The organism is Tsukamurella spumae, assembly GCF_012396015.1.
Lineage (GTDB): Bacteria > Actinomycetota > Actinomycetes > Mycobacteriales > Mycobacteriaceae > Tsukamurella > Tsukamurella spumae.
Genome location: NZ_JAAXOQ010000010.1, coordinates 1 through 57,105 on the forward strand (window position 1 = coordinate 1; position 57,105 = coordinate 57,105).

53 protein-coding genes and 2 pseudogenes (1 of these 55 only partly in view) are annotated in these 57,105 nt (G+C 71.7%); 38 read left to right on the forward strand and 17 right to left on the reverse strand.

Going from position 1 to position 57,105, the window contains the following annotated elements:
• Positions 1-185 precede the first annotated feature (185 nt).
• Positions 186-1,361 (reverse strand): FAD-dependent oxidoreductase, encoded by a 1,176-nt coding sequence (locus tag HF999_RS09085; protein WP_168545563.1) that lies wholly within the window; start codon positions 1,359-1,361, stop codon positions 186-188.
• 94 nt (positions 1,362-1,455) lie between these two features.
• Between HF999_RS09085 and HF999_RS09090 the strand changes: the two genes are divergently transcribed.
• Positions 1,456-2,046: a TetR/AcrR family transcriptional regulator gene (locus tag HF999_RS09090; RefSeq protein ID WP_168545564.1), complete on the forward strand. Its 591-nt coding sequence runs from the start codon at positions 1,456-1,458 to the stop codon at positions 2,044-2,046.
• A gap of 57 nt (positions 2,047-2,103) precedes the next feature.
• On the opposite strand, the gene HF999_RS09095 is transcribed toward HF999_RS09090, so the two are convergent.
• Positions 2,104-3,771 carry an AMP-binding protein gene (locus tag HF999_RS09095; RefSeq protein ID WP_168545565.1) on the reverse strand — a complete coding sequence of 556 codons (1,668 nt, stop codon included), beginning with the start codon at positions 3,769-3,771 and terminating at the stop codon, positions 2,104-2,106.
• A 104-nt stretch (positions 3,772-3,875) separates the two neighbouring features.
• Between HF999_RS09095 and HF999_RS09100 the strand changes: the two genes are divergently transcribed.
• From HF999_RS09100 to HF999_RS09120, 5 genes are read left to right on the forward strand one after another with little or no spacing between them, the layout of a single operon-like run.
• Entirely contained in the window at positions 3,876-5,399 is a 1,524-nt protein-coding gene (locus tag HF999_RS09100; RefSeq protein WP_210733637.1) for a CoA-acylating methylmalonate-semialdehyde dehydrogenase, read from the forward strand.
• 24 nt (positions 5,400-5,423) lie between these two features.
• The gene (locus HF999_RS09105) at positions 5,424-6,572 is read left to right on the forward strand and encodes an acyl-CoA dehydrogenase family protein (RefSeq protein WP_281347333.1); all 1,149 of its coding nucleotides are present in this window, start codon (positions 5,424-5,426) and stop codon (positions 6,570-6,572) included.
• A 13-nt stretch (positions 6,573-6,585) separates the two neighbouring features.
• On the forward strand, positions 6,586-7,455 hold the full coding sequence (mmsB, locus tag HF999_RS09110) for a 3-hydroxyisobutyrate dehydrogenase (protein WP_168545566.1): 870 nt from the start codon (positions 6,586-6,588) through the stop codon (positions 7,453-7,455).
• A gap of 20 nt (positions 7,456-7,475) precedes the next feature.
• Positions 7,476-7,976 carry a MarR family winged helix-turn-helix transcriptional regulator gene (locus tag HF999_RS09115; RefSeq protein WP_168545567.1) on the forward strand — a complete coding sequence of 167 codons (501 nt, stop codon included), beginning with the start codon at positions 7,476-7,478 and terminating at the stop codon, positions 7,974-7,976.
• 36 nt (positions 7,977-8,012) lie between these two features.
• Complete coding sequence (locus tag HF999_RS09120) at positions 8,013-8,753, forward strand: hypothetical protein (RefSeq protein ID WP_168545568.1); 741 nt, start codon at positions 8,013-8,015, stop codon at positions 8,751-8,753.
• Between the two features lie 4 nt (positions 8,754-8,757).
• Here HF999_RS09120 and HF999_RS09125 read toward each other — a convergent pair whose 3' ends face one another.
• Complete coding sequence (locus HF999_RS09125) at positions 8,758-9,435, reverse strand: FadR/GntR family transcriptional regulator (RefSeq protein WP_168545569.1); 678 nt, start codon at positions 9,433-9,435, stop codon at positions 8,758-8,760.
• A 250-nt stretch (positions 9,436-9,685) separates the two neighbouring features.
• On the opposite strand from HF999_RS09125, the pseudogene HF999_RS09130 reads away from it, so the two are divergent.
• The 4 genes and pseudogenes from HF999_RS09130 to HF999_RS09145 all read left to right on the forward strand — a co-directional run bounded on the left by HF999_RS09130 (position 9,686) and on the right by HF999_RS09145 (position 16,101).
• A pseudogene (locus tag HF999_RS09130) lies at positions 9,686-11,354 on the forward strand (2-isopropylmalate synthase).
• A gap of 51 nt (positions 11,355-11,405) precedes the next feature.
• The gene (gene glgP, locus HF999_RS09135) at positions 11,406-13,871 is read left to right on the forward strand and encodes an alpha-glucan family phosphorylase (protein ID WP_168545570.1); all 2,466 of its coding nucleotides are present in this window, start codon (positions 11,406-11,408) and stop codon (positions 13,869-13,871) included.
• Positions 13,868-14,773 carry an ROK family protein gene (locus HF999_RS09140; protein WP_168545571.1) on the forward strand — a complete coding sequence of 302 codons (906 nt, stop codon included), beginning with the start codon at positions 13,868-13,870 and terminating at the stop codon, positions 14,771-14,773. The genes glgP and HF999_RS09140 overlap by 4 nt, the downstream gene beginning before the upstream one ends.
• Entirely contained in the window at positions 14,770-16,101 is a 1,332-nt protein-coding gene (locus HF999_RS09145) for a wax ester/triacylglycerol synthase domain-containing protein (RefSeq protein WP_168545572.1), read from the forward strand. The genes HF999_RS09140 and HF999_RS09145 overlap by 4 nt, the downstream gene beginning before the upstream one ends.
• On the opposite strand, the gene HF999_RS09150 is transcribed toward HF999_RS09145, so the two are convergent.
• Entirely contained in the window at positions 16,086-17,075 is a 990-nt protein-coding gene (locus tag HF999_RS09150) for a LacI family DNA-binding transcriptional regulator (protein ID WP_168545573.1), read from the reverse strand. The two genes, HF999_RS09145 and HF999_RS09150, sit on opposite strands and share 16 nt — an antisense overlap.
• Positions 17,076-17,125: 50 nt before the next feature.
• Between HF999_RS09150 and HF999_RS09155 the strand changes: the two genes are divergently transcribed.
• On the forward strand, positions 17,126-18,334 hold the full coding sequence (locus HF999_RS09155) for an MFS transporter (protein WP_168545574.1): 1,209 nt from the start codon (positions 17,126-17,128) through the stop codon (positions 18,332-18,334).
• A 75-nt stretch (positions 18,335-18,409) separates the two neighbouring features.
• Here HF999_RS09155 and HF999_RS09160 read toward each other — a convergent pair whose 3' ends face one another.
• Entirely contained in the window at positions 18,410-19,168 is a 759-nt protein-coding gene (locus tag HF999_RS09160) for an SDR family NAD(P)-dependent oxidoreductase (RefSeq protein WP_168545575.1), read from the reverse strand.
• Between the two features lie 403 nt (positions 19,169-19,571).
• On the opposite strand from HF999_RS09160, the gene HF999_RS09165 reads away from it, so the two are divergent.
• Together HF999_RS09165 and HF999_RS09170 are read left to right on the forward strand one after the other, a co-directional pair.
• A complete protein-coding gene (locus HF999_RS09165) occupies positions 19,572-20,342 on the forward strand; it encodes an SDR family NAD(P)-dependent oxidoreductase (protein ID WP_168545576.1) in 771 nt (256 codons plus the stop codon).
• A 160-nt stretch (positions 20,343-20,502) separates the two neighbouring features.
• Positions 20,503-20,970, forward strand: a complete 468-nt coding sequence (locus HF999_RS09170; protein ID WP_168545577.1) for a nuclear transport factor 2 family protein — start codon at positions 20,503-20,505, stop codon at positions 20,968-20,970.
• Between the two features lie 40 nt (positions 20,971-21,010).
• Here HF999_RS09170 and HF999_RS09175 read toward each other — a convergent pair whose 3' ends face one another.
• Entirely contained in the window at positions 21,011-21,775 is a 765-nt protein-coding gene (locus tag HF999_RS09175) for a CPBP family intramembrane glutamic endopeptidase (protein ID WP_168545694.1), read from the reverse strand.
• A 57-nt stretch (positions 21,776-21,832) separates the two neighbouring features.
• Between HF999_RS09175 and HF999_RS09180 the strand changes: the two genes are divergently transcribed.
• The 5 genes from HF999_RS09180 to HF999_RS09200 are packed head-to-tail and all read left to right on the forward strand — an operon-like array spanning position 21,833 to position 28,916.
• The gene (locus HF999_RS09180; RefSeq protein WP_168545578.1) at positions 21,833-23,140 is read left to right on the forward strand and encodes a glycosyltransferase 87 family protein; all 1,308 of its coding nucleotides are present in this window, start codon (positions 21,833-21,835) and stop codon (positions 23,138-23,140) included.
• Between the two features lie 4 nt (positions 23,141-23,144).
• Positions 23,145-24,209: a thiamine ABC transporter substrate-binding protein gene (locus HF999_RS09185; protein WP_168545579.1), complete on the forward strand. Its 1,065-nt coding sequence runs from the start codon at positions 23,145-23,147 to the stop codon at positions 24,207-24,209.
• 23 nt (positions 24,210-24,232) lie between these two features.
• Entirely contained in the window at positions 24,233-25,843 is a 1,611-nt protein-coding gene (locus tag HF999_RS09190; RefSeq protein WP_312854076.1) for an ABC transporter permease, read from the forward strand.
• Between the two features lie 45 nt (positions 25,844-25,888).
• A complete protein-coding gene (locus tag HF999_RS09195) occupies positions 25,889-26,950 on the forward strand; it encodes an ABC transporter ATP-binding protein (RefSeq protein WP_168545581.1) in 1,062 nt (353 codons plus the stop codon).
• Positions 26,951-26,954: 4 nt separating this feature from the next.
• Positions 26,955-28,916, forward strand: coding sequence for a GMC family oxidoreductase (locus HF999_RS09200; protein WP_312854077.1), 1,962 nt, complete (start codon positions 26,955-26,957; stop codon positions 28,914-28,916).
• A 31-nt stretch (positions 28,917-28,947) separates the two neighbouring features.
• Here the strand turns inward: HF999_RS09200 and HF999_RS09205 are convergent, their stop codons facing one another.
• Positions 28,948-29,949, reverse strand: coding sequence for a cation diffusion facilitator family transporter (locus tag HF999_RS09205; protein ID WP_168545582.1), 1,002 nt, complete (start codon positions 29,947-29,949; stop codon positions 28,948-28,950).
• A 50-nt stretch (positions 29,950-29,999) separates the two neighbouring features.
• Here HF999_RS09205 and mgrA point away from each other — a divergent pair, with 50 nt between their 5' ends.
• From mgrA to HF999_RS09220, 3 genes are read left to right on the forward strand one after another with little or no spacing between them, the layout of a single operon-like run.
• Positions 30,000-31,073, forward strand: coding sequence for an L-glyceraldehyde 3-phosphate reductase (gene mgrA / locus HF999_RS09210; protein ID WP_168545583.1), 1,074 nt, complete (start codon positions 30,000-30,002; stop codon positions 31,071-31,073).
• Positions 31,070-31,732, forward strand: coding sequence for a TetR/AcrR family transcriptional regulator (locus HF999_RS09215; protein ID WP_168545584.1), 663 nt, complete (start codon positions 31,070-31,072; stop codon positions 31,730-31,732). The genes mgrA and HF999_RS09215 overlap by 4 nt, the downstream gene beginning before the upstream one ends.
• 25 nt (positions 31,733-31,757) lie before the next feature.
• A complete protein-coding gene (locus HF999_RS09220) occupies positions 31,758-32,465 on the forward strand; it encodes a DUF8817 family protein (RefSeq protein ID WP_168545585.1) in 708 nt (235 codons plus the stop codon).
• On the opposite strand, the gene HF999_RS09225 is transcribed toward HF999_RS09220, so the two are convergent.
• Positions 32,462-32,659, reverse strand: a complete 198-nt coding sequence (locus tag HF999_RS09225; protein ID WP_168545586.1) for a hypothetical protein — start codon at positions 32,657-32,659, stop codon at positions 32,462-32,464. The genes HF999_RS09220 and HF999_RS09225 overlap by 4 nt on opposite strands.
• 196 nt (positions 32,660-32,855) lie before the next feature.
• On the opposite strand from HF999_RS09225, the gene typA reads away from it, so the two are divergent.
• The 6 genes from typA to HF999_RS09255 all read left to right on the forward strand — a co-directional run bounded on the left by typA (position 32,856) and on the right by HF999_RS09255 (position 41,356).
• Positions 32,856-34,763, forward strand: a complete 1,908-nt coding sequence (gene typA, locus HF999_RS09230) for a translational GTPase TypA (RefSeq protein ID WP_168545587.1) — start codon at positions 32,856-32,858, stop codon at positions 34,761-34,763.
• A 102-nt stretch (positions 34,764-34,865) separates the two neighbouring features.
• Positions 34,866-36,719: an ABC transporter family substrate-binding protein gene (locus tag HF999_RS09235; RefSeq protein ID WP_168545588.1), complete on the forward strand. Its 1,854-nt coding sequence runs from the start codon at positions 34,866-34,868 to the stop codon at positions 36,717-36,719.
• On the forward strand, positions 36,716-37,633 hold the full coding sequence (mshB, locus tag HF999_RS09240) for an N-acetyl-1-D-myo-inositol-2-amino-2-deoxy-alpha-D-glucopyranoside deacetylase (RefSeq protein ID WP_168545589.1): 918 nt from the start codon (positions 36,716-36,718) through the stop codon (positions 37,631-37,633). Before HF999_RS09235 ends, mshB begins: the two co-directional genes overlap by 4 nt.
• On the forward strand, positions 37,633-37,983 hold the full coding sequence (locus HF999_RS09245; RefSeq protein WP_168545590.1) for a hypothetical protein: 351 nt from the start codon (positions 37,633-37,635) through the stop codon (positions 37,981-37,983). The genes mshB and HF999_RS09245 overlap by 1 nt, the downstream gene beginning before the upstream one ends.
• Before the next feature lie 35 nt (positions 37,984-38,018).
• Positions 38,019-40,595, forward strand: a complete 2,577-nt coding sequence (locus tag HF999_RS09250) for a bifunctional FO biosynthesis protein CofGH (RefSeq protein WP_210733653.1) — start codon at positions 38,019-38,021, stop codon at positions 40,593-40,595.
• Positions 40,592-41,356 carry a hypothetical protein gene (locus HF999_RS09255; RefSeq protein ID WP_168545592.1) on the forward strand — a complete coding sequence of 255 codons (765 nt, stop codon included), beginning with the start codon at positions 40,592-40,594 and terminating at the stop codon, positions 41,354-41,356. Before HF999_RS09250 ends, HF999_RS09255 begins: the two co-directional genes overlap by 4 nt.
• A 24-nt stretch (positions 41,357-41,380) precedes the next feature.
• Here the strand turns inward: HF999_RS09255 and HF999_RS09260 are convergent, their stop codons facing one another.
• A complete protein-coding gene (locus tag HF999_RS09260; protein ID WP_168545593.1) occupies positions 41,381-42,598 on the reverse strand; it encodes a NupC/NupG family nucleoside CNT transporter in 1,218 nt (405 codons plus the stop codon).
• Between the two features lie 108 nt (positions 42,599-42,706).
• On the opposite strand from HF999_RS09260, the gene fdxA reads away from it, so the two are divergent.
• Both fdxA and dapC read left to right on the forward strand, forming a co-directional pair.
• Complete coding sequence (gene fdxA / locus HF999_RS09265; protein ID WP_068575106.1) at positions 42,707-43,033, forward strand: ferredoxin; 327 nt, start codon at positions 42,707-42,709, stop codon at positions 43,031-43,033.
• 13 nt (positions 43,034-43,046) lie between these two features.
• Positions 43,047-44,147 (forward strand): succinyldiaminopimelate transaminase, encoded by a 1,101-nt coding sequence (gene dapC / locus HF999_RS09270; protein ID WP_168545594.1) that lies wholly within the window; start codon positions 43,047-43,049, stop codon positions 44,145-44,147.
• Positions 44,148-44,153: 6 nt separating this feature from the next.
• On the opposite strand, the gene catC is transcribed toward dapC, so the two are convergent.
• The 4 genes from catC to HF999_RS09290 are packed head-to-tail and all read right to left on the reverse strand — an operon-like array spanning position 44,154 to position 46,826.
• Entirely contained in the window at positions 44,154-44,444 is a 291-nt protein-coding gene (gene catC / locus HF999_RS09275) for a muconolactone Delta-isomerase (protein ID WP_210733638.1), read from the reverse strand.
• Positions 44,444-45,304 (reverse strand): catechol 1,2-dioxygenase, encoded by an 861-nt coding sequence (catA, locus tag HF999_RS09280; RefSeq protein WP_168545596.1) that lies wholly within the window; start codon positions 45,302-45,304, stop codon positions 44,444-44,446. The genes catC and catA overlap by 1 nt, the downstream gene beginning before the upstream one ends.
• A 53-nt stretch (positions 45,305-45,357) precedes the next feature.
• Complete coding sequence (locus tag HF999_RS09285) at positions 45,358-46,461, reverse strand: mandelate racemase/muconate lactonizing enzyme family protein (RefSeq protein ID WP_168545696.1); 1,104 nt, start codon at positions 46,459-46,461, stop codon at positions 45,358-45,360.
• Between the two features lie 5 nt (positions 46,462-46,466).
• On the reverse strand, positions 46,467-46,826 hold the full coding sequence (locus HF999_RS09290; protein WP_376766482.1) for a LysR family substrate-binding domain-containing protein: 360 nt from the start codon (positions 46,824-46,826) through the stop codon (positions 46,467-46,469).
• Between the two features lie 49 nt (positions 46,827-46,875).
• Between HF999_RS09290 and HF999_RS09295 the strand changes: the two genes are divergently transcribed.
• On the forward strand, positions 46,876-47,130 hold the full coding sequence (locus HF999_RS09295) for a hypothetical protein (protein ID WP_168545598.1): 255 nt from the start codon (positions 46,876-46,878) through the stop codon (positions 47,128-47,130).
• Between the two features lie 67 nt (positions 47,131-47,197).
• Here the strand turns inward: HF999_RS09295 and dapD are convergent, their stop codons facing one another.
• The 3 genes from dapD to HF999_RS09310 are packed head-to-tail and all read right to left on the reverse strand — an operon-like array spanning position 47,198 to position 49,900.
• Positions 47,198-48,148, reverse strand: coding sequence for a 2,3,4,5-tetrahydropyridine-2,6-dicarboxylate N-succinyltransferase (gene dapD / locus HF999_RS09300; protein ID WP_168545599.1), 951 nt, complete (start codon positions 48,146-48,148; stop codon positions 47,198-47,200).
• A 29-nt stretch (positions 48,149-48,177) separates the two neighbouring features.
• Complete coding sequence (locus tag HF999_RS09305; protein WP_168545600.1) at positions 48,178-48,900, reverse strand: TIGR03943 family putative permease subunit; 723 nt, start codon at positions 48,898-48,900, stop codon at positions 48,178-48,180.
• Position 48,901: 1 nt separating this feature from the next.
• Complete coding sequence (locus tag HF999_RS09310) at positions 48,902-49,900, reverse strand: permease (protein ID WP_168545601.1); 999 nt, start codon at positions 49,898-49,900, stop codon at positions 48,902-48,904.
• A 48-nt stretch (positions 49,901-49,948) separates the two neighbouring features.
• On the opposite strand from HF999_RS09310, the gene dapE reads away from it, so the two are divergent.
• The 7 genes and pseudogenes from dapE to HF999_RS22965 form a co-directional block, all read left to right on the forward strand.
• On the forward strand, positions 49,949-51,025 hold the full coding sequence (dapE, locus tag HF999_RS09315) for a succinyl-diaminopimelate desuccinylase (protein ID WP_168545602.1): 1,077 nt from the start codon (positions 49,949-49,951) through the stop codon (positions 51,023-51,025).
• Between the two features lie 10 nt (positions 51,026-51,035).
• A complete protein-coding gene (locus HF999_RS09320) occupies positions 51,036-51,815 on the forward strand; it encodes an LOG family protein (RefSeq protein ID WP_168545603.1) in 780 nt (259 codons plus the stop codon).
• The gene (locus HF999_RS09325) at positions 51,812-52,360 is read left to right on the forward strand and encodes an LOG family protein (RefSeq protein ID WP_168545604.1); all 549 of its coding nucleotides are present in this window, start codon (positions 51,812-51,814) and stop codon (positions 52,358-52,360) included. The genes HF999_RS09320 and HF999_RS09325 overlap by 4 nt, the downstream gene beginning before the upstream one ends.
• 10 nt (positions 52,361-52,370) lie before the next feature.
• Positions 52,371-54,182: a long-chain-acyl-CoA synthetase gene (locus tag HF999_RS09330; protein ID WP_168545605.1), complete on the forward strand. Its 1,812-nt coding sequence runs from the start codon at positions 52,371-52,373 to the stop codon at positions 54,180-54,182.
• Entirely contained in the window at positions 54,145-55,077 is a 933-nt protein-coding gene (folP, locus tag HF999_RS09335; protein WP_168545606.1) for a dihydropteroate synthase, read from the forward strand. Before HF999_RS09330 ends, folP begins: the two co-directional genes overlap by 38 nt.
• Positions 55,074-56,006, forward strand: a complete 933-nt coding sequence (locus HF999_RS09340) for a glucosyl-3-phosphoglycerate synthase (RefSeq protein WP_168545607.1) — start codon at positions 55,074-55,076, stop codon at positions 56,004-56,006. Before folP ends, HF999_RS09340 begins: the two co-directional genes overlap by 4 nt.
• Positions 56,007-56,020: 14 nt before the next feature.
• Positions 56,021-56,095 (forward strand): annotated as a pseudogene (locus tag HF999_RS22965) (transcriptional regulator); the annotation flags it as partial.
• Positions 56,096-56,129: 34 nt separating this feature from the next.
• On the opposite strand, the gene HF999_RS09345 reads toward HF999_RS22965, so the two are convergent.
• Entirely contained in the window at positions 56,130-56,825 is a 696-nt protein-coding gene (locus HF999_RS09345; protein ID WP_168545608.1) for a MerR family transcriptional regulator, read from the reverse strand.
• Positions 56,826-56,889: 64 nt separating this feature from the next.
• Between HF999_RS09345 and HF999_RS09350 the strand changes: the two genes are divergently transcribed.
• Positions 56,890-57,105 carry the 5' portion of an erythromycin esterase family protein gene (locus HF999_RS09350; protein WP_168545609.1) on the forward strand. The gene runs 963 nt beyond the window's last position, so the window shows 216 of its 1,179 coding nt (coding positions 1-216); its start codon is at positions 56,890-56,892; its stop codon lies off the right edge, out of view.

Here is a 57,105-nt window from a genome sequence, read left to right on the forward strand (position 1 = left end):
GGAATCCTCCACGGCTGCCTCGCCAGCGGCACCCAATACGACCAGACCGTCGCCTGGTCGCACCACCAACAGGCCGTGGCGGCTTGACACACAACGTCCAGGGATGTCTTAACAGCGTTAGCCCAGAGCGCTTCCTGGGGTTTCGTGTGCAGCGAGTGCTTGCTACTCGCGGGTAACCGCGTCCGTCACTGAGCTCTGCTCATCAGCCGGAGCAGTGCGGGACCCACGAGCGGCGCCGTCAGCGCTCGGATCATCAGGTTCTGCACGCCGAGGTGCAGCCTGCTCGACGGCGCGAACCGCGCCATCCCGGCGCGCGCCTGCCGCTGGCGCTGTGCGACCTCTTGGCGCAGCCCGGCCTCCCATGCTTCCAGTGCCGCGCCGATGTCCTCGGGGTGCTCCGCGAGCGCGCGCCCCAAACGGTCGGCGCCCGCGAGGGCGAGGCCGGCGCCGTGACCGGCGAAGAGGGAGACGCACCATGCAGCATCGCCGACCAGCACGATGCGCCCGCTGCTCCACGCGTCCATGACCACCTGGGACACGGAATCGAAGTAGCGGTCCTCGGCGCCGGCGGCCCCCCGGATCGCCTCGTGGACCGGACCGGTGAGATCGCCGAAGTGCGCTGCGAGGGCGTCGGCGGGCGAGCCCGCCGCGTCGGCCTCGGCGGTCGGGGTGCGGTAGGTGAAGAAGGCCGACGGTGTGTGCTCACGGGGCCGGAAAACCGCCGCGGTGCGGCCCACGTCGATGAAGGTGCTCGCGGTCTGCATCGGCAGACCCTCCGGCGCGGCATCCAGCGGGAAGGCCGCCACGGCGTGCTGCAGATCGCGGACGAACTCGCGCGCCGGCCCGAACGCGAGGTCGCGGACCCCGGAGTGCAGGCCGTCGGCGCCGACCAGTAAGTCGGCGTCGTGGACGGTGCCGTCGCTGAGCGTGACGCGCAACCCGTCGGCATCGTCGGCCCCCGTGACCGTCGTGCCGAACCGGATCCCGACCGCCCCGTCGAGGGCGTCGTGCAGCGCGGCCTCCAGGTCGCCCCGGAAGACGGTGAGCGCACGGGAGCCCAAGGACTGCTCGGCGAGCGCCGCGGGCATGGTGAGCTTCGTCGAGCCGTCGGCCCGGACCAGGAGCGAGGTGAAGACGCCCTGGTCGCGGGTGCGCAGGGCGGGCACCAGGCCGAGCGCATCGGCCGCGTCGAACCCCACGCCGAGGAGGTTCACGAGGTAGCCGCCGGTCCGGCGGGCCGGCGCGCGCTCGACGACGAGGACGCGGTGCCCGTCGCGGTGCAGCCGGAGCGCGGTCGCGAGGCCGGCGATCCCCGCGCCGGCGACGACGATCCGCAGGGGGTTTTCGGTGTGGTCCGGCATGATTCCCTTTCGGTATGAGCGTGCGTTCAAACTGAGTATGAGCGATTGTTCATACTTGGCGCAAGGACACCGGCGAGACTCGTAGAATCGACGCATGCCCAGAGGAGTCGCGATCGCCGGCGCGCGCCAGCGCCTGTTCTCGGCCGCCGAAGCCGTGATCCTTCGCGACGGGGTGGTCGGCCTGAAGGGGCGTGCGGTCACGGCGCAGGCGGGCGTGGCCACGGGGCTGCTGCACGCCCACTTCGTCGATTTCGAGGGTTTCCTCGCGGACTATGCGGTGGACCGCAGCTTCGCGCTCGGCGCCGAGGCGGCGGAGGCGGCGCCGTCGGGAATCGGTACGGAAACGTCAGTGGCCGAGGCGGTCTGCGCGCAGCTCGATGCGCTGTCGCAGCCCACCGCGGCCGTCTTCGCCCGACTGCTGGCCGCCCGACCGGACCTGCGCGAGCGCGCCGCCGAGGTGCTGGGCGCGGAAGCAGCCGGATTCGAGGGGGTGACGGCGGTGGTCGCCGAGCTGCTTGAAGCAGAGGGGCGGACCGGCCGGCTGCGGGCCGAGATGCGCGCTGGCGATCTCGCCTACGCCGCCGTCGGGGCGGCGCTGCGCGCCTGGTGCGCCGGCGACCCCGACGCTCGGTGGCACGCCGCGGTACGCGCGGCGGTGTCGGCGGCGATCACCGAAGCGGGATGAGAACGCCGCAGCGGCGACCCGGTGCCGGATCGCCGCTGCGGCGGGGGAGTCTGCGTCTCAGGACTCGCGGAACTCCGCGGAGGTCAGGCCCTGCTCCTCGGCCTTGCGCAGCTCCACGCGGCGGATCTTGCCGCTGATCGTCTTCGGCAGGTCGGCGAAGGCGATGCGGCGCACGCGCTTGTAGGGCGCGAGGTGCTCGCGGCTGTAGTCGAAGATCGACTGCGCGGTGGCCGCGTCCGGCGCGTGGCCGTCGGCGAGCACGATGTACGCCTTCGGCACCGCGAGGCGCAGCTCGTCCGGGGCGGGGACCACGGCTGCCTCGGCCACCGCATCGTGCTCCAGCAGAACCGATTCCAGCTCGAACGGGCTGATCTTGTAGTCGCTGGACTTGAAGACATCGTCGGTGCGGCCGACGTAGGTCAGGTAGCCGTCCGCGTCCTTCGAGGCGACGTCGCCGGTGTGGTAGACCCCGCCCTCCATGACCTTCGCGGTCTTCTCGGCGTCGCCGTGGTAGCCGACCATGAGGCCGAGCGGCCGCGGGTCCAGGCGCAGACAGATCTCGCCCTCGTCCACGCCCTGCTCGCCGGTCGCCGGGTCGACGAGGACCACGTCGTAGCCGGGGCACGGGCGGCCCATTGACCCGTCCTTGAGCGGCTGGCCCGGCGTGTTCGCCACCTGGACCGTGGTCTCGGTCTGGCCGAAGCCGTCGCGGATCGTCACGCCCCAGGCGTTCCGCACGCGCGCGATCACCTCGGGGTTGAGCGGCTCGCCGGCGCCGACCACGACGCGCGGCGGCGTCGACAGCGCGCTGAGGTCCGCCTGGATCAGCATGCGCCACACCGTGGGCGGCGCGCAGAAGCTGGTGACACCGGCCCGCTCCATCTGCTTCATCAGCGCGGCCGCGTCGAACCGGTTGTAGTTGTAGATGAACACGCAGGCCTGCGCGATCCACGGGGTGAAGACATTGCTCCACGCGTGCTTGGCCCAGCCGGGGGAGCTGACGTTCAGGTGCACGTCGCCGGGGCGCAGCCCGATCCAGTACATCGTCGACAGGTGGCCCACAGGGTAGCTGGCGTGGGTGTGCTCGACCAGCTTCGGCGCGCTCGTGGTGCCGGAGGTGAAGTACAGGAGCAGGGTGTCGTCCGCGCGCGTGACGTGCGAGGGCGTGAAGTCCGACGGTGCCGTGTACGCCGCGGCGAAGGACTCCCAGCCCGGCACGGGATCGCCGATGGCGATCCGGGTGACCCGTGCGTCCGCGGGGACGCGCTCGGCCAGCTCGCTGCGCACGATCACGTGCTTCGCGCCGCCACGGGCGATGCGGTCGGCGATGTCGTCCTCGGCCAGGAGGGTGGTGGCGGGGATGACGACGGCGCCGAGCTTGATCGCGGCGAGCATGACGTCCCACAGCTCGACCTGGTTGCTGAGCATCAGCAGGATCCGGTCGCCGGGCTGCACGCCGCGCTCCCGCAGCCAGTTGGCGACCCGGTTGCTCCGCGCGCTCATCTCGGCGTAGCTGAACTTCGACTCGGAGCCGTCCTCCTCGACGATCCACAGCGCAGGGGAGTCGTTGTTCGTCGCCACTCGATCGAACCAGTCGAGGGCGAAGTTCCACTCCTCGAGCTCCGGCCAGCTGAATCGCTCGCGGGCGGCGTCGTAGTCATCGGCGAGCTCGACCAGCAGGTCGCGCGCGGCGAGGAAGTCTCGATACCCCTGTGTGCTAGCCACTTTCAATTCCTCCGGTTGATTACTTGGATATCCAAGTATATAGTGATGGGCAGCACATCGCGCAAGGGTTTCGCGATGGACCTCGATCGAGAGAAGGACACACTATGGCTGACGTGCGCACCATTCCGCATTTCATCGACGGTCGCCGGGTGGAGGGCACCGGCCGTACCGCCGATGTCTTCGACCCGAGCACGGGGCAGGTCCAGGCCGCGGTTCCGCTGGCGAGCACGGCCGAGGTCGACGACGTGGTCGCCCGCGCGAAGAAGGCGCAGGTCGAGTGGGCCGCGTTCAACCCCCAGCGCCGCGCCCGCGTCTTCATGAAGTTCATCGACCTGGTCCACCAGAACGTCGACGAGCTGGCCTCGCTGCTCTCCAGTGAGCACGGCAAGACCGTCGCGGACGCCAAGGGTGACATCCAGCGCGGCATCGAGGTGATCGAGTTCTCGATCGGCATCCCGCACCTGCTCAAGGGCGAGTACACCGAGGGCGCCGGCACCGGCATCGACGTCTACTCGATGCGGCAGCCGCTCGGCGTCGTCGCCGGCATCACTCCCTTCAACTTCCCTGCGATGATCCCGCTGTGGAAGGCCGGACCGGCCCTGGCCTGCGGCAACGCCTTCGTCCTCAAGCCCTCCGAGCGTGACCCGTCCGTGCCGGTGCGCCTGGCCGAGCTGTTCGTCGAGGCGGGCCTGCCCGAGGGTGTGTTCCAGGTCGTCCACGGCGACAAGGAGGCGGTCGACGCGCTGCTGAACAACCCGGACGTCAAGGCCGTCGGCTTCGTCGGCAGCTCCGACATCGCGCAGTACATCTACGAGACCTGCGCCCGCAACGGCAAGCGCAGCCAGGCCTTCGGCGGCGCCAAGAACCACATGGTGATCCTCCCGGACGCCGACCTGGACCAGGCCGTCGACGCCCTCATCGGGGCCGGCTACGGCTCCGCCGGCGAGCGCTGCATGGCGATCTCCGTCGCCGTCCCCGTGGGCGAGGAGACCGCGAATCGCCTGCGCGAGCGCCTCGTCGAGCGCGTGCAGCAGCTGCGCGTGGGCCACAGCCACGACCCGAAGGCCGACTACGGGCCCCTCATCACGCCGGCCGCGGTGGAGCGCACCAAGAGCTACATCCAGCAGGGCGTGGACGCCGGCGCCGACCTCGTGGTCGACGGCCGGACGCGCACCAGCGACGAGCTCACCTTCGGTGACGCCGACCTCTCGGGCGGCAACTACCTCGGCCCGACGCTGTTCGACCACGTCACCAAGGACATGTCGATCTACACGGACGAGATCTTCGGCCCCGTGCTCTGCATCGTCCGGGCCGGCACCTACGAGGAGGCGCTCGCGCTGCCCACCGAGCACGAGTACGGCAACGGCGTGGCCATCTTCACCCGCGACGGCGACGCCGCCCGCGACTTCGTCGCCCGCGTCGAGGTCGGCATGGTCGGCGTCAACGTGCCGATCCCGGTTCCCGTGGCGTACCACACCTTCGGCGGCTGGAAGCGGTCCGGCTTCGGCGACCTGAACCAGCACGGCCCGCACTCGATCCTGTTCTACACCAAGACCAAGACGGTGACCTCGCGCTGGCCCTCGGGCATCAAGGACGGCGCCGAGTTCTCCATCCCGACGATGCACTAGGAGCGCGAAGTGCCCTACCCCAACCTGACGGGCGATGACCTCGCCATCGTCGAGATGGCGCGTGACTTCTCCCGCAAGCGCCTCGCGCCCTACGCGCTCGAATGGGATGCCACCAAGCACTTCCCCGTGGCGGAGATGAAGGAGGCGGGCAGCCTCGGCATGGCCGCCATCTACACCCGCGAGGACGTGGGCGGGTCCGGCCTGCGCCGGCTCGACGGCGTGCGCATCTTCGAGGAGCTCGCCAAGGGCGACCCGGTGACCGCGGCGTTCATCTCCATCCACAACATGTGCACCTGGATGGTCGACACCTACGGCTCGCAGGAGCAGCGGCAGGAGTGGATCCCCAAGCTCGCGCCGATGGACGTCATGGCCAGCTACTGCCTGACCGAGCCCGGCGCCGGCTCGGACGCGGCCTCGTTGACCACCAAGGCCGACCGCGACGGCGACGACTTCGTGCTCAACGGGACGAAGCAGTTCATCTCCGGTGGCGGCGCCTCCGACCTGTACGTGGTCATGGCGCGCAGCGAGGGGGAGGGTGCCCGTGGCATCTCGACCTTCCTGGTGGACAAGGGAACCGCCGGTCTCTCCTTCGGGCCGCCCGAGGTGAAGATGGGGTGGCACAGCCAGCCCACCACGCAGGTGATCTTCGAGAACGTGCGGATCCCGGCCTCGCGCATGCTCGGTGGAACCGACGGTGCCGGCAAGGGCTTCGGCATCGCGATGAACGGCCTCAACGGCGGTCGCCTCAACATCGCCGCGTGCTCGCTGGGAGGCGCGCAGGCCGCGTACGACCTCGCGCTGCGCTACATGACCGAGCGGGAGACCTTCGGTCGCAAGCTGATCGACGAGCCGACCATCCGGTTCGCCCTCGCCGACATGGCGACCTCGCTCGAGGCGTCCCGGCTGATCCTGTGGCGGGCCGCGACCGCGCTCGACGAGAACGACCCCGACAAGGTCGAGCTGTGCGCCATGGCGAAGAAGTTCGTCACCGAGACCTGTTACCAGGTCGCGGACCAGGCGCTGCAGCTGCACGGCGGCTACGGCTACCTGCACGAGACCGGCGTCGAGAAGATCGTCCGCGATCTGCGTGTGAACCGGATCCTCGAGGGCACCAACGAGATCATGCGGATGGTGATCGGCCGCGCCGAAGCCGCCCGCATCCAAGGCAAGTAGGGAAGGCACCTTCATGAGCACGATCGCATTCCTCGGCCTGGGCCACATGGGTGGCCCGATGGCCAAGAACCTGGTCGCCGCCGGGCACACCGTCCGCGGTTTCGACCTCGTCCCCGCGGCGCAGGACGCGGCCCGCGCCGCTGGCGTCGCCGTGATCGACACGGCCGAGGAGGCCGTGGCCGGTGCGGAGGCCGTGGTCACGATGCTGCCCAGCGGGGCCATCGTGAAATCGGTGTACGACGCCGTCCTCCCGCACGCCGCGCGGGGCACGCTGTTCATCGACAGCTCGACCATCTCCGTCGACGATGCCCGCGCCGTGCACGCGCAGGCCGAGGCGGCGGGGATGCTGCAGGTCGACGCGCCCGTCTCCGGCGGGGTCAAGGGCGCCGACGCCGGCACCCTGGCGTTCATGGTGGGCGGCGACGACGCGGCTTTCGCAGCGTCAGCGCCCGTGCTGGATCCGATGGCGGGCAAGGTGATCCACTGCGGCGGCTCCGGCAACGGGCAGGCCGCCAAGGTGTGCAACAACATGATCCTCGCGGTCCAGCAGATCGTGGTCGGCGAGGCCTTCGTGCTCGCCGAGAAGCTGGGCCTGGCGGATCAGGCGCTGTACGACGTGGTCACGGGCGCCACCGGCAACTGCTGGTCGCTGCACACCAACTGCCCCGTACCGGGGCCGGTGGCGGGGGCACCGTCGGGCAACGAGTTCAAGCCGGGCTTCGCGACGGCCCTGATGAACAAGGACCTGGGTCTGGCCATGGACGCCGTGGCGTCCACCGGCTCGAGCGCTCCGCTCGGCACGCACGCCGCCGAGCTGTACTCCGCGTTCGCGCAGGACAACGGGGGCCTAGACTTCAGCGCAATCATCAACACACTGCGATAGGCGACTCGGAGGGCGGCGCGATGACAGAACCGGATACCCGGGACCCGATCGCGCGTGCCCGCCGCAACTGGGAGGACGCGGGCTGGGGCGGCGACATCGCCTCCGGTATGGAGGCGGTGACCTCGGTGATGCGGGCGCACCAGATCCTGCTCGCGCGGATCGAGGCGGCGCTCAAGCCCTTCCGGCTCTCCTTCTCCCGGTTCGAGCTGCTGCGGCTGCTCGCCTTCACCAAGCGCGGCGAGCTGCCGATCTCGAAGGCGAGCACCCGGTTGCAGGTCCACGTGTCGTCGGTGACCCACGCGATCGATCGGCTCGGCGAGGCCGGGCTGGTCGAGCGCAAGCCCCACCCCACCGATGGCCGCACCACCCTCGTCGCCCTCACCCCGGAGGGTCGGGAACTGGTGGAGAAGGCGACGGTCGTGCTCAACGATGTCTTCTCCGACATCGGCATGCCCGACGACGAGTCCGCCGCGCTGGTGGGAGCGATCCGGTCCTTGCGCAGGTTCAACGGCGACTTCTAGGGCGCGCGGGGGTTTCGCGGGCCTAGCATCGGCGGCATGCATTGGCTGGCGCAATGGTGGGCACGGGAAGTGGTGGACGGCTACAAGGGGCCGCTCCTGCTGAGCTTCGTGGCGTTCGTCGTCACCTTCGTCGTGGTCCGGTTCATCACGCGGATGATCCGCGCCGGGAAGGGGCCCTTCCACGACATCTCCGGCGGCGGCGTGCACCTGCACCACTCGACGCCGGGAATGCTGCTCTTGATGTTCGGTGCGTTCATGGGTATCGGCTCGCCGCCGATGTCCGGGTGGACGTACGCCGCGGGCCTGCTGATCGGGGTCGGCACGGCGCTCGTCCTCGACGAGTTCGCCATGCTCTTCCGACTGCAGGACGTGTACTGGTCGCAGGAGGGGCAGCTGTCGGTGAACATCGTGACCCTCGCGGCGGCGTTGATCGGGCTGGCCGCGGTCGGGGTGTCGCCGCTGAACATCAAGGATCTGCCGCCCGAGGTCGCCGCGCTGCGGGGCGCGGTCGTGTGCTGGCTCGTCATCCACTTCGGTTTCGTCGCCACGACCGCCCTCAAGGGCAAGTACCCGACGGCGCTGATCGCGCTGTTCGTCGGCCCGGTCGCCTTCGTCGCGGCGCTCCGGCTCGCGCGTCCGACCTCGCCGTGGGCGCGGCACCGGTACTCACCGGCCAAGCTCCAACGCGCACGCGAGCGCGCCGAGCGGTTCGACGCGCGGTGGGGGCGCTACCGGGCGCGGTGGGACGACGCCATCGGTGGTACGCCGACGCAGTAGCGGGTCAGTCGTCCCTGGAGTCGGAGAGCATGCCGGACAGGTGTTCCCGGCTCAGCGTCGCCGCCGCGGCGGCATCACGCCGTTCGATCGCCGTGAGCAGCTCGGCGTGCGAGTCCTGATCGCCGTCGCCACCGAATCCGTCCGATCGGGACCGGAGCATGTCGATCATCGCCCGCCGCAGGTGCCCTGCGATGCCGTCGAACATCTCCAGCAGGACGGGGTTGTGCGCGGCCGCGATCACCGCGCGGTGGAAGTCGGTATCCGTCTCGACGTGCCGCACGAGATCGGCACGGTGCGCGGCGCGGATGGCGAGCGCGGCGCGGATCGCATCCAGGTCCTCCTCGGTGCGGCGCCGGGCGGCGAGGGCCGCGGCCTCCACCTCGACCGCGATCCGCGCCTCGAGCACCGCGTCGATCGCGGCCCCGTCGAGCATCGTGTCGAGGCCCGACGGCGCGTCGACCCTGGTCACGAACACCCCGGCGCCCTGCCGGGTGGAGAGCACACCGATCCCCGCGAGCCGCCGGATCGCCTCCCGCACCGTCGACCGGCCCACGCCGAGCTGCGGGGCCAGGGTGGTCTCGCCGGGGAGCCGGTCGCCGACGCTCCACTCGCCGGACCGGAGGCGGGCGAGGAGCGCGTCGGCGGCCTGGTCGGCGAGAGAGGTGCGGCGGAGCGGGGGCATGATCCGAGAATACTTCTCAGCTTGTCTGAGGAGTTGTGCTAGGGTCGTTCGCATGACGCAGCACGGTCTTCTCCTTCTCCTTCCGCGCCACGGCGGGGCCTGATTCCGGGCCGGCTCCCGCCGTGGGAAGCGTGCGCCGGCCCGTCGAGCAACCCACGGAGGAACCGTCATGACCTTTCCCACGATCGATACGCCCCGCGGACCCGTCCCCGCCGCCGCTCCCGCCTCGAACCGGCAACGCGGCTCGCAGATGCCGCACCAGCGCTACCGGGATGTCCACGCCCGCGTCGATGTGCCGCTCACCGATCGCGTGTGGCCCACGCGACGCCTGACCTCGGCGCCGCTGTGGGTCCCCGTCGACCTGCGTGACGGCAACCAGGCCCTCCCCGAGCCCATGGACCCCGCGCGCAAGCGCCGGTTCTTCGAGTTGATGGTCGCCATGGGCTACAAGGAGATCGAGGTCGGCTACCCCTCTGCCTCGCAGACCGACTACGACTTCGTCCGCCTCATCGCGGAGTCCGACATCGCGCCGGAGGACGTCACCGTCGTCGTCTTCACGCCCGCGCGCCGCGACCTGATCGAGCGCACCGTCGAATCCGTCCGCGGCATCCGCAACGAGGTGGTGATCCACATGTACACCGCGACCGCGCCCACCTGGCGCGAGGTCGTGCTGGGGCGGGACCGGACCGAGCTGGAGGACCTGATCCTCGACGGTGGCCGCGACCTGCTCGCCGCCGCGGGCGACCTCGACGGCGTGCGCTTCGAGTTCTCGCCGGAGGTGTTCAACCTCACCGAGCCCGACTACGTGCTCGAGGTCTGCGACGCGATGACCTCGCTGTGGGACGCGACTGCCCAGCGGCCGGTGATCCTCAACCTCCCCGCCACCGTCGAGATCGCGACGCCGAACGTCTACGCCGACCAGATCGAGTACATGCACCGTAACCTCGCCCGACGCGACGCGGTGATCCTCTCGGTGCACCCGCACAACGACCGCGGGACCGGCATCGCGTGCGCCGAACTGGCCGTGCTCGCCGGCGCGCAGCGCGTGGAGGGCTGCATCTTCGGCAACGGGGAGCGCACCGGCAACGTGGACCTGGCGACCTTGGCGCTCAACCTGTTCGCGCAGGGGATCGACCCCATGATCGACTTCTCCGACATCGACGAGGTGCGGCGCACCGTCGAGGCGAGCAACGGGATCGTCGTGCACGACCGGCACCCGTACGTCGGCGACCTCGTGCACACCGCGTTCAGCGGCACCCACCAGGACGCGATCAGGAAGGGCTTCGCCGAGCACCGCGCTCGCGCCGCGGTCGAGGGGCGCGGCGAGCGGGAGATCGAGTGGCGCGTGCCCTACCTGCCCGTCGACCCCGCAGACATCGGCCGGACCTACGACGCGGTCATCCGCGTCAACTCCCAGTCGGGGGGGCGGCATGGCCTACCTACTGGAGCGGGACCTGGGACTGGAGCTGCCGCGGCGCCTGCAGATCGACTTCGCCCGCCACGTCCAAGCCCACGCGGACGAGCACGGCGCCGAGATGGACACCGCCGCGTTGTGGGCGGTCTTCGAGCGTGCGTACCGGCCCGGGGCGGGCCGGTTCGAGCTCAGCGACTGCATCGTCGAGGACACGGACGCCGGCAGCCGGGTCACCGTCGGGCTCCGGGTCGACGGTGCGCCGCGCCGCACCGTCGTGGACGGCGCCGGCCCGGTCGAGGCGCTCGTCGCGGCGCTGGGCGAGCACGGCGCGAAGGTCGATGTGCTCGCCCTGCACCAGGCCTCGCTCGGCCGCGGCGACGACGCGGAGGCGCTGACCCTGCTGGAGTTCCGCTACGACGGCGAGGTGCGGTGGACCATGGGGCGCGACCGCTCCGTGCTGGCCGCGACGGCGGCCGCCGTGATCGGCGCGGCGCAGACCACGTGACCCGCCGGTAGGGGTCGCGGGCGGGCCGGGCAACCAATAGGGTCGGTAGGCGTGCACGCAGAAGGAACCTTCACCGTCGAGCCCGTCTACCCCGAGCAGCTCGCCCCGCTCGCCGACCTCGCGCTCAACCTGCGCTGGGTGTGGCACGGACCCACCCAGGACCTGTTCTCCGCCCTCGCCCCCGAGGTGTGGGCGGGCACCCACGACCCCCTCGCAGCACTCCGCGGCGCCGAGCAGACGCGGGTCGTCGAGCTCGAGGCGGACGCGGAGTTCGTCGCTCGCGTGCGGGCGCTCCACGCCGACCTGAACGACTACCTGACCCGGCCGGCCTGGGCCGACGAGCTCAAGGACGGCGCGAAGGGGATCGCGTATTTCTCGATGGAGTTCGGCGTCAGCCAGACCCTGCCCAACTACTCCGGTGGGCTGGGCGTCCTGGCGGGCGATCACCTCAAGGCCGCCTCGGACCTCGGCCTTCCGCTGATCGCGCTGGGCCTGATGTACCGGCACGGTTACTTCCAGCAGTCGCTCTCGGCGGACGGCTGGCAGCTCGAGCAGTACCCCGAGCTGGACCCGGAGCAGCTGCCACTGCGCCCAGTGACCCTCTCGAGCGGGCAGCAGCTGGTGGTCTCGGTACCGCTCGAGGGCCGCGTGCTCAGTGCGGCGGTGTGGCGGGCCGAGGTCGGCCGGATCCCGTTGCTCCTGCTGGACACCGACATCGAGAACAACGACCCGGACCTGCGCGGGATCACGGACCGGCTGTACGGGGGCGACGCGGAACACCGCCTGCGCCAGGAGATCCTGCTCGGCATCGGTGGGGTCCGCGCGGCCCGTGCGTTCTGCGACCTCACCGGGCACCCCGGCGTCGAGGTGTTCCACGCCAACGAGGGGCACGCCGGATTCCTTGGCCTGGAGCGGATCCGCGAGCTCATGGCGACCGAGGGCCTGTCCTACCCGGAGGCCAGGACGCTCGCGCGCACCGCCACCGTCTTCACCACCCACACCCCGGTGCCCGCCGGCATCGACCGGTTCCCGGTCGACCTCGTCCGGCGGTACTTCGGCGACGGCGGGCAGATGTGCACGATGCTGCCCACCGTGCCGCTCGACGAGGTCATCGCGCTCGGTGCGGAGGCGGATCCCGGCGTGTTCAACATGGCGCACATGGGATTCCGTCTCGCCCAGCGCGCCAACGGGGTGTCGAAGCTGCACGGCGCCGTGAGTCGGGACATGTTCGCCGACCTGTGGCCGGGCTTCGAGCCCTCCGAGATCCCGATCGGCTCGGTGACCAACGGCGTCCATCGCGGTACCTGGGCGGACCGTCTGGTCACCGAGCGCGCGTCCGACCCGCTCTCGATGCCCGACGAGGCCCTGTGGCGCCTGCGGACCACCCTGCGGCACCGCCTCGTCGGCGAGGTGCGTTCCCGCACCCGCGCGGCCTGGATCGAGCGGGGCGCCGTCGACGCCGAACTCGGTTGGACGGACCGGATGTTCGACCCCGAGGTGCTCACCATCGGCTTCGCGCGGCGCGTGTCGACGTACAAGCGGCTCACGCTCATGCTGCGCGATCCCGACCGACTGCGCGCCCTCCTGCTGGACCCCGACCGGCCCGTCCAGGTGGTGATCGCCGGCAAGAGCCACCCCCACGACGACGAGGGCAAGCGACTCCTGCAGCAGCTCCTGCACTTCACCGATGACCGCACGCTACGGCACCGGATCGCCTTCCTGCCCAACTACTCCATCGGCATGGCCGGGTACCTCTACCACGGCTGCGACGTGTGGCTCAACAACCCGCTGCGCCCCCTGGAGGCCTGCGGTACCTCCGGCATGAAGAGCGCGATGAACGGTGGGCTGAACCTGTCGGTACTGGACGGGTGGTGGGACGAGCTGTACGACGGCAACAACGGCTGGGCCATCCCGTCGGCCGTCGGCGTCGACTCGGGACGGCGCGACGACATCGAGGCCGACGCCCTCTACGACCTGCTCGAACACGATGTGGTGCCGTCCTTCTACGACCGGCGCGACGCCGATGACGCCCCACCGCGGTGGCTGGCCAAGGTGCGGCACACGCTGTCGGCGACGGCACCCGAGGTGTCCGCCGAGCGCATGGTCCGCGAGTACGCAGCGGACTACTACCGGCCCGCGGCGCGGTCCGCCCGGGCGACGCGGCCGGTGATAGGTGAGCTGGTCGAGTACATCGCGAAGGTCCGGGCCGGCTGGGACGCGGTGCGCGTCGGCCCGTCGACGGTGGCCGTGGTCCCCGAGGGGGTGGACCTCGCCGCCGAGATCGATCTGGGATCCCTCGAGGACGGGGACGTCCGCGTCGAGGCGGTGATCGGCGGCGTCAGCGAGGGCGGGGACATCGTGGGCGGCAAGGCCGTCCGGCTCCACTTCGACGGTGAGCGGTACCGCGCCGTGCTGCCGGCTCAGGTGGGCAGGTTCGGGTACGCGGTCCGCGTCCTGCCGCAGCACCGCCTCCTCGGCGGGCCCGCCGAGCTCGGTCTGGTCCGGTACGCGCGATGACGGTGCTCGCGGTGGACCTCGGCGGCACGAAGGTGGCGGCGGCGCTCGTCGAGCCCGACGGCACCGTCGTCGAGGCGTCCCGGCACCGCGCGCCGACCGGCGCGCAGGCGTCCACGGCGAACCTGGAGGCGGCGATTACGGGTGTCGTCCGCGACGCGCTCGCCGCCGCGGAGGGGCCGGTCACCGGCGTGGGGCTCGCCGCGGCGGGGCCGGTCGACGAGGCCGCGGGAACCACCTCGCCGATCAACCTCGAGGCGCTGCACGGCTTCCCGCTCCGCGACCTGGTCGCCGACGCGGCCGGGGGCCTGCCCGTGGAGTTCCGCCGCGACGGCGTCGCGATCGTGCTGGGCGAGCACTGGCTGGGAGCGGCCCGCGGTTACGACGACGTGCTCGGGATGGTCGTGTCCACCGGCGTCGGGGGCGGCTTCGTCGTGGGCGGCAGGGCCCTCGGAGGCAACGCCGGACACATCGGCCAGATCGAGGTGTCCGGATACACCGGCAGCGCCTCGCTGGGACGGACGACGATGCTCGAATCCGTCGCCTCCGGCCCGCACACCGTGGACTGGGCGCGCACGCAGGGATTCCCGGGCTCGACGGGCGAGGAACTCGGCGCCGCGTACCGGTCCGGCGACGCGGTCGCGGTCACCGCGGTCCGACGGTGCGCCGCCGCCGTCGGGCAGGGGATCGGCAGCGCCGTCGCCCTGGTGCCGGTGTCGATCGTCGTCCTCGGTGGCGGATTCACCCGCGTCGCCGACGATTTCGTGCCACTCGTGCAGGCCGCCGTCGCCGCGCACCCGCTGCCCTACGTGGCCGCCGCCCGGGTGGTGCCGGCCGGCCTCGGCGGCGACGCCCCCCTCGTGGGCGCCGCCGCGCTGATGTACCGCCGGGACTTGTTGCCGTGACGGGAGGGTTGCTCTCGCCGCGGGACGCCCGCACGCACTGGGCCTCCCGCGCGATGCCGAGCGATCAGTTCCTGCTCTACTGCTTCGACCACGGGGCCGCCCGTGGGCCGTCCGCTGCCGAGGTGGCGGATCTGGTCATGGACCGCGCCCCGTCGATCACGGACCTGCGCCTGCGGATCGCCCCGGCGCCCGGCGATCTCGAGCACCCGGCCTGGGCGCCGAACACCGTGGTCGACGTGCGCGAGGGCATCGCCCGGACCTGGGCCGAGGTGCCCGCCGCGATCGCGCGGCTGTTCGCGCGTCAGGTGGACGCGACGGTGTCGCCCTGGCGCGTGCACGTCTTCCCGCACGTCGCCGGCGCTCCGCGGTGCACGGGGACGGCCACCGTCGTGGTGTTGCAGGTGGCGCACGCCCTCGCGGACGGGCGCCGCGCGTCCGCGATCGCGCGATCCCTGTTCGACGGGGCCCCGGCCGCCGCGGTCCCGGTGTTCCGCCCATTGCCGCCCGCGGTGCGGGCCGCGCGCGGCGTCGTCGGGCTGCCCGTCGCCCTGGCGCGGACGGTGGCGCTCGGCCTGCGGAGCGCGCCCGCCCGCCAGGAGATCGACCGGCGCACCCGCGCCGGGGAGCTGCCCGAGCCCGTCCCGGGCTCCGCGCCCACCGCGCTCAACGCCGCGCCCGATGCCTCGCGGGACGTGCGGATGTTCGTGCGCGACAAGGCCTCACTCCGGTCCGAGCACACCGTCACGGTGAACGCGCTGGCCGCTGTTTCGCTCGCGGTGGAACGGTATCTGCGGGGCCGCGGGGGCGCGGTGCCCGATGCGCTCGCCGCCGAGGTCATGGTCGCCCGGGAGCGCCGGCACGGGGAGCGCAACGCCTTCGGGAACGTCTCGGTGCCCCTGTATCCGGACGTGCCACTGGGCGAACGTCCCGCGCTCATCGCCGGCGCGCTCGACCGCGCGCGGGCCCGGGCGGGAAGTCCCCTGTGGCGCGCCGTCGGCGCGGCGGACGAGGCGGCACCGTCGGTCCTGGCGAGCCTGGGCGTGCGGGCCTTCGATCCCGCCGTGCGGCCCACGACGATGGCGGGCGCGACGGTGCTCTCCAGCGTGCACCGCGGTCCCGCGGACCTGGAGCTGCTGGGCGGGAGATCGGTGTTCACCGCCGGCTTTCCGGCGCTGTCGCCCGCGATGGGACTCACGCACGGTGTGCACGGGCTGGGGGATGCGGTGACCGTGTCGGTCACCAGTAGTCGGACGGCGGTACCGGACGCGGACCACTACTCGGAGCTGCTCGGGGCGGCGCTCGACGAGGTCGCTCAGCTCCGCGGCTGAGGCGCCGGCCCGGTCGTGTCGCCGACGACGAGATCCACTTCCATCGCGAGCGTGGGCAGCGGCGCACCCTCGTGCGCCGCGAGTACCGCCTGTGCCGCGAGCCGGCCCATCTCGACGATCGGTTGCCGGATGGTGGTGAGGGTGCGGGCGAAACCGTCCACCCGCACACCGTCGAAGCCGACGACCGACAGATCCTCCGGGACACGCAGTCCCCGGGATTCCGCGGCGCCGACGACGCCGACGGCGAGGAGATCGGATTGCGCGATGATCGCGGTGAGTCCGCGGTCGAGCAGCTCGGCTCCGGCGCGGAAGCCCTCGTCGATCGTGCTGTCGGTGGTCACCACGACGGGCGCGTCGGGGAACGCCGCCCGGGCGGCCTCGGTGCGTGCGCGCTCCACGTCGCCGTGACGCAGCCGCACGATGCCCACCGAGCGATGGCCGAGTGCGCGCAGGTGGTCGGTGAGCCGGGCGGTGGCGGAGCGGTTCTCGACCCCGACGCTCCCGATCGCGTCCACCTGGTTGCCGGCGGTGACGACGGGGACCGACCGCCTGGCCATCGCCGCGCGGAGCTGGGGGAGCGTGGGGGAGCATCCCGCGGCGACGATCCCGTCGACCGGGAGGGTGCGCAGGCGCTCCTCGGGCACCGAATCGGGAATGAGGAGGACCGAGGTGGGGCTCGCCGCGAGCGCGGCGGACACGCCGTCGAGGATCCCGATGATGACGGGATCGCGGAAGGCGCGCCGGGCTTCGTCGTCGACCTGGACGCCGATGATGTCGGTGCGACCGCTGCGCAGGGAGCGGGCCCGCGGGTCGGGGCCCTCGTAGCCCAGGGCCGCCGCAGCGGCGAGGACGCGGCCGCGCGTGGCGTCGCTGATCGGCTTGTCGACGCCGAAGGCGTGCGAGGCCGTCGACAGCGAGACGCCCGCCGCCTCGGCGACGTGCACCAGCGTTATCCGGTTTGACCCGCGTGTCATGAGGACCTAGCCTAGCAACCAGTAATCGAAACGTTTCGAAGGGTTGATCGGTGAGCGTGGACGTCCAGGAGCAGAAGACGGCGGCGGTAGGGGGCTCGGTTCTGGCCTGGCGCAATGCCGTTGCGGTGATCTTCGCGCTCAGCGGGCTCACCTTCGCGAGTTACCTGGGCCGGCTGCCGCAGGTCCGCGACGACCTCGGCGCCACGACGCTGCAGGTGAGCCTCCTCACCTTCGGGCTCGCCGTCGGATCCGTGGTGGGGCTGGTCGGGTCGGGCGCGCTGGCCGCGCGGTACGGGGCGCGCCGGGTGATCGCGGTGACGCTCCCGGCGCTCGGCGTGGCGATGATCGCGGCCGCGGCGGGCGCGCAGTCCGGGAACTACGCCCTCACGCTGCTGCCGCTCGTGGTCGTGGGGCTCGCGCACGGCATCACCGATGTGTGCATGAACCTCTCCGGCGCGGAGAACGAGCGGGCGCTGGGGCGCACCGTCATGCCGGCCTTCCACGCGTCCTTCTCGTTGGGCACCGTCGCGGGCGCGCTCACGGCCGCCGCGGCCCAGGCGGCGCACGTGCCGCTGCTGCCGCACCTGATCGTGGTGAACGGCGTACTGCTCGTCGTCGGGTGGTTCGCGCTGCGGCACGTCCCCTTCCAGGCGCACGACGCCGACGACCACGCGCCCGTGTCGCGTCGCGAGCGGCTCGCCGTGTGGCGCGAACCCCGCACCCTACTCATCGGCCTCATGGTGCTCGGCATGGCGCTGACCGAGGGAAGCGCGAACGATTGGCTGGCACTGGCCATGGTCGACGACCACGGCACGTCGAAGACCGTCGGCACGCTGACCTTCGCGGTCTTCGTGACCTTCATGACGATCGGCCGGTTCGCGGGTACGAAGGTGCTGGACGCCTACGGCCGGGTGCGGACGCTGCGGGCGTGCGGCGCGCTCGCCTTCATCGGGCTGTCCCTGGTGATCTTCGGCCCGACCTGGGCGGCCTACGTCGGCGTCGCCCTCTGGGGCCTCGGCGCCTCGCTCGGCTTCCCCGTGGGCATGTCCGCCGCGGCCGACGAGCCCCGCCTGGCGGCGGCGCGCGTGTCCGTGGTCTCGACCGTGGGCTACCTGTCCTTCCTGGCCGGCCCGCCGATCATCGGCGCCCTGGGACAGTACGTGACGCTGCTCTACGCGCTGATCCTCGTGCTCGTCGCGGTCGCCGTGGCGGTGTTCGTCGCACCCGCGGCGCGGGAGCCGGCCGGCGCAGCGCGGTAGTTCCGCGGCGCGCCCCGTGGCGGGCCAGGCCCGGTGCGGCCCGGCCCGCCAGGATGGGCGACGGTGGCGGTCACCTCACACGGCGAGGAATCCGCCGTCGACGGCCAGCGCCGTCCCCGTGACGAAAGACGCCTTGTCGGACAGCAACCACTCGACGGCAGCGGCGATCTCGGAGGGCTCGGCGAACCGACCGATGATGTGGTGCTCGCGAATCTTGTCGAAGAACGCGGAGAACTGCGGATCGTCGGTCAACCGCTTGACCATCGTCGTGTTCGTGATGCCGGGCATCACCGCGTTGATCCGGATCCCGCGGGTGCCGTAGTCCGTGGCGGCCGCCAGCGTCAGGCCGATCACGCCGTGTTTGGCCGCGATGTACTCGCCGGCGTTCGGGATCGCGACCTTGCCCAGCGATGACGCGGTGTTCACGATCGACCCGCCTCCGGTCTCGAGCATCGCCGCGATCTCGTACTTGAGGCAATGGAACACGCCCGTGAGATCGACACCGATCGCCCGATCCCACTGCGCCGGAGCGAGTTCGTGCAGCGGGAGATTGACCTGCTCCACGCCCGCGTTGTTGAACGCCCCATCCAGCCGCCCGAACCGAGCCACCACGGCCGAGACCATCTGCTCCACGGACGACGCATCCGCGACATCGGCGTGGAAGTACTCGGCCTCGCCCCCGTCGGCCCGGATCGCCTCGGCGACGCGTTCGCCATCGGGGCTGACATCGACGACCGCGACGCGGGCTCCGGCCTGCGCCAGGTGCATCGCGGTCGCCTCGCCGATACCGCTGGCGGCTCCACTGACGAGGATGGTTCTGCTCTGGAGAGTCATCGGGGATTTCCTTCTCTGCGAGGCGGCTACTGCTGATCTGTTGGCATGACGGCACCGTTGGGTCCGGTGAACACCTCGCGGCCGGGTTCCCTCCGCATGCCGCAGGCTGGGCAAAGTGTATACAGTGCTGCGATCGCGGTCAAGAGTGCACAGTGCCTTGCTTTCAACGGATTTCGGGTACGGGGCTTGACGTCCGCGATGAAGTGTATACAGTCGAGGTGGGCCCGGGGTGTGAGGTGGACCACACGATCCGCCGCGACGGGCCGTGCACATCGCCGCCTGCCGCAGGCATGGGAAGCGGGCGTCGCCGCGGCGAGCGGACGGGACCGATCGATCCGGCGATGCTCGATCACCGAGCGTCGCCGAGACCGCGATTCATCGACTCTGACAGGAGAATTGACACATGACTAGCACCGAGGGCCGGCTCGCCGGCAAGCGCGTACTGCTCACCGGCACCGGTGGCGGCCAGGGGAGGGCGGCACAGGCGATGTTCGCCCGCGAGGGTGCACGCGTCGTCGGCTGCGACATTCAGCCGGGCCGGGCCGAATCCTCCGCAGCCGAACTCGCCGACGCCGGCTACGACGTATGGGGGACCACCGCAGACCTCTCCGACCCGGACGTGGCGTCGACGTGGGTCGCCGACGCCGTCGACCGTCTCGGCGGTATCGATGTCCTCTACAACAACGCCGCCGGATTCGGGTTCGCTCCCTTCGCCGACTTCACGTACGACCTGTGGACATCGACGATGCGCAGCGAGCTCGACCTGGTGTTCACGGTGACCCATGCCGCGTGGCCGCATCTCACGGCCGGCGGCGGATCGGTGATCAACGTCGGATCCATCTCGGGCATCCGCGGTGTGGCCCCGCTCGGCCAGGCGGCGCATGCGGCCGCGAAGGGCGCCATCATCGCGCTGACCAAGACGCTCGCCGCGGAGGGCGCCGAGGCCGGCGTCCGCGTCAACGCCATCTCCCCCGGCTTCGTCACCTCGCCCGCCACGGACGCCGCGGTACCCGACGAGGGGCGCGAGTACATGGTCGGGCTGCACCTGATCAGGCGCCCCGGCACCGGCGACGACATCGCGGCGCTGGCCGTGTATCTCGCATCGGACGAGTCCAGCTGGGTCACGGGGCAGAACATCTCGGTGGACGGCGGATGGAGCGCCGGGTTCCGGTGATGTGAATGCGCTGTCGACGGCGCTGCGCGGACGAGGCCGACCCATGAGTGATTTCTGTCACATGCGGACGGATCGAGGTCACTGAGTCGCACTGCGCCGCCGATTACCGTCGCCGCAGCCAGTGCGAATTGCGTTGGCAGACAATCTATTAGGAGGCGTAATGGTTCACTCTCCGCGCGACGACAGCAATGCCCTGCAACGGCTGGTGGACAAGGACGCCATCGGCGATCTGCTGGTGCACTTCTCGTACGTCGTGGACGAGAAGGACTGGCAGGCATGGGCGGACTGCTTCGACGACGATCCGCACGTCGAGTTCCCGTTCGCGAGCTTCGACGGCCGTGACGGACTCGGGGAGTGGGCCGAGCGCGCCCTGGCGCCCTACCCCGTCACCCATCACCTGAACGGAAACCTGGAGATCGTCCTCGACGGGGACACCGCCGAGGCGCGCGTCAAACTGCTGGCCGCGCATCTGCCCTCGTCCGGCGATCCCGGCACGCACTTCGACGTCGCGGGTACCTATCACTGGAGCCTGTCGCGCACGCCGAACGGATGGCGGATCAGCCGGCTGCGCCTGGAGGTGGCCTACACCAACGGCACCGACCCGAGCGGCCTCGCCCCTACTGCGTGACCCCGCCGCTGCCCGCGCACCGGCCCGGGCGGTCGCGGTCTCAGCGCAGAAGCTGCCAGGCGAAGGCGGCGGCGAGCGCGCCGGCGCCGTTGAGGCACCAGTGCAGGGCGATGGGGGCGATGAGGGAGCCGCTGCGGGAGCGGAGCCAGGTGAACACCCAGCCGGCGAAGGCGGTGGCGAGCACGGCACCGCCGATGCCGAGGAACTGCGCCAGCGGGCCGGCGCCGAGGATCTTCGTCAGGCCCGCGTTGCCACTGGTCAGTCCCAGCGACGAGGCGATGTGCCAGAAGCCGAAGAGCAGCGAACCCGTGACCACGACCCAGCGGAAGTGCATCGCGCGGGACAGCGTGCCGTGCAGGGCGCCGCGGAAGGCCAGCTCCTCGGGGATCACGGTCTGCAGCGGAATGATCACCATCGAGGCGATGATCGCCGTCGAGAAGGTGGCGTAGCGGTCGTTGAGGAACAGCCCGCGCGTCACGGGGAGCAGGGCGCCGATCACGATCACCGCCGCCACCACGAACACCGCGGCGGCGGCGTACTTGGCGCCCGACCGCCAGTGCTCGCGCCCCAGCCCCAACTCGTGCCAGTCCAGCCCGCGGCGCCGGGCGATGCCGATGAGCAGCACCGCGGACACGGGAACGGCCAGCAGCGCGGCCCAGCTCCCGGTGAAGTGCGCGATGAGATTGGTGGCGACGAGCACCACGACGACCACGCCCACGTCGGCGATCGCGCGCGCCCCGGACACCGCGGAACGGAGGGCGGAATGATCGGCGGCGGTGGTCTGTGCAGTGCTCACCCCCTCCATGGTCCAGACCACCGGCGGTTCGCGCAACGGGTGTGAGCATCGCTAAGGTGACCACCCGTGACCAAGGACCGCATCGCGCAGGCCGACGGCGGTCTCGCCGGCGGGCTCCGCCGGGCGGCGCTACCGCTCTTCCTCGCGGCGGTGGGGGCCCGGATCGTGTGGATCCTCGCGGGCCGGCACAACTTCAACTTCGTGGACCTGCGGGTCTACTACGAGGCGGCGCGCCGCGTCACCGAGGGCGGGCTCTACGACTTCGCCCTCCGCGATTACACGCCCGACCAGCCGCTTCCGTTCACCTACCCGCCGTTCGCGGGCCTGTTCTTCTTCCCGCTGCGCTTCCTGCCCTTCCCGGTGGTCGCGGTCGGCTGGGTGGCACTCACCGCCGGGCTGCTCTTCCTGGTCATCCGCATGTGCCTGGCCATCCTCGCCGCGGGGCGCGGCGCACCGCCGCGCCTGGGCGACGTTCCGCGCGAGCTGCCCCTGCTCTGGACGGCCGGCGCGCTGTGGATCGACCCCGTCCGCACCAACCTGGACTACGGCCAGATCAACGTGGTCCTCATGACCTTCGGCGTGTGGGCCGCCTACCTCGTGGCCCGGACCGCCCCCGGTCCGGCGCTCGCGCTCAGGCCGGGCCGGGTCGACGGTGCCTCGGGCCTCCTGATCGGGCTCGCGGCCGGCGTCAAGCTCACCCCCGCCGTGGGCGGACTGTTCCTGCTCGCCCGCGGCCGCGTCTGGGCCGCGGTCTGCTCCGCGGTGACCTTCGGCGCGACCGTCGGGGTCAGCTACCTGCTGCTGCCCGCCGAGACGCGCCGCTACTTCACGGTGCTGCTCGGCGACACCGGGCCGATCGGCGATCCCGCCAAGCCCGACAACCAGGCGGTGCGCGGCGCGGTGTCCCGGTTCGTGGGCCACGACGTGGGGACGGGCGTCGCTTGGCTCGTCGCGGTGGCCGTCGCGGCCGTGCTGCTGTTCGCAGCGTGGTGGGTCGTCCGTCGCGGCGACGCCCTGATCACGCTCGTCCTGGTCCAGCTGCTGGGGCTGCTGGGGTCGCCGATCTCGTGGATCCACCACTTCGTCTGGGTCGTGCCGCTGCTCATCTGGGTGGTGCACGGTCCGCTCGGCCGCGCCGGCGGTGCGGGCTACACCGCCCCCGGTGCCGCGTACACCCGCTGGTCGACGGCGCTCGCAGTCGCCGTCGCCGCGATGTACTACCTCGGGGTGCACTACACCGACGACCTGCTCAAGCTCGGGGGGCTGCACGACGGGATCGTGCGCGCCGTCCTCCTCGCCGAAGGGGTGCTCGCCGCCCTCGGCCTGGTCGCGCTGATCCTCGCGCAGCGCGGACGCCTACGGGCCGTACTCTGAGCGGATGACCAACCTCGGCCGTCTCGGCCTTGCGATCCTGACTGCGACGACCCTGGCGACCAGTGCCTGCGCGACGTCGACGGCACCGTCGGGCCCGAGCGACGCACCGTCGGCCACCGGAACCGTCACCCTGGTGACGCACTCGAGCTTCCACCTGCCCGAGAACGTGCTCGCCGACTTCACCAAGCAGACCGGGCTGAAGATCAAGACCGTCGAGCTCGGCGACGGCGGCGAGCTGGCCACCAAGCTGTCGCTGACCCCGGGGAACCCGCCCGGCGATGTCGCCTTCGGCGTGGACAACACCTACGCCGCGCGACCCGTGCGCGCGGGGGTGTTCGACGAGTACGTCTCGCCCGCCGCGGCGAACGGCGCGCAGGAGTACGCGCTCGCCGGCATGCCGCAGCTGACGGCCGTCGACTTCGGCGACGTGTGCGTGAACCTCGATACCCGGTACTTCAAGGACAAGAACCTGCCCGAGCCGGCGACCTACCAGGACCTGGCGAGACCCGAGTACCGCGGGCTCACCGTGGTCGAGAACCCGGAGCTCGCGTCGCCGGGCATGGCCTTCCTGGCGGGCACCGTCGCGACCCTCGGCGAGGGCTGGCAGGACTACTGGCGTTCGCTGCGGGCCAACGATGTCGCCGTCGCGCCGAACTGGAGTACCGCCTACTCCACCGACTTCTCCGGATCGTCGGGCAAGGGCCCCAAGCCGATCGTCGTCTCGTACGCCAGCTCGCCCGCGGCCGAGGTCGGCAAGGACGGCTCCGCCCCGCCGACCAAGGCGCTGCTCGACACCTGCTTCCGGCAGGTCGAGTACGCGGGCGTGCTCCGCGGGACCAAGAATCCCGACGGTGCCCGCAAGCTGATCGACTTCCTGCTCTCGCCCGCGGCGCAGGCCACCATCCCGGACGAGATGTACGTCTACCCCGTGACCCGCGGCGTCGCGCTGCCGGAGGCCTGGGCCAAGTACGCGCCCGTCCCGCCGAAGGCCGCGACCCTGTCCGCCGAGCGGCTCGCCGACGAGCGCGACGGCTGGGTGCGGCAGTGGCGCCAGCTGATGGGGCGGTGATTCCTCCGTCGTTGCGGGGCGCCGTGACCTCGTCATCGCGCGGGCGGCTCGCGCTGCTGGCCGCCCCCCTGCTGTTCGTGGCGGTCCTGTTCGTCTGGCCCGTCGCCGCGATCATCGGCCGCGGTCTGTCGTCCGACGGGGTGTCCTTCCGGGAGGGATTCACCGGCGCGGGTGGGCTGGGCCTGGTCTGGTTCACCGTGTGGCAGGCCGCGGCGTCGACACTGCTCACCGTGATCCTCGGGCTGCCGCTGGCGTGGCTCACCGCGCGCGTGAGGTTCCGCGGGCAGTGGCTGGTCCGGGTACTGGTGACGGTGCCCTTCGTGCTCCCGACCGTCGTCGTCGGCGTCGCCTTCCGCACCATGTTCGCGCCCGGCGGCGGGCTCGGCTTCCTCGGCCTGTCGGAGACGGTGTGGGCGGTGCTGCTCGCGCACGCCTACTTCAACGTCTCCGTCGTCGCGCGGATCGTCGGCGGCGTGTGGTCGTCCGTCGACCCGCGCGCCGAACAGGCCGCGCGCACCCTCGGCGCGAGCCCGGCGCGCGCATTCCTCACGGCCACGGCGCCCGCGCTGCTCCCGGCGATCGCCTCGGCGGCGTCGGTGGTGTTCCTGTTCTGTGCGACCAGCTTCGGCATCGTCCTCGTGGTGGGCGGCAGCCGCCTGCGGACCCTTGAGACGGCGATGTACCAGGAGGTGGTCGGGGCCTTCGACCTGCGCACCGCCGCCCTGCTCGCGCTGGTCCAGATCGTGGTCGTGGTGCTCGCGGTGGCCGTGAGCGGGGCGCTGCGCGTGCGGGTCTCGCGACCCTCCTCGGCGGCGCGCCCGCAGCCCGCCCGGCCGCGCGGCGCGGCCCGGATCGGCGTGCTCCTCGGCGTACCGGTGGCCGTGGTGGCACTGCTCTTCCCCCTGGTCGCGCTCCTGCTCCGGTCGCTGCGCCCCGACCCGTCGGGCATCCTGAGCCTGGACGCCTACCGCCGGCTGACCGAGGACATCGGCGGGGTCGTGCCGATGAAGGCGATGGTCATGTCGCTGGTGACCGCGGCGCAGGCGGGCGCGATCGCACTCGTCGTGGGAACGCTGGCCGCGCTGGCCATCTCGCGTTCGCGCGGTGTGCTGAGCCGGCTGGCCGACGCGGTGGTGATGCTCCCGCTCGGTGTGAGTGCCGTGACCCTCGGCTTCGGCTACCTGCTGGCCCTGCAATCCCTTCCCGCGGTGCGCGAGTCGCCCGTGGTGCTGCCCTTCGTGCAGGCGCTCGTCGCGCTGCCGCTCGTGGTGCGCGTGCTGGTGCCCGCGCTCGCCGCGGTGGACCCGCGGCAGCGGCAGGCCGCGGCGGTGCTCGGCGCCTCCCCGCTGCGCGTGTTCACCTCCGTCGACCTCCCCGTCGTCGGGCGGTCCGTGGCCGTTGCCGCGGGTTTCGCGTACGTGGTTACGCTGGGGGAGTTCGGGGCGGCAGGCTTCCTGGTCCGGCCCGAGCAGATGACGCTGCCCGTGCTGATCGGCCGCATCTCCGGTCGCCCGGGGTGGGACAACGCCGCGCTGGCAGCGTCCTGCTCCGTGCTGCTCATCGCGGCGACGGTGCTGGTGATCGGGTTCGTCGAGGTACTCCGCCGGGACGACACCGCGAGAGCCGAGTTCTGACCGGGCGCCGGGGGCGCGCCGGGGATCCGTGAGAGGGGACGTCACGTGCTGACCATCGACCGCGTCAGCGTGCGGTACGGCGCCGTGACGGCGGTGCGCGAGGTATCGCTCACCGTCGGGCACGTCGGCGCGGGGACCCGGACGCCGGACCTCGGCGCGACGGTGCCCGACACCGCCTCGTCGGTGACCGCGCTGCTCGGTCCGTCGGGCTGCGGTAAGTCGACGCTGCTGCGCGCCGTCGCCGGCCTGGAGCCGCTGGCCTCCGGCCGCATCCTGCTGGACGGAGCGGACCTGGCCCGGGTGCCCACGCACAAGCGCGGCTTCGGCATGGTCTTCCAGGACGGCCAGTTGTTCGGGCACCGGGACGTGGCGGGCAACATCCGCTACGGACTGCAGCGCCGCCACGTCCCGCGCGCCGAGGCCGATGCCCGGGTCGAGGAGCTGCTGGAGCTCGTCGGCCTGCCGGGCCTGGGGTCGCGCCCCGTCGGCGAGCTGTCCGGCGGTCAGCAGCAGCGTGTCGCGCTGGCCCGCGCGCTGGCCCCGCGCCCGCGCCTGCTGCTGCTGGACGAGCCGCTCTCGGCGTTGGACCGCCGGCTGCGCGATCGCCTCGTCGGCGACCTGCGCCGGATCCTCCGCGAGACCGCCACACCCGCACTGATCGTGACCCACGACCACGACGAGGCGGTGGAGCTCGCCGATACCGTCGCAGTGCTGGACGCCGGCGCCATCGCCCAGATCGACCGGCCCGCCCGGCTGTGGCGCCGCCCGCGCACCCCGGAGGTCGCGCGGTTCCTCGGCTACACGGTGCTGCTCGACGCACAGGTGGAGCGCCAGCAGGCGACGTGCGCGCTGGGGCAGGTCATCGTCGATTGCCCGGACGGACGGTTCCAGCTGGGGCTGCGCCCCGGCTCCGTCGTGCTCCAGGCGCACGGGGTCCCGGCCCGGGTGGTGGGGGCCGTCCCCACCGCAGACGGGGTGCGGATCACCGTCGGCGTCGACACCGACGACGGCGAGCTGCTGGTCGAGGCGCTCGGCGACACCGCGCCCGCCGAGGGGGAGATCGTGCGCGTCGCGCTCAACCCGCGGCGCGTCGCCGTGATCGGATGAGGTGGTGACGACCTCCGCGCCGACCGACGTGTTCAGTCCGCGGCAGGCGCGCGCCCTCACGGCGATCGCCGACACGCTCGTCCCGGGGTGGGACGGTGTGCCGGGCGCGCGTGACATCGACATCGTCGCGTCGGTCTCCCGCGCCGCCGCGCACAAGATGCTGCCGCGTGAGCTGCGCGAGCTCAAGATCTTCCTCGACCTGTGGGACACGCGCGGGATGGGCCTGGTCAGCGGGTTGGGGCCGCGCCGGTTCTCCGCGCAGTCGCGGGCCCGGCGCGAGGAGGCGCTGTTCGGCTGGGGTGAGTCGCGTTCGCCCGCTCTCCGGTCGGTCTTCCAGGGGCTGCGGTCGCTGCTCATCGGCTCGTACTACATCGCCCCAGGGGCTGCCGCCGCCCGCGCCGCGATCGGTTATCCCGAGGCGCCGGGCCCGCTCGTCGATGCGCCGGAGCGTTCCCTGCGGCCGCTGGCGCTGCCCGCCGCCGGTGCCGACCTCACCGCCGATGTCGTCGTCGTCGGCTCCGGCGCCGGCGGCGGGACGGCCGCCGCGGTGCTCGCGGCCGCGGGCCTGGACGTGCTGGTCCTGGAGAAGGGCGGCTACCACGACGACCGCGACTTCGGCGCCGGCGAACTCGACGCGTTGACCACCTTGTACGCGGGTGCTCCCGCGCTCTCGGCGGAGGGGCAGTTCTCGTCGCTCATGGCCGGTGGGACCCTCGGCGGCGGGACCGTCGTGAACTGGTCGACCTCCTTCGCGACGCCCGAGCACGTGCGCGCCGAATGGGCCGCGCACGGCGCCCGGCAGTTCGCCGGCGACGAGTTCAGCCGCGCGCTCGACGCGGTGCAGCGCCGCCTGGGCGTGAACACCGACCACGGCCGTGCCTCCTCGCGCGACGCGATCCTCGAGCGGGGCCTGACCGCCCTCGGTTGGCACTGCGAGGCGATGCCGCGCAACGTGCTCGGCTGCGATCAGGGTGTCGAGTGCGGGCGCTGCGGCTACGGCTGCCGGATCGGCGCCAAGCAGTCCACCGTCAAGACCTGGCTGCGCGACGCCGCCGCCGACGGCGCCCGGATCGCCGTGGGCGTCGAGGTGCGGCGGGTGATCGTGGAACGGGGACGCGCGACCGGCGTCGAGGCGATCGGGCCCGACGGTGCCCCGGTCACCGTCGCCGCACGGGCCGTCGTGGTCGCGGCCGGCTCGCTCCAGACCCCGCCGCTGCTGCGGCGCTCCGGCCTGCGCAACGAGCGGATCGGCGAGAACCTGCGGCTGCACCCCGTGACCGCTGTCGCCGGGGTCTTCGACGAGGACGTCCGCCCCTGGGAGGGCGGACTGCAGACCCGCTACTCGACGGAGCACGCCGACCTCGACGGCGCCGGCTACGGCGTCATCTACGAGACCGGGCCGGCGAGCCCCGGCGCGATCACCCTGTTCCAGCCCTGGCAGTCCGCGGCGCGGCACGCGGCGGACATGCGCGCGCTGCGGCACACCGTCCAGGTGGGCGTCATCGTCCGCGACGCCGGTAGCGGGCGGGTCACCGTCGGACGCGACGGTGAGCCCGTCGTGCGCTACCGCCTCGGCGATCACGACGCCGCGCACATGCAGCGCGGAGTGGTGGGTGCGGCGGAGATCCTCGCCGCCGCCGGCGCCCGGTCGGTGCGCAGCTCGCACCAGAACCGGGTCGACGCACACCTGCCCGGGTCGCTCGAGGGCTTCGCGGCCGCGGCGCGGCGGGAGGGCTACGGCCCGGCCCGGTGCATGATGATCGCGCTCCACATCATGGGCACGGCCGCGATGGGCGGCGGTCGCGACACGTCGGCGACCGACCCCGACGGCGCGACCTGGGAGGTGCCCAACCTGATCGTCGCGGATGCGTCGTGCTTCCCGACGCCCAGCGGCGTGAACCCGATGATCTCCATCGAAGCCATCGCCCACATGAACGCCTCCCGCCTCGCCGCGCGCCTGACCTGACGGTCCGCCGGTTCGACGGTGCGCGGCGGCCTCACGGCCGGGGCGTCGTGCTGCCCGGGAGGTACCAATCGGGCAGGGGGCCGGGGCGCAGGGTCGTCGCGTCGTCGGGCCGGGTGAGCGTGAAGACGGCGCGCTGGATGCGGGGGATCCGGTCCATATCGTCCGCGATGGTGGCGAGCCGCGCCGCGACCTGCGACTCCGGGAGGTCGCCCTCGAGGTCGACGGCGGCGACGAGGAACAGCCGATCGGCGCCCACCCATTCCATGTGCAGGAAGCTCACCTGCTTGATGTCCGGGTGCGCGAGCAGCGCCGCGAGCATGCGGTTGCGGGCCAGGGGCGTCGCCTCCTCGCCCGTGAGGAAGTCCATGTTGCGCAGGATCAGGAAGACGGCGACGAAGCCGAGCAGGACCCCGACGGCGATCGACCCGATCGCGTCCCACATCGGGTTCCCGGTGATCTGGTGCAGGGCCAATGCGGTCGCGGCGATGACGATGCCGATCAACGCGCTCAGATCCTCCGCGAACACCGAGCGCAGCACCGGGTTGGAGGTGATCCGCACGTAGCGCAGCGGATGCATCATGCGCTCCTTCGCGCCGGCCCTGGTCTGTCGCAGCGCCTGGAGGAAGGACGTGCCCTCCAGCACGAACGCGATGGCGAGCACCGCGTAGGCCCAGCCGTAGTCCGAGGTCTCCTCGGGCGCGGCCAGCGCCGAGATGCCGTGCCACACCGACACCGCCGCGCCGACGCTGAACAGGCCGAACGCCGCGAACATCGACCAGACGTAGCCGGACCGGCCGTACCCGAACGGGTGGGACGGGTCCGCGGGCTTCGCGGCGCGGCGCGCGCCGATGAGCAGGAAGATCTCGTTGCCCGTGTCGGCCCACGAGTGCGCCGCCTCGGCGACCATCGCCGCCGAACCGGTGACCACCGCCGCGACGGACTTCGCCACCGCGATCAGCACGTTGGCACCGAACGCGATGAGCACCGTCAGGAGGCTCTCGTCCTGGGACCCGTCCTGCGCGTCGTCACCCATGCTGCAGATCGTAGGCCCGCGGACGACCCGCGCCGGGCATGATGGTGCTCATGGGTGCATTCGATCCGTACGTCGCGGCCGACAGTCGCTACGAGCGCGTTCCGTACCGTCGCGTGGGGGAGTCGGGGCTCAGACTCCCGGCCGTCTCGCTCGGCCTGTGGCACAACTTCGGGGACGACAAGCCGCTGCAGACCCAGCGCGACATCCTGCGGCGGGCGTTCGATCTGGGCGTGAACCACTTCGACCTGGCGAACAACTACGGGCCGCCGCCCGGCAGTGCCGAGCGCAACTTCGGCACCCTGCTCGCCGAGGACTTCCGGCCCTACCGGGACGAGCTGATCATCTCGTCGAAGGCGGGGTGGGACATGTGGCCGGGGCCGTACGGATTCGGCGGGTCGCGCAAGTACCTGTTGGCCTCGCTGGACCAGTCGCTGCGGCGCATGGGCCTGGACTACGTGGACGTCTTCTACAGCCACCGGCCGGATCCCGAGACGCCGCTCGAGGAGACCATGGGCGCACTGCACCACGCCGTGACCTCGGGACGGGCTCTGTACGTGGGTATTTCGTCGTACAGCGCGTCGCTCACGGCCCGCGCGCAGGAGATCATGCGCGACCTCGGCACCCCGCTGCTCATCCATCAGCCCTCGTACTCGATGCTCAACCGCTGGGTCGAGCGCGGCGAGGAAGCCGCGGAGGCCACCGGAGCATCGCTGCTCGAGACCGCCGCCGCCGAGGGGATGGGCGTGATCGCCTTCTCCCCGCTCGCGCAGGGCCTGCTCACGAACCGCTACCTCGGTGGCGTGCCGGAGGATTCGCGCGGGGCCGCCGGCAAGAGCCTGTCCGGCGGGATGCTCTCCGAGGAGAACCTGGCGCGGGTGCGCGGACTCGCCGACATCGCCGCGGCGCGCGGACAGACGCTCGCGCAGATGGCCATCGCCTGGGTGCTTCGCGCGCCGGCGGTGACCTCCGCGCTCATCGGTGCGTCCAGCGTGGCGCAGCTCGAGGACAGTGTCGGTGCGGTGGCGAACCTCGACTTCTCCTCCGCCGAGCTCGCCGCGATCGACGAGTTCGCCGTGGACGGTGGCGTGAACATCTGGTGGGGAGCCACCGAATCGACGTCGTGACCACCGCCAGGACCGGCGCCGCCGGGCGGGTGTACGCGGGCGCCGACGCCCGTACCCGGCACGCCGAGCGGCTCGCCCGGCTCGAGGACGCCGGGCTGGAGCTGTTCGCCACCGTCGGGTACCAGCAGACGACGGTCGCGGACGTCTGTGAGCGCGCGAAGGTCTCGCGGCGCCACTTCTACGAGCAGTTCGCCGACCGCGAGGCGCTCCTGCGGCACCTCTACACCGGCGTCCACGACCGTGGGCGCGCCGCCGTCGCCGCGGCCCTGGCCGACGGTGCCCCCGCCGCGGGCACCGGCGACGGGGCTGTCGCGTCGCTGGTCGCGACGGGCCTGACCGCGTACATCGACGCGGTGCTCGCCGACCCGCGGGGACTGCGGGTGGCCTTCGTCGAGGTCGTGGGCGTGAGCTCCGAGCTGGAGGCCTTCCGGCTGGCCAACCGCGACCTGTGGGCGCAGACCATCCGGTCGGCGGCGGAGGCCGCCGGGGCGCCGCCCGTGGCGCCGTGGGTGCACGCGGCCTTCATCCCCTCGGTCAACGAGTTCCTGATGGCCTGGTGGCTGCACGCGGACGAGCGCGCCGACCCCGCGGAGCTGGTGCGCGTCCTGACCTCCGTGCTGGTGAACCTTCTGGTGACGGCACCGTCGGACAGGAACTGACCGCATTCCGCACTAGCCTGGCGGGGTGCCCACCACCGCCGTTCCGGTCCTGCCCTGCGTCGACCCCGAGGCCACTCGCGAGTTCTACACCGCCCTCGGATTCGAGTGCACCGGCTACCAGGTCCGCCCGTACCTCTACCTCGCGTTCACGCGCGACGGTGCGGACGTCCACTTCGCGCGGTTCGCCCGCGACGCCGACGACACCGGGATCTGCCTGCTGCTGGTCGACGACGTGGCCGCCGAGCACGCCGCGTTCAAGGCCGCGATCAAGGGACTCCTCGGAAAGGTGCCCGCCTCGGGGGAGCCGCGGCTGACCCGGTTCCGCCCCGGCGCCTCCCGGTTCACCCTCGTCGACCCGTCGGGCAACCAGCTGCTGATCATCCGCAAGGACGAGGAGGAGTTCGAGTACGGCGGCTCTCAGGAGCTGTCCGGCCTCGCCAAGGCGCTCGATAACGCCCGCATCCTCAGCGGCTTCAAGGGCGACGACGCCGCGGCCTATCGGGCGTTGACCTCGGCGCTGCGGCGCCCGAAGGAGGGCGACACGGATGCCGACCGCGCCTTCGCCCTGGCCTTCCTGCTCGAGCTCGCGCCGGCGGCGGGCCGCGACGCGGACGTGCCGGGCCTGGTGGGGGAGCTGCGAGCACTGCCGGTGACCCCCGAGGAGCTCGACCGCGCCGTCGCGACCGCCGCCGATCCGGGTGCGCTGCGACAGCTGCTGGATCAGGCGGACTAGGCCGCCCGTGTGCGATTCGGGTTGTCGCGCACGGTTTTCAGGGACTTCTTGAGGTCCTTCTTGGAGGCGCCGTCCGCGGCCAGGCGGTTGAGCTTGTGGATCACCACGGGGCACTTCATGCACCGCGTCGTCTTGCGGCAGCACTTCTTCTTGGGCTTGCTGCCCACGAGTTCGTGCGCCTTGGTCTTACTCACGTGAATAGGTTAGCGCAACCTAACGAGAACTTGTCAATCGTCACATCCGCCGGCGGCGATTCGGGCCGGACCGCCTGTTCCCCGTAAACTGGTATCGACCAGGCGTGTCCGCACGCCCCTTTTTCGTGTCCGCGAGACGCGCTCCGCCAAGACGGGGCCTCCCGTGTGCGCGGACGCCAACCGCAGGAGAACCCTTGTGAGCCAGCCCAGCTTCCGCAACGTCGCCATCGTCGCGCACGTCGACCACGGGAAGACCACCCTCGTCGATGCGATGCTGCGGCAGTCCGGCGTCTTCGGTGAGCGCGCCGAGCTCGTCGACCGCGTGATGGACTCGGGCGACCTCGAGAAGGAGAAGGGCATCACGATCCTGGCGAAGAACACGGCCGTGCACCGTGTGAACGCCGACGGCACCACCACCGTCATCAACGTGATCGACACCCCCGGCCACGCCGACTTCGGCGGTGAGGTCGAGCGCGGCCTGTCGATGGTCGACGGCGTCGTCCTGCTCGTGGACGCCTCCGAGGGCCCGCTGCCCCAGACCCGCTTCGTGCTGCGCAAGGCGCTCGCCGCCTCGCTGCCCGTGATCCTGGTGGTCAACAAGACCGACCGCCCCGATGCCCGGATCGAGGAGGTCGTCACCGAGGCGCAGGACCTCCTGCTCGACCTCGCGTCCGACCTGTCCGACGAGGCGGCCGAGGCCGCTGAGCTGGCGCTCGGGCTCCCCGTGATCTACGCCTCCGGCCGTGAGGGCAAGGCGTCGACCACCGCGCCCGCCAACGGCGAGGTCCCTGATGCCGAGAACCTCGACGAGCTCTTCGAGATCCTGCACGATCACATCCCCGCGCCCAAGGGCGACGCCGCGGCGCCGTTGCAGGCGCACGTGACCAACCTCGACGCGTCGGCCTTCCTCGGTCGCCTCGCCCTGGTCCGCATCCACAACGGCACCCTGCGCAAGGGCCAGACCGTGGCGTGGATGCGCGAGGTCGACGGCGAGCCCGTCGTCACCAATGCCAAGGTCACCGAGCTGCTGGCCACCGAGGGCGTCGAGCGCAAGCCCGCCGAGGAGGCCGTCGCCGGCGACATCGTGGCCGTCGCGGGCTTCCCGGAGATCATGATCGGCGACACCCTCGCCGATCTGGACAACCCCGTCGCGCTGCCGCGCATCACCGTCGACCAGCCGGCCATCTCGGTCACGATCGGCACCAACACCAGCCCGCTCGTCGGCAAGGTCTCGGGCCACAAGCTGACCGCCCGCATGGTCAAGTCGCGCCTCGACTCCGAGCTCATCGGCAATGTCTCGCTCAAGGTCCTCGACATCGGCAAGCCCGACCAGTGGGAGGTGCAGGGCCGCGGCGAGCTGGCGCTGGCCATCCTCGTCGAGCAGATGCGGCGCGAGGGCTTCGAGCTCACCGTCGGCAAGCCGCAGGTGGTCACCCGCAAGGTCGACGGCAAGGTGCACGAGCCCTTCGAGCACCTGACCATCGACGTCCCCGAGGAGTACCTCGGCTCGGTCACCCAGCTGCTCGCGAACCGTCGCGGCCGCATGGAGACCATGGCCAACCAGGGCACCGGTTGGGTCCGCATGGAGTTCGTCGTCCCGTCGCGCGGCCTGATCGGCTTCCGCACCGACTTCCTCACCGAGACCCGCGGCACCGGCATCGCGAACGCCGTCTTCCACGAGTACGCGCCGTGGGCCGGCGAGATCCGTGCCCGCCACACCGGCTCGCTGGTCTCGGACCGCCAGGGCAGCGTGACCCCGTTCGCCATGATCCAGCTGGCCGACCGCGGCACCTTCTTCGTCGAGCCGGGCGCCGACACCTACGAGGGCATGGTCGTGGGCATCAACCCCCGCGCCGAGGACCTCGACATCAACGTCACCAAGGAGAAGAAGCTGACCAACATGCGTCAGTCCTCCGCCGACGTGATGGAGACCCTCGCCAAGCCCATCAAGCTCGAGCTCGAGGCCGCCATGGAGTTCTGCGCGGGCGACGAGTGCGTCGAGGTCACGCCCGAGGTCGTTCGGGTGCGTAAGGTGCACTTGAACGCCACCGAGCGCGCCCGTGAGCGGTCGCGCGCCAAGTCGCGAGACCAGTCCGCGGGCTAGGCCGCGGGGCCGCCTCCCCGGAGGACATCCGGGGCCGGCGGCGGTCACACGGCCCGACGGTGACCCGTTCGGGCGGGAACGACAGCGAGCGAAGGAGGCGCGGTGCGGCGGAGGTCCCTGGGGCTGGCGGTGTCGTCGGCCCTCCTGGCGGCGACCCTCACCGCGTGCGTCGCCGACCCGCCCCCGGCCGTCCCGGGGTCGGAGACCTCCGCGCCGCCGCAGGTTCCCACGACGACCGGCACCACCGTGCAGGTCGCGATCGACGGCCTGGGGGCGGGGTTCAACCCGCACCTGGCGTCGAACTCGTCCGCCGCGGCGCGGGCGCTGGCGGCGATGACGCTACCCAGCGTGTTCCGGGAGGCACAGGCCCCGGACGGCAGGGTGACGCTCACACAGAACACCGATCTGATCCCGACCATCGAGCAGCCGGCGCCTCTGCAGATCGCCTACACCATCCGGCAGGACGCGCAGTGGTCCGACGGTGCGCCGATCGCCGCGGAGGACTTCGTCTACCTGTGGCAGTCGATGATCACCGCCCCCGACACCGTCGGCTCGGCCCCCTATCGGCAGATCGAATCGGTCGCCTCCGGCGCCGGCGGCAAGCGGGTCATCGTCACGCTCAAGGCGCCCCTGCCGGGGTGGCGGACGCTGTTCCAGAATCTGCTGCCCAGCCACCTCGTCAAGGGCTCGCCCGGCGGTTTCAACGGCGCGATGCGCGAGAAGATCCCGGCGTCCGGCGCGGGCTACCTGGTCAAGAAGGTCGACGTCGCGCGGGACGAGGTGACCCTCGAGCGCAACGACCGCTACTGGATGAAGCCCGCCCTCGTCGACCGCATCGTGCTGCGCAAGGGCGGCAGCGACACGCAGCTCGCCAACTCGGTGCGCACCGGCGACGTGCAGGTCGTCTCGGTGCACGGCGGACCGTCGTTGTTGGCCCAGCTGACCTCGATCTACCAGGTCCGCGCGATCGAGCAGGTCGACCCGCGCGTGCTGTCCCTGACACTGAACACCCGGTCGAAGTTCCTCACCGATGTCGCGGTGCGGCGCGCCCTGCTCGACGCGGTCAACGTCGACCTGCTCACCACGGTCGGCTCCGGGGGCGACACGGTCCGGCCCGCCCGCGCGCAGGTGCTGGCACCGTCGGACCCGGGGTACGCGCCGACCATGCCGCCCCGGCCCCCGGCGGCCGAGGCCAAGGCCAAGCTGGAGAAGGCCCTCGCGGCGGCGGGCTATTCGCTGCAGACCGCGCCGATCCCGCCGAGCCAGAGCGTGCCGCCCACGCCGCCCCCGCCCACCGGCACCGCGGACCCGTCCACGAGCGCGGATCCCTCCGCGCTGCCGGTTCCGCCGTCCCCGTCGCCGGGGGAGAGCGTGCAGCAGTACGTGCGTGACGGGGTGCCGATGTTCCTGCGGATCGGCGTTCCGCAGGGCAATGTCCCCGCGTTCGCGGTGGCCAGCAATGCCACCGACCAGTTGCGCGCGATGGGCGTGTTCGCGTCCGTCGTCGCGCTGGACCCGCAGGTGGTGGCCGGGACGGCCCTGCTCGACGGGGCCGTCGACGCGGTCGTCGGCTGGTCGGGGACCGGCCCGACGCCCGTCGAGCGGTTCGCGGCCCGCGTCGCCTGCCCCGCCCCGCCCTCGCAGGATTCCGGGCGCGCCGCTACCACGACCCCCGCCGCGCCGAATCCCGAGAACGACCCCGCCGCGACCACGGTCGGCGGCAACCTGGCCGGCCTGTGCGACGCCGACCTGCAGGACCTGGCCCACGCGGGCCTGCGCGGCGACGCCCTCGACCTCGGTGCGATCGACGCCGACCTGTGGTCCCGCGCCACGGTCCTGCCGATCCTGCAGGACGTCACCCTCTCGGCCGTGGGCCCGACGGTGCAGGGGGTCACTCTCGAGGGACCGCCGCAGGACGGCGTGTTCAGCGGTGTCGAAGGGTGGGCCCGCAAGTGACGACGCCCGACGCCGCACCGCACCGGCTGCTGCTGGTGCACGCGCATCCCGACGACGAGACCATCACCACCGGCGGCACGATCGCCCGCTACCTGGCCGAGGGCGCCGAGGTCACGGTCGTGACCTGCACGCTGGGCGACGAGGGCGAGGTCATGGAGCCGCGGTTCGCGCAGCTGACCTCCGACAACGCCGACCAGCTGGGCGGATACCGGATCGGCGAGCTGACCGCGGCGCTCGCGGCGCTCAGCGACCCGTCGGGGCCCGTGCTGCGGCCGCTGTTCCTGGGCGGCATGGGGCGCTGGCGCGACTCCGGCATGGCGGGGACACCCGCGGCGGCGCACCCGCGCGCCTTCGCGACCGCCGTCGCGACCGGGCGGCCCGACGGTGGCCCGGTGGCGGCGCTCGTGCGGGTACTCCGGGAACGGCGGCCGCAGGTCGTCGTGACCTACGACGAGGTCGGCGGCTACGGCCACCCCGACCACATCGCCGCGCACGCGGTGACGCACGCGGCGGTCGAGGCGGCTGCGGATCCGTCGCTGCCGGGCGAGCCCTGGCGGGTCGAGAAGCTGTACTGGACGGTGACGGCCCGCGGCGACCTCGACGCCGGGCTGGACGCGCTGCACGACGCGGCGCTGCCCGCGGACTGGCGCGTGGCCGCCCCCGACGAGCTGCCCGCCCACGACGACGCCGAGGTCACGACCCGGATCGACGTGGCCGCCGTCGCCGATCGCAGGGCGGCCGCGCTGCGGGCGCACGAGACGCAGCTGGCGGTGGACCCGACGGGCACCGCGTTCGCCCTCACCAACCGGATCGCGCAGCCGGTGTTCGGCGAGGAGTCCTTCGTGCTCGCCCGTGGCACCGCGGCGCCGGGACCGGACGGCATCGAGCGCGACCTGTTCGCGGGGATCGCCTGATGGCGCCGCTGGACCGCGCGCTGCTCGGCGTGGCGGCGCTCGGCGGCGCCGTCTGCGCCGTGGGGGCCACGATGTACCTGTACACCTACGCGGGGTCCGTGCCGCTGCCCCTGTCGGCGGTGGTATTCGGCGCGTTCCTGTCGCTGCTCTCGGTCGCGGCGCGCCGACTCGGGGGAGAGTCCTTCCACGCCGCGCTTCCCGTGATCGCCTTCCTCGTGGTGATCGTCGCGTTCCTGCTGGGTGGGCCCGGGAACAGCACCGTCTTCTACGACTGGCGGCTGCTCCTGGTCGTCCTTTGTGGAATCGGAATGCCGGTAGTCTCCGGATACCTGGCATCATCGGAGAAGTGACGGACGCTGACACGCCGACCCCCGCCCTGCTGCCGATGCCCTCGGTACGCCAGCAGACGGCCGAGCCGCGCACACCCGATTCCCCCGAGCCCTACGTGCCGACCGCGTCGGCGATGCGCCGCGCGCTGCGTCGTGCACGCGACGGCGCCGTGCTCAATGTCGACGAGGCCCAGGTCCTCCTCGCCGCCCGCGGCGACGACCTCGACGACCTGTGTCGCTCCGCCGCGCGGGTGCGTGATGCGGGCCTGCGGGAGGCGGGCCTGATCGGGGCCGACGGTGCGCTGCAGGTCACCTATTCCAAGAAGGTCTTCATCCCCATCACGCGGCTGTGCCGCGACCGGTGCCACTACTGCACCTTCGTGACGGTCCCGGGCAAGCTCGCCGCCGAGGGCCATGGCGCCTACATGGAGCCCGATGAGATCCTCGAGGTCGCGCGTCGTGGTGCCGAACTGGGCTGCCACGAGGCCCTGTTCACCCTGGGCGACCGACCCGAGGACCGCTGGGAGGCGGCGCGGACCTGGCTCGACGAGCGCGGCTACGACTCCACGCTGGACTACGTCCGCGCCATGGCGATCCGGGTGCTGGAGGAGACGGGCCTGCTCCCGCACCTCAACCCGGGCGTCATGAGCTGGGAGGAGCTCTCGCGGCTCAAGCCCGTCGCGCCGTCGATGGGGATGATGCTCGAGACCACCTCCGAGCGGCTGTTCACGGAGAAGGGACAGCCGCACTACGGCTCGCCCGACAAGGACCCCGCGGTGCGCCTGCGCACGCTCACGGACGCCGGCCGGCTGTCGGTGCCCTTCACGACGGGGCTGCTCATCGGCATCGGCGAGGACGAGCGCGAGCGCGCCGAGTCGATCATGGCCATCCGCAAGGCGCACAAGGCCTTCGGCCACGTGCAGGAGGTCATCATCCAGAACTTCCGCGCTAAGCCGGACACCGCGATGCGGTCGGCCCTGGACGCGGACCTCGAGGTCTACCGCGCGGCGATCGCCGTGACCCGGATGGTGCTGGGGCCCGCGATGCGCGTGCAGGCGCCGCCGAACCTCGTCTCCGCGGACGAGTGCCGACTGCTGCTCGAGGCGGGCGTGGACGACTGGGGCGGCGTCTCGCCGCTCACCCCGGACCACGTCAACCCCGAGCGGCCCTGGCCGGACCTGGACGCGCTGGCGCAGATCACCGCCGCGGCGGGTTTCGAACTGCGGCAGCGACTCACGGCGCAGCCGAAGTACGTGCGGGCGGGCAACCCGTGGATCGACCCGCGAGTGGCGCCGCACGTGGCCGCCCTCGCGGACCCGGGGACCGGCCTGGCGAACCCGGACGCGATGCCCGTCGGCCTGCCCTGGCAGGAGCCGGACGAGGAGTGGGCGTCGTCGGGCCGCACCGATCTCAACACGGCGATCGACATCGACGGGCGCAACACCGACACGCGCTCGGACCTCGGGTCGGCGTTCGGCGATTGGGAGTCGGTGCGCGAGCAGGTCCTGTCGCTGTCGGCGCCGGAGAAGGTCGAGTCGGACGTGCTGTCGGCGCTGCGTGCGGCCGAGAAGAACCCGAGCGGGCTCTCGGACGACCAGTACCGTGCGCTCGCGTACGCCGACGGTGACGGACTGGAAGCGCTGGTGGCCCTGGCGGATCAGCTCCGCAAGGACGCGGTCGGCGAGGTGGTGACCTATGTCGTCAACCGGAACATCAACTTCACCAACATCTGTTACACAGGCTGCCGGTTCTGCGCCTTCGCGCAGCGCAAGGGCGACGCCGATGCCTTCACGCTGTCCATGAAGGAGGTCGCCGACCGCGCCGAGGAGGCGTGGCAGGTGGGCGCCACCGAGGTCTGCATGCAGGGCGGCATCGATCCGGACCTGCCCGCCACGGGCTACGCCGACCTGGTGCGCGCCGTCAAGGACCGCGTGCCCGGGATGCACGTGCACGCCTTCAGTCCGATGGAGATCGTCAACGGTGCCGCGCACTCGGGCCAGTCGGTGCGGGACTGGCTGATCGGGCTCCGCGAGGCGGGCCTGGACACCATCCCCGGCACCGCCGCGGAGATCCTCGACGACGAGGTGCGATGGGTGCTCACCAAGGGCAAGCTGCCCACCTCCGCGTGGATCGACGTGGTCACCACCGCGCACGAGGTGGGGATCCGGTCCAGCTCGACGATGATGTACGGCCACGTCGACAACCCGTCGCACTGGGTCACGCACCTGAACGTGCTGCGCGACATCCAGGACCGCACGGGCGGTTTCACCGAGTTCGTGCCGCTGCCCTTCGTGCACCAGAGCGCCCCGCTGTACCTCGCGGGCGCGGCGCGGCCGGGGCCGACCAAGCGCGACAACCGCGCCGTGCACGCGCTGGCGCGGGTCATGCTGCACGGCCGGATCGATCACATCCAGACCTCGTGGGTGAAACTGGGCGCGGCGGGCACCCAGGCGATGCTGCAGGGCGGCGCCAACGACCTGGGTGGCACGCTGATGGAGGAGACGATCTCGCGGATGGCGGGCTCGGCCCACGGATCGGAGAAGACGGTGGCGGAGCTGCACGCGATCGCGAACGGGATCGGGCGACCCGCCCGGGAGCGCACCACCACGCATGCGCAGCGGGGTGCCGCGTGAACGCGCTGGAGCCGCGCGGCGGCGCCGTGACGGGCGAGGTGACGGATCTGGAGCTGGCCCGCACCGTCGGGGTGTTCGTGGCGGTGGCCCGTCCGGCGGTGGCCGGGGCGCGGTTCGTCTCGACGCTCGCCGGCCTGTCGCCCGTTCCGCTGGTCAACGACTACCTCAAGCGGGACGCGAACGGCCGGTCCCGGTGGTGGGTGATCCCCGTCGGCGCGGTGTCGACGGTGGCGGTGGCCTGGCCGGGCGCGCTCGGCGTCGTTGCGCGCCTGCTGCCGGTGCAGACCTACCTGGGCTTCGCCAACCAGACCCTGGTGGTCGTCGGTGTCGCGGGGGAGCACGGCGTCGATCAGGTGCCGGAGCAGATCGACCTCGTCGCACGGGTGCTCTCCCGTCGGCAGATCGACTCCCGCGCGCTGCTGGGTGACCGGCCCGGCTTCCAGGACCTCGTCCCCGTGCGCGAGAGCGCCGACAAGGTCCGCGGCGGCGTCTTCTCCGCGTTCGGCGCGGTCCGCGACGTGTTGCACACCGTGAGGTCCGCGCGGTCGGCCCTCGAATCCCGCCCACGCCCCGGCGGCGTCTTCGACACGATGGGCAAGCTGCCCGGCGTCGGTGCGGTGGCGGGCTACCTGGGCGAGTTCGCGACGCTGCGCGTCGTCGAGGCCCGCGCGTCCGACGGTGCCAAGATCCTCGGCCTGGAAGCCGTGTTCGCCGGTACCGCCGTCACCAGCGAGATCGCCGACCCGGAACCGGAGAACTGACGAGGGCGGACCGTCGGGCCCCGGTCAGGAGATGAGGCCGACGACGGTGGCGGAGATGAACGAGACCAGCGTGGCGCCGTAGAGCAGCTTGAGGCCGAACTTGGCGATCTGGTCGCCCTGCTCGGGGGCGAGCGACTTCGCGGCGCCGGCGATGATGCCGATCGAGCTGAAGTTCGCGAACGAGACCAGGAAGGTCTGGACGATCGCGGTGGCGCGCTCGCTCATCACCACGGCGCCGCCGGGGTTCTGCGGGGTGAACGAGAGCATGGCCACGAACTCGTTGCTGACGAGCTTGGTGGCCATGATCTGGCCCGCCTGCACGCTCTCGCCCCAGGGGACGCCCGTGAGCCAGGCCAGGGGCGCGAAGACATGGCCCAGCACGTCCTGGAAGGTCGTGCCGTTGAACACCCACGCGAACAGGCCGTTGATGAGCGCGAGCAGAGCGACGAAGCCGATCAGCATGGCGGCCACCGTGAGTGCGACCTTGGCGCCGTCCATGATGTACTCGCCGAGCATCTCGAAAAAGGACTGCTTCTTCTGCTCGGGCGCGGCGAAGACATCGTCCTCGGGTGCGATCTCGTACGGGTTGAGCAGCGAGACGACGATGAACGCGCCGAACAGGTTCAGCACGATCGCCGCGACGACGTACTTCGGCTGGATCATCACCATGTACGAGCCGACGATCGACATCGACACCGTCGACATCGCCGACGCGGAGAGCGTGTACAGGCGGTTCGGCGGCAGCGTCGGCAGGATCTTCTTGATCGCGATGAAGTTCTCGGACTGGCCGATGATCGCGGAGCTCACCGAGTTGAAGGACTCCAGCTTCGGCATGCCCGTGACCTTCGACAGCACCAGGCCGAGGTACTTGATGATCAGCGGCAGCAGCTTGATGAACTGCAGGATGCCGATCAGCGAGGAGATCACGATGATCGGCAGCAGCACGTTCATGAAGAACGGGCCGGCACCGTCGGGGTTCGTCTTGAAGTCGACGAGACCGCCGAAGACGAAGGTCGTGCCCTCGTGCGCGAACCCCAGGAGGTTCTTGAAGCCCCTGGAGAGTCCGTCGATCACGGTCTTGCCGATGGGGGTCTTGAGCATGATCAGGCCCAGCACGAACTGGATGACGAGCATGCCGAGGATGTACGGCGCCTTCTTCTTGAGCATGGCTGTGTTCCGCGTGGGCAGGTACGCGAGGAACAGGAAGACGAGCAATCCGAACACACCGACGATTACGTGCACGAGTGAATGAAATCACACTCCGGCAAGTTAGGCGATACTTCTTTGTGACAGGTTCCAACGGACCGGAATACTGTGCAGGAGAAGCAGTCGGTGCGAAGGAGATGACAGGTGACGTACACCATCGCAGAGCCCTGTGTGGATGTGCTCGACAAGGCATGTATCGAGGAGTGCCCGGTCGACTGTATCTACGAGGGCAACCGGATGCTGTACATCCAGCCCGACGAGTGCGTGGACTGCGGCGCCTGCGAGCCGGTGTGCCCGGTCGAGGCGATCTTCTACGAGGACGACGTGCCGGACGAGTGGGCCGAGTACGTGAGCGCGAACATCGATTTCTTCAACGAGATCGGTTCGCCCGGCGGTGCCGCGAAGCAGGGGAAGATCGACTACGACCACCCCTTCATCAAGGCGCTCCCGCCCATGAACACCGAGCACTGACGGGACTGCGCACATGAGTCGTCCGTCGCTGGCTTCACGGCTGCCGGACTTCCCGTGGGACACCCTCGCGGACGCGAGGGCCAAGGCCGCGGCGCATCCGGGCGGCATCGTCGACCTGTCGGTGGGCACGCCCGTCGATCCCGTCGCCGAACCGATCCGGCGGGCCCTGTACGAGGGCTCCGCGTTCCCCGGCTACCCGGCCACGATCGGCACTCCCGCGCTCCGGGAGGCGGCCGCGTCGGCGCTGAGCCGCAGGTACGGCACCGTCGCCCTGCCGGAGAACGCGATTCTGCCCGTGATCGGGACCAAGGAGGCCATCGCGCAGCTGCCCACGCAGCTGGCGCTCGGCGCGGACGACGTGGTCGTCATTCCGGAGGTCGCCTACCCGACCTACGAGGTGGGTGCCCTGCTCGCCGGGGCGCGGCCGGTGCGGGCCGACGGTACCGCCCAGCTCGGCCCGGAGCGGCCCGCGCTGGTGTTCGTGAACTCGCCGTCGAACCCGACCGGCAAGGTCCTGGGCGTCGACCACCTGCGCAAGGTCGTGCAGTGGGCGCGTGCGCGCGGCGCGATCGTCGCCTCGGACGAGTGCTACCTGGGCTTGGCCTGGGAGGCGGAGCCGGTCTCGATCCTCGACCCGCGGGTGTCCGACGGTGACCCGACCGGACTGATCGCGATCCACTCCTTGTCGAAGACCTCGAACCTGGCGTCGTACCGCGCGGGCTTCCTCGCGGGCGACCCGGCGCTCATCGCGGAGCTGGCGGCCGTGCGCAAGCACGCCGGCGCGATCCTGCCCTTCCCGGTGCAGGCCGCGATGACCTACGCCCTGTCGGTGGACGAGCACGAGGCGGAGCAGCGCGCCCGCTACGCCGCCCGCCGGGCGGTGCTGCTGGACGCGGTCCGTGGGGCGGGGTTCACCGTGGACCACTCCGAGGCCGGCCTGTACCTGTGGTCGACCCGCGGCGAGCCCTGCCGCGACACCGTGGACTGGCTCGCCGAGCGCGGCATCCTCGCCGCGCCGGGCGAGTTCTACGGCCCGCAGGGCGCGCAGCACGTCCGCATCGCGATGACCGCGACCGACGAGCGGATCGCCGCCGCCGCCGAACGCCTGGCCTGACCGGGATCAGCCGTCGAGCGCGATGTCCGACGGGTGGCCGGCCAGCGGCGTGATCTCCACGGTCATCCACTTGAACAGCGGTAGGCCCCAGAGGATCTCGTGCAGCCGCTCGTTGTCGGCGACATCGAAGATCGAGATGTTGGAGTACTGGCCGACGATGCGCCAGATGTGCACCCACTCGCCGCCGCGCTGCAGCTCCTGGCTGTAGGCCTTCTCGATCGCGATGGTCTCAGCCCGGACCGCCGGGTCCACGTCGTCGGGGATGGCGACGTCCATGCGTACCGCGTACAGCGCCATCAGCGGGTCTCCGGGTCGAGCACGAAGTCGTAGACCACGGTCTCGCCGTTGCCGTCCGCGGCGGGCTGCGGATCGAGCATCAGCTCGGGCTTGACGGCCGAGGCGATGTCGTCGTCGTTGTGCGCGTCGCCGGGGAAGTACAGCTGGGCGGTCAGCTGGTCCTTCCCGGGCGCGGACACCTTGAGGTGCAGATGGGCGGGGCGCCAGGCGTGCCAGCCGGCGGCGGAGATGAGCTTGCCGCAGGAGCCGTCGGTGGGGATCATGTACGGCGCCGGCCGGACGGTGGTGATCTCGAACCGCCCCTCGCCGTCGGCGACGACGGTGCCGCGCAGGTTCCACTCCGGGAGCCCGGGGGCGTACTGCGAGTAGAAGCCGTGCGCGTCGGCGTGCCAGATCTCGATCTTGGCGCCGGGCAGGGGCGCACCGTCGAGATCGCGGACCTGGCCCGCGAACAGCAGCGGAGTGCCCGCCTCGTCGGCGCGCTGCGGCAGGGTGCCCTTGCCGTTCTCACTGACCACGGGCGAGTCGGGCACGTAGTACGGGCCCTCGATGGTCCCCTTGTTGCCCTTGTGGTGTGCATTGTTGACGTCCTCGACGACGTGCTCGACCCACACGTCCAGGAACAGCGGCCACTCCCCGTCCTGGCCGACCCCGATCATCCACGACTTGAGGGCGTCGTACTCGGGGTAGGTCACCCGGTGGCGGCGGATCACATCGTGCACGGCGGTGAGCACCTCGGTGGCGAGCTGCGAGACGCGCTCTGGTGGGGTCTCGGCTGCGCCGCCCTGCTTGTTCAGGAACGCTGCGGTGGCGCCGGCTCCGGAATCGGCGGCCTTGGCATCGAATTCGGTGGTGGTCATGATCTTCTCCTCGGGTGGGCTGATGAAAGAAAGAGGCTGGGGGGACGGGCTGCTCACCCGTCCAGGCGGTAGTGCGCCAGCTTGTCGGGGTCGACGGTGACCCCGATGCCCGGTCCTGCGGGCGCGGCTAGCTCGCCGTCGACGATGCGCAGCGGCTCGGTGAGCAGGTCGTCGGCCATGTCCAGGAAGTTGGACAGCTCGCCGGCGCGGGCGCTGGTGGCGGCGTGGGCGGCGCCGAAGGCGACGGTGCAGGCGGTGCCGAGCTGGCCGTCGATCTGGTTGCCCATCACCACCTCCACGCCGAGCCCGGTCGCCAGGTGCAGGATCTCCTGCGAGCCGGTGAATCCCGTGCGGGCGGTCTTGATGGAGACGGCGGTGGCGCCGCCGCCGAGCAGCTCGCGGGTGACCTCCGCGGGCGTGGTCACGGATTCGTCGCCGACGAACGGGACGCGGCAGTTCGCCACCAGCCGGCGCCGGCCGAGCACGTCGTCGGCCGGACAGAGCTCCTCGGCGAGGGTGAGTCCGGCGTCGGCGAGCAGGTCGAGCGCGCGCAGCGATTCCGACGGTGTCCAGCCGCGGTTGCCGTCGATGTACAGCTCGGCCTTGTCGCCGAGGGTGTTCCGCAGGGCGCGGACCACGTCGACGTCGAGGTCGATCGGCCGGCGACCCACCTTCACCTTGAAGGTGGTGATGCCGTACCGGTCCCGGATGGCGGAGGCCTCCTGCGCCATCGCGGCGGGGGCGTCGAAGCCGAGCATGTGACACACGCGCATCCGGTCGGTGTGGCCGCCGAGAGCGCGGTGCACGGACGTGCCCCAGGCCTGTGCGAGCACGTCCCAGACGGCCATGTCGACGGCGGCCTTCGCCGCGGGATTGCCGACGGTGCGGTGCATCCGGGCATGCAGGGCCGAGCGCCGATCGGCGTCGAGTCCGACGAGCTGGGGTGCGAAGATCCCGTCGATGACGGCGACGATCCCGGCCTGGGTCTCCCCGTAGGTGAAGGGCCGCGGCGGCGCGTCGGCGTGGCCGATGAGTCCGCCCGCGGTGCGTACCCGAACGAGTACGTGGTCGGCGTGGGTGACCTCGCCGGAGGCGAACTTCAGTGGTTTGACGTAGGGGATCCGGTACGGGATCGCCTCGATGGCGGTGATGCGCAGGTCGGTCATGCCGCGGTCTTCCGGTCGTCGGTGAGGTCGGTCTCGCTCAGTGCCCTGAGGACGCGAGCGAGCAGGGGTGAGTCGTCGGCGGTGCGCCACGCGAGGGCCAGCTCGACGCTCTCGGTGTCGGGCAGGTCCACGAAGTGGACACCGGGGAGCTGGATGGAGTTGGCGGTGCGGGGGACCAGGGCGATCCCGAGCCCCGCCGCGACGAGGGCGAGCAGGGTGGAGGTCTGCGACACCTGGTGCGCGCGGCGCGGGGTGAAGCCCGCGGCGGCGCAGGTGCGGACCACGGCACCGTCGACGACCGAGCCGGTGTCCGCCGGGCCCGCCGGCGGGTTGCTCGCGATCCGCGATTCAGTGATACGCTATAGCAAAGATGATCGAGGTTCAGCTGCGCTTGAGGGGGCGAAGATGAGATTCACAAGAATGCGAATCGCGCTGATGTCGGCGCTCGGCCTCGCCGTCGTGTTGTGCGGTGTGGGACTGTGGATCGTCGAATCACACCTGGTATCGACGGATCCGGACTGCGACGGCGCGCACTCGTCCCGCGCGGTGCCCGGCGTGCTCGTCGCGGTCGACGATCACGTATCGCTCGGCGTCCACGACACCATGCTGTCGTGGATGGGCTGTGGCACGCCCGCCCCGTCACGCGTCTCCGCGAAATAGTCTTCACTGGGCGGGGGCGGAGAACGGCGGCCGACGAGTGTCGGCCGCCGTTCTCCGCTTTCGGGCGTCAGTTCTTGTGCAGGGCGGCGTTGAGCTCCACGCCCTCGCTCTTCCACGGCACGACCTCGACGGCGCCGGTCACGGAGTTGCGGCGGAACAACAGGTTGCTCCGGCCGGCCAGCTCGCGGGCCTTGACCTGTGTCCCGTCCGGCGCGGTGACCTTGGTGCCCGCGGTCAGGTAGAGGCCCGCCTCGAGCACGCAGTCGTCGCCGAGCGGGATGCCCAGGCCGGAGTTCGCGCCGAGCAGGCAGCGCTCGCCGAGCGCGATCGTCTCCTTGCCGCCGCCGGACAGCGTGCCCATGGTCGACGCGCCGCCGCCCACGTCCGAGTGGTCGCCGATGACGACGCCCGCGGAGATGCGCCCCTCGACCATCGCGGTACCGAGCGTGCCGGCGTTGAAGTTCACGAAGCCCTCGTGCATCACGGTGGTGCCCTCGGCGAGGTGCGCGCCCAGGCGTACGCGGTCCGCGTCGCCGATCCGGACGCCGGTGGGCAGCACGTAGTCGACCATGCGCGGGAACTTGTCCACCGAGTACACCGTGACATGGCCCCGCGGGAACAGCGCCGCGCGGACCGATTCGAAGTCGACGGGGGAGCAGGGGCCGAAGTTTGTCCACACCACGTTCGCCAGCAGGCCGAACTGGCCCTCGAGGCTCAGGCCGTGCGGCTGCACCAGGCGGTGGCTCAGCAGGTGCAGCCGGAGGTACACGTCGTGCGCGTCGACGGGGGCCGCCGCGAGGTCCGCGATCGTGGTCTGCACGACCACGACCCGCACCTTGCGCGCCGCGTCCGCCCCGGCCGAGGCGGTCAGGAGCTCCGGAGCCCCGGCGGGATCCTGCACGGTGCCGACGGTGCCGCCGCCGTCCGTCAGCTCCGGCGCGGGGTACCAGGTGTCGAGCACCGTCCCGTCATCGGTCAGGGTGGCCAGTCCGTACGCCTTTGCTCCACGATTCGTCACCCGATCAGGGTACCGGCCCGGCCTCCCGACTATGAGTCGTAGGGCGGGCTCGGCGGCGGCACCGGGTGGGCGCTCACGAGACGCACGATCGGCCGGTAGTGGCGCGCGCGGGTCGCGGTCCCGGGGACGAGCCGGGCGACGGCGGTGACCCAGGTGCCGTCCGGGGGAAGCGCGGGAGCGCCCTCGATCTCGATCTCGATGGGGCGGGCGTCCGCCACGCAGCACCAGATCATGATCCGCGTGAGGAAGGGGCGCCCGTCGATGTGGGTGACGTACGCCGTCATCGTCACGTCCCGGTCCAGGGTGCCCGCGGTGTCCGACACGGCGCGGTTCTGGAAGTCGTTGAGGGCGATGCGCGGGGCGTCTCCCGGTGGCAGCGGCGGGTAGGCGCGTCCGGGCTCGTCCGTCGTCGCGGCCACGACGACGGTGCGCTGCGCGGTGCCGGGATCGAGAGCCGGCGGCGCGCAGAACAGCAGGAGCAGCACCGGTACGAGCAGGACCCATCCGATGCGGCCGGAACCGTGGCCGTGGCCGTGCGCGTCGTCGAACTCCTCGTCCTCCTCGTCCGCACGTACCTCGGCGATGTCGGCCGCCATCCCGCCGACGGCGAGGACCACGACCACCACGGCCGAGGCCGCCAGGAACCAGAACATCACCGGGCGTACGTAGTTGAGGTAGGTGCCGGTGGCGGTAGCGATGGCGACAGCACTGCCGAACAGCAGCAGGAGCAGGTTCCGGGCGGGTCGGTTCATCTCACCGCCACCCCACGAACAGCGCACCCGCTGCGGTGCCGCACACGACGGCGACGATGAGGCACAGGGGCGCGAACCGCGCGACGAACCGCCGCCCGAAGACGCCGGTCTGCATCGCCATGAGCTTCAGATCGACCGCCGGCCCGACGACGAGGAAGACCAGGCGCGGGATGAGGGGGAGCGCGGTCAGCGACGCCGCGACGAAGGCGTCCGCCTCGCTGCACAGTGCCATGACCACGGCGAGTACCGCCATGACCGCGATCGTGAGCAGTATGTTCCCGGCGAGGTGGTCGATCCACGACGCGGGCACGAGCACGTGCAGTGCCGCCGCGAGCGCCGCACCCGCCGCGAGGTAGGCGGCCGACTCCACGAGGTCGTGTCGGGCCGTCTCGCCCGCGAGGGCCAGCTTCCCGCGCACGCCCGCCGGCAGCGACCCGGCCAACGCGGCGTCCGGGGGCCGTCGGATCCACTCGGGTCTGCCGATGAGGAGCCACAGCCAGCCCACGACCAGCGCGGTCGCCAGGGAACCGGTGAGCCGCGCGGCCGCCATGATCGGCGTCTGCGGAAAGGCGACGGCCGTCGCGATGATCACCACGGGGTTCACGGCCGGAGCGGCGAGCAGGAAGGTGAGGGCCACCCCGTCGGGTACACCGCGGTCGCGCAGCCGCCCCGCGACCGGGACCGCGGAGCACTCGCACCCGGGAAGCGCCGCGCTCGAGACCCCGGCGACCACGACGGCCGCCGCGCGCCGCCGCGGCAGCACCCGACGCAGGGCCTCGGCCGAGACGAAACCGGCGATGGCGCCGCTCACCAGCACTCCGAGGACGAGGAACGGCGTGGCCTGCACGAAGATCCCGACGAACACCGTCGCCGCCGTGCGCAGAGCGGGCCGGGCGTCGATGCCCGCCGTGAGCGGCCGCGCCGCCACGATCGTCGCGCACACGACCACGACGAGCACCGTCACCGCGGGGAACGAACGTTTCGCGAGGAGTTCGGGCACGCGTCCAGTGTGCCGCGCCACCGGCCGCAGTGCCGATAGCCTGGGGGTGTGACTCTGGACATCGCCTCGGACCCGATCGACCTCACCGCCGCGCTGGTGGACATCCCCAGCGTGAGCCACGACGAGGAGCACATCGCGAACGAGGTCGAGGCGGCGCTGCGCGGCCTCGACCGGTTCGAGGTGCTCCGCGTGGGCAACAACGTGCTCGCGCGGACGAATCGCGGTCTGCCGCAACGCGTGATGCTGGCCGGTCACCTCGACACGGTGCCGATCGCCGACAACGTGCCCAGCCGCCGGGAGGGCGGGATCCTGCACGGGTGCGGCACCGTCGACATGAAGAGCGGCGACGCGGTCTTCCTGCACCTCGCCGCCACGATGGCCGAGCCCGCCTACGATCTGACGCTGATCTTCTACGAGTGCGAGGAGATCGCCTCGCAGTTCAACGGCCTGGGCCGGATCGAGCGCGAGCTCCCGGAGTGGTTGGCCGCGGACGTCGCGATCCTCGGCGAGCCCTCGGGCGGGCTCATCGAGGCGGGCTGCCAGGGCACGATCCGGGTGCGCATCACCGCGGGCGGCGTGCGCGCGCACAGCGCCCGGTCCTGGCTGGGCGACAACGCGATCCACAAGCTCGGCCCCGTGCTCACCGCCCTCCAGGCGTACACTGCGCGCACCGTCGACATCGACGGCTGCGAGTACCGCGAGGGTCTGTCCGCGGTGAAGATCGAGGGCGGCGTGGCCGGCAATGTCGTGCCCGACGAGGCCTTCGTCGATGTCAACTTCCGGTTCGCGCCGGACCGCACCGTCGACGATGCCGTCGCGCACGTCCGGGAGGTCCTGGCCGCGCCGATCGCCGACGGTGCGCTGGGCTTCGAGGTGACCGACGCGGCGCCCGGCGCGCTCCCGGGCCTGGGGGCGCCCGCTGCGGCGCGGCTCGTGGAGGCGGCGCGGGGCCGGTACCGCGCCAAGTACGGGTGGACCGATGTCTCCCGATTCGCGGCGCTGGGCATCCCCGCGGTGAATTTCGGCCCCGGCGACCCGAATTACGCGCACAAGCGCGACGAACAGGTCGAGACCGCGCAGATCACCGAGGTGGCCGCCGTGCTGCGGGCCTTCCTCGCGGGATAGCGTGGGCGTCATGGCAGCGGATAAGAAGCCTCAGGAGCACTACCTGCGTTATTGCGGGCCCGTGCGCGTGCAGGGCGCGGCGGCCCTGGAGTCGTCGACCACCGACCAGCGGCTGCTCGCGAACGCGGACGACGCCGACTGGTTGCACCGCGACCCGTGGCGCGTCATGCGGATCCAGGCGGAGTTCGTCGAGGGCTTCGGTGCGCTCGCCGAGCTGCCTCCGGCGGTCACGGTGTTCGGTTCCGCTCGGATCAAACAGGATTCGCCCGAGTACGCCACCGGTCGTGCGCTGGGCGCGGGGCTCGTGCGCGCGGGCTATGCGGTGATCACCGGCGGTGGCCCGGGCGCGATGGAGGCCGCGAACCGCGGCGCGAAGGACGCCGACGGGCTGTCGGTGGGCCTGGGGATCGAGCTGCCCTTCGAGCAGGGCCTCAACGACTGGGTGGATCTCGGCATCAACTTCCGCTACTTCTTCGTGCGCAAGACGATGTTCGTCAAGTACGCGCAGGCCTTCGTGTGCCTGCCCGGCGGTTTCGGCACGCTCGACGAGCTGTTCGAGGCGCTGACGCTGGTGCAGACCCGCAAGGTGACCCGCTTCCCGATCGTGCTGCTCGGCTCCGCGTACTGGGCCGGGCTGGTCGACTGGATCCGCGGCACGCTCACCGAACAGGGGATGATCTCGCCCGGCGACGCCGACCTGATCACGGTCACCGACTCGGTGGACGAGGCGATCGCGATCATCCGGGACGCCGACGCCGTGCGCGAGATCGACGCGGCGGACCCGACGTGACGGCGATCGCGGTGTTCTGCGCCTCGCGGCCCGTCCCCGAGGAGTTCATCGCCCTCGCCGCCGAGGTGGGCCGGGGCATCGCGGCGGGAGGCGACAGCCTCGTGTGGGGCGGCGGCCACGTCTCCATGATGGGAGCGGTCGCGCAGGCCGCCCGCGACGGCGGTGCCCGCACCCTGGGGGTGATCCCGCGGGCTCTGGTCGCCCGCGAGGTCGCCGACCACGGCGCGACCGAGCTCATCGTCGTGGACACCATGCGCGAGCGCAAGCAGCTCATGGACGACAACGCCGACGCCTTCCTCGTGCTCCCGGGCGGCGTGGGAACGCTCGAGGAGTTCTTCGAGGCGTGGACCGCCGGCTATCTGTCCATGCACGACAAGCCGGTGGTGGTGCTGGACCACGAGGGTTTCTACGCGCCGCTGCTGGACTGGATCGTCGGCCTCAAGACGCGGGGGTTCGTCGGTGACGCGGCTCTCGGTCGGCTGCAGCGGGCGACGGAGGTCACGGCCGCTCTCGACGCGTGCCGTGGTACGGCGGCACCACGGTAGGCTCGCCGCTGTGAGCTCTACGCATAAGAACACCACCGTTGGCATCGCGGACCTGGCCCGGGGCGTCGGCAAGCTGCTGCCCGATCTGCCCCTGCTGATCAAGGAGGGGCCGTCGATCCTGCTGCGCACGCAGACCAGCAAGGAGACGATCGGCACCGTGTTCCAGAAGCGGGCCGCGCAGCACCCGGCGCGCGACTTCCTCCGCTTCCACGGCGAGGGCATCAGCTACGGCGGGGCCAATGCCACGGTGAACACCTATGCGCGCGTGCTGGAGCAACGGGGCGTGAAGGTGGGCGATGTGGTGGGCGTCGTCATGCACAACCACCCGCAGATGGTGCTGGCGATGCTGGCGATCGTCAAGGTCGGTGCCACCGCGGGCCTGGTGAACTACAACCAGCGCGGCGCCGTCCTCGCGCACAGTCTCGGCATCCTCGAGACCGGCACGATCATCACCGACGAGGAGGACCTCGAGGCCTTCGACTCGCTCGACGCCGCGGACCGCCCCGCCGACGGGGTGCTGCTCACCATCGACGAACTGGCCCGGCAGGCCCGGGAGCTGCGCGAGCGCGATCCCCGCGCCACGGAGAACCTGCCCGTGACCGCCACGCTGCCCGCGAGCACGCGCGCCTTCTACGTGTTCACCTCGGGCACCACGGGCATGCCGAAGGCGTCGATCATGACCCACTACCGATGGCTCAAGGGCATGTCCGGATTCGGCGCGACGGCCGTCCGGATGCGCGGCGACGACGTCATGTACTGCCCGCTTCCGCTGTATCACAACAACGCCGCGCTCGTCGCGCTCGGCTCGGTGCTGGTCTCCGGCGCCACGCTGGCCGTGGGGCGCAAGTTCTCCGCGTCGAACTTCTGGGACGAGGCGAACGAGAACGCCGCGACGATGTTCATCTACATCGGCGAGATCTGCCGCTACCTGCTCAACCAGCCGCCGAAGCCCAGCGACAAGTCCAACACGATCCGCGTGGCCGCGGGCAACGGCATGCGGCCGGAGATCTGGCGGGAGTTCCAGGAGCGCTTCGGGATCGACCGGATCATGGAGTTCTACGCGGCCAGCGAGACGAACATCGCCTTCGTCAACGTCTTCGACATCGAGGGCACCGTCGGGCTGTGCCCACTGCCGCACGCGGTCGTCGAGTACGACCTGGACACCGCTGGGCCCCTAAGGGATTCGCGCGGCCGGATGAAGCAGGTCAAGCGCGGGCAGAACGGCCTGCTGCTCACGAAGATCACCAAGGCCGCGCCCTTCGACGGCTACACGGACGGCAAGGCGGGCGATGCCAAGCTGATCCGCGACGGCTTCAAGGACGGCGACGTCTGGTTCAACACCGGTGACGTGGTGACCAAGCAGGGCTTCGACCACATCGCCTTCGTCGATCGACTCGGCGACACCTTCCGCTGGAAGGGCGAGAACGTGGCCACCACCGAGGTCGAGGGCGCGCTCGACGAGGCCGAGCAGGTGGAGGGCTCGATCGTCTACGGCGTCGCGATCCCCGGCGCGGACGGCAAGGCCGGCATGGCCGCCGTGAAGCTCGCCGAGGGCCACGACTTCGACGGTGCCGCCCTCGCCGCGGTGCTGCGGAACGAGCTGCCCGCGTACGCGATCCCGCTGTACGCGCGCGTCGTTCCCAGCCTGGAGGTCACCTCCACGTTCAAGAGTCTCAAGGGCGAGCTGCGCAAGCAGGGCTTCGCGGAGGCGGGCGAGGACCCGCTGTACGTCTTCGTCGGCGGCGCGGACGGTTACGTTCCCGCCTACGACGGCTACGCGGCCGATGTCGCGGCCGCCAAGGTCCCGGACCTGCGGACCTAGGGTGGACGGCGCCTCGCTCGGCCCGGATGGAGTGCGTTCCACCCTGTGCGGCCGCCCCGTTCCCACGGACCGCGCCCTGGTGATGGCCATCATCAACCGCACGCCGGACTCGTTCTACGACAGGGGCAGCTACTTCGCCGTCGACGCGGCGCTGGAGCGGGTCGACACGGCGGTCGCGGAGGGCGCCGATGTCGTCGACGTGGGCGGTGTGAAGGCCGGTCCCGGCCAGGATGTGGATGTCACCGAGGAGATCGCCCGCACCGTGCCCTTCATCGCGCAGGTGCGCGACCGGCACCCGGACCTGTTGATCAGCGTGGACACCTGGCGCGCCGCCGTCGGCGAGGCCGCGGTCGACGCGGGCGCGGACCTCATCAACGACACCTGGGCCGGCGCCGACCCGGACCTGCCGCGCGTCGCGGCCGCCACCGGCGCGGGCCTGGTGTGTTCGCATACGGGAGGCGCCGTGCCCCGGTCCCGGCCCTATCGCGTGCGGTACCCCGACGTGGTGGCGGACGTGCGTGAGAAGCTCACCGCCGCAGCCGAGGCCGCGTTCGCGGCAGGGGTGCGCGAGGACGGCATCGTCATCGATCCGACCCACGACTTCGGCAAGAACACCCACCACGGGCTCGCGCTGCTGCGCGACCTGGGCGCTCTGGTGGACACCGGCTGGCCGGTTCTGATGGCCTTGTCCAACAAGGATTTCATCGGTGAGACGCTCGACGCCGGGCTCGAGGAGCGGGTCGCCGGGACCCTCGCCGCGACCGCGCTCGCCGCGCACGCCGGCGCGCGGATCTTCCGCGTGCACCAGGTCGCCGAGACGCTGCGGGTGGTGCGGATGGTGGCAGCCATCGACGGCGCGCGCCCGCCCGCTCGGGTGATCCGGGGGCTGGCGTGAGCGGCGAGGCGCCGCAGGCGCATTCGAGTGAGCGGTTCTTCTCCGAGCCGGGGTGGACCGTCGAGGAACTGGTGGCCGCCAAACGCGGCCGGACGGTGTCCGTGGTGATGCCCGCCCTCAACGAGGAGGCCACCGTCGGCGGCGTGGTCGCGACGATCGCGCCCCTGGTCGGCACTCTCGTGGACGAGCTGATCGTGCTGGACTCCGGGTCGACCGATGCCACGGCGGAGCGGGCCCGCGCCGCGGGGGCGACGGTGATCAGCCGGGAGGAGGCGGTTCCCGGGCTGCCGCCGGTGCCGGGCAAGGGCGAGGCGCTCTGGCGCGGGGTCGCCGCATCGTCGGGCGACCTGATCGCCTTCATCGACTCCGACCTCATCGAGCCGGATCCGCGTTACGTGCCGCGCCTGTTGGGGCCCATGCTGTTCCATCCCGAGGTCCATCTCGTCAAGGCCTACTACCGGCGGCCGCTGCGCGTGTTCAAACAGGGCGAGGACCCGACCGGCGGGGGCCGCGTCACGGAGCTCGTCGCACGCCCACTGCTGGCCGCGCTCCGGCCGCCGCTGCGCGCCGTGCTGCAGCCGCTCGGTGGCGAGTACGCGGGCACCCGCGAGTTCCTCGCGTCCGTGCCCTTCGCGCCCGGGTACGGCGTGGAGATCGGGCTGTTGCTCGACGCGGAGGCGCGCTACGGGCTGGCCGGCATCGCGCAGGTGAACCTGTCGGTCCGCAAGCACCGCAACCGCGACCTGCGGGACCTGGGCGTGATGAGCCGCCAGATCATGGGCGTCGCGCTGCGGCGCTGCGGCATCGAGGACTCGGGCGCGGGCATCACGCAGTACCTCGTCGATCCCGGCCCCGGCGACGCCTTCACCGAGGTCACGACGGATCTGTACCTGCAGGACCGCCCGCCCGTGGAGTCGTTGGACCGCTGACCGCAAGTACTTACGTGGGCAAGCGTCCCCGCACCTGGCTGTCGTTGACCGCACAGGGGCGCACGGCTTTCCAGTCCCACCTCGCCGCGCTGCGGCGGATCGCGGGCCCGACACCCGCAGACCTCACGAGGACAGGAGCGCGTCCAGTGCCGCGGCACCGGAGAGGAGGGCGCGGCCCCGTCGGGCCAGGGACGCCCGCCAGCCGTCCAGTGTCTCGCGCAACGGCTCCACACCGCCCGCGTCCCGCACGCGTCCGGTGAGCTCCGCGATGCGGGCGAGGCCGTAGCCGCCGCGGCGGAGCTGCTGCGCCATGCGGGCGTCGCGGAGGTCGGCCGCCCGGTAGACCCGGTATCCCGTGGCCCGGTCCCGCTGCGGCCGAACGATCCCCGCGCGCTCCCACGTGCGGAGCGTTGCGGGCACCACGCCCAGCAGCCCGGCGACCTCGCCGACGAGCAGTGCGGGCCCCGGGTCGTCCTCGGGATCATCGAGGCCGTCGAGCGCGGCGCGCACGCGGCGAAAGGTCCGGCGATCCTCGGCCGCCTCCGCGTGGGCCTCGTCGAGCAGGGCGAGGGCGGTGTCGAGGTCGTCCCGGTGCACGGCGCGCAGGATCTGCCCCGCCCGCGCGTGCCCGCACCCGGGGACCAGTGCGAGGAACGCGTCGAGGGCCAGACGGTGCGCCTGCGTGTACGCCCGGTAGCCCGCGGGGGTGCGCGCGGCCGGAGGCAGGATCCCCTGCTCCTCGTAGTTGCGGATCGCCTGGGTGGAGAGCCCGTGCGGCCGCGCGAGGTCGACGGGGCGCAGCACTGGTTGAGGGTTCATGGCTGTTCTCAGGGGTTGATCGACTGGAAGTATCAATGGAGTGTTCAACGATACCGTTGAAGGAATGGATCACCACCCCGTCGACCTGGTCGACCTCCTCGACGCCCTGCCCACCGCGACCCGCCTGCTCGCCCTCGGCGAGCCGATGCACGGCTCCGAGGAGATCCTCCGCGCCCGCAACGCGGTCGTCGAGGACCTGGTGCTGCGCGGCGGCTACCGCTCGATCGCCGTGGAGTCCGAATTTCACCGCGCGCCCCTGGTCGACGAGTACCTGGCCGGC

What these genes read in the sequence shown, in the direction of transcription:
- HF999_RS09250 (WP_210733653.1), top strand. Translation starts at nt 38,019, where the DNA reads ATGCCCTCGGTACGCCAGCAGACGGCCGAGCCGCGCACACCCGATTCC.
- folP (WP_168545606.1), top strand. Translation starts at nt 54,145, where the DNA reads ATGTCGCGGCCGCCAAGGTCCCGGACCTGCGGACCTAGGGTGGACGGC.
- HF999_RS09120 (WP_168545568.1), top strand. Translation starts at nt 8,013, where the DNA reads ATGCATTGGCTGGCGCAATGGTGGGCACGGGAAGTGGTGGACGGCTAC.
- mgrA (WP_168545583.1), top strand. Translation starts at nt 30,000, where the DNA reads ATGGGTGCATTCGATCCGTACGTCGCGGCCGACAGTCGCTACGAGCGC.
- HF999_RS09245 (WP_168545590.1), top strand. Translation starts at nt 37,633, where the DNA reads ATGGCGCCGCTGGACCGCGCGCTGCTCGGCGTGGCGGCGCTCGGCGGC.
- dapC (WP_168545594.1), top strand. Translation starts at nt 43,047, where the DNA reads ATGAGTCGTCCGTCGCTGGCTTCACGGCTGCCGGACTTCCCGTGGGAC.
- HF999_RS09160 (WP_168545575.1), bottom strand. Translation starts at nt 19,168, where the DNA reads ATGACTCTCCAGAGCAGAACCATCCTCGTCAGTGGAGCCGCCAGCGGT.
- HF999_RS09295 (WP_168545598.1), top strand. Translation starts at nt 46,876, where the DNA reads ATGAGATTCACAAGAATGCGAATCGCGCTGATGTCGGCGCTCGGCCTC.
- HF999_RS09125 (WP_168545569.1), bottom strand. Translation starts at nt 9,435, where the DNA reads ATGCCCCCGCTCCGCCGCACCTCTCTCGCCGACCAGGCCGCCGACGCG.
- catA (WP_168545596.1), bottom strand. Translation starts at nt 45,304, where the DNA reads ATGACCACCACCGAATTCGATGCCAAGGCCGCCGATTCCGGAGCCGGC.
- HF999_RS09115 (WP_168545567.1), top strand. Translation starts at nt 7,476, where the DNA reads ATGACAGAACCGGATACCCGGGACCCGATCGCGCGTGCCCGCCGCAAC.
- HF999_RS09305 (WP_168545600.1), bottom strand. Translation starts at nt 48,900, where the DNA reads ATGAACCGACCCGCCCGGAACCTGCTCCTGCTGCTGTTCGGCAGTGCT.
- HF999_RS09185 (WP_168545579.1), top strand. Translation starts at nt 23,145, where the DNA reads ATGACCAACCTCGGCCGTCTCGGCCTTGCGATCCTGACTGCGACGACC.
- HF999_RS09205 (WP_168545582.1), bottom strand. Translation starts at nt 29,949, where the DNA reads ATGGGTGACGACGCGCAGGACGGGTCCCAGGACGAGAGCCTCCTGACG.
- HF999_RS09165 (WP_168545576.1), top strand. Translation starts at nt 19,572, where the DNA reads ATGACTAGCACCGAGGGCCGGCTCGCCGGCAAGCGCGTACTGCTCACC.
- HF999_RS09085 (WP_168545563.1), bottom strand. Translation starts at nt 1,361, where the DNA reads ATGCCGGACCACACCGAAAACCCCCTGCGGATCGTCGTCGCCGGCGCG.
- HF999_RS09345 (WP_168545608.1), bottom strand. Translation starts at nt 56,825, where the DNA reads ATGAACCCTCAACCAGTGCTGCGCCCCGTCGACCTCGCGCGGCCGCAC.
- HF999_RS09090 (WP_168545564.1), top strand. Translation starts at nt 1,456, where the DNA reads ATGCCCAGAGGAGTCGCGATCGCCGGCGCGCGCCAGCGCCTGTTCTCG.
- HF999_RS09170 (WP_168545577.1), top strand. Translation starts at nt 20,503, where the DNA reads ATGGTTCACTCTCCGCGCGACGACAGCAATGCCCTGCAACGGCTGGTG.
- HF999_RS09150 (WP_168545573.1), bottom strand. Translation starts at nt 17,075, where the DNA reads ATGACACGCGGGTCAAACCGGATAACGCTGGTGCACGTCGCCGAGGCG.
- HF999_RS09100 (WP_210733637.1), top strand. Translation starts at nt 3,876, where the DNA reads ATGGCTGACGTGCGCACCATTCCGCATTTCATCGACGGTCGCCGGGTG.
- catC (WP_210733638.1), bottom strand. Translation starts at nt 44,444, where the DNA reads ATGGCGCTGTACGCGGTACGCATGGACGTCGCCATCCCCGACGACGTG.
- HF999_RS09140 (WP_168545571.1), top strand. Translation starts at nt 13,868, where the DNA reads ATGACGGTGCTCGCGGTGGACCTCGGCGGCACGAAGGTGGCGGCGGCG.
- HF999_RS09320 (WP_168545603.1), top strand. Translation starts at nt 51,036, where the DNA reads ATGGCAGCGGATAAGAAGCCTCAGGAGCACTACCTGCGTTATTGCGGG.
- HF999_RS09175 (WP_168545694.1), bottom strand. Translation starts at nt 21,775, where the DNA reads ATGGAGGGGGTGAGCACTGCACAGACCACCGCCGCCGATCATTCCGCC.
- mmsB (WP_168545566.1), top strand. Translation starts at nt 6,586, where the DNA reads ATGAGCACGATCGCATTCCTCGGCCTGGGCCACATGGGTGGCCCGATG.